44 protein-coding genes and 1 other RNA gene (2 of these 45 running past the window's edge) are annotated in these 57,671 nt (G+C 73.0%); 26 read left to right on the top strand and 19 right to left on the bottom strand.

What is annotated here, in order from left to right:
- On the top strand, positions 1–3,071 hold the 3' portion of the coding sequence (locus OIE75_RS14450) for an NAD-glutamate dehydrogenase (RefSeq protein WP_329471135.1). Its footprint begins 1,876 nt before the window's first position; only the last 3,071 of its 4,947 coding nucleotides appear in the window; its start codon lies beyond the left edge, outside the window; its stop codon occupies positions 3,069–3,071.
- A gap of 113 nt (positions 3,072–3,184) precedes the next feature.
- On the top strand, positions 3,185–4,657 hold the full coding sequence (locus tag OIE75_RS14445; RefSeq protein WP_329471134.1) for a hypothetical protein: 1,473 nt from the start codon (positions 3,185–3,187) through the stop codon (positions 4,655–4,657).
- A 176-nt stretch (positions 4,658–4,833) separates the two neighbouring features.
- Here OIE75_RS14445 and OIE75_RS14440 read toward each other — a convergent pair whose 3' ends face one another.
- The 4 genes from OIE75_RS14440 to OIE75_RS14425 form a co-directional block, all read right to left on the bottom strand.
- Positions 4,834–6,576 (bottom strand): glycosyltransferase family 2 protein, encoded by a 1,743-nt coding sequence (locus tag OIE75_RS14440; protein ID WP_329471133.1) that lies wholly within the window; start codon positions 6,574–6,576, stop codon positions 4,834–4,836.
- The gene (locus tag OIE75_RS14435; RefSeq protein WP_329471132.1) at positions 6,573–8,789 is read right to left on the bottom strand and encodes a CDP-glycerol glycerophosphotransferase family protein; all 2,217 of its coding nucleotides are present in this window, start codon (positions 8,787–8,789) and stop codon (positions 6,573–6,575) included. The genes OIE75_RS14440 and OIE75_RS14435 overlap by 4 nt, the downstream gene beginning before the upstream one ends.
- 124 nt (positions 8,790–8,913) lie before the next feature.
- Positions 8,914–9,765, bottom strand: coding sequence for an ABC transporter ATP-binding protein (locus OIE75_RS14430; protein WP_307012604.1), 852 nt, complete (start codon positions 9,763–9,765; stop codon positions 8,914–8,916).
- The gene (locus tag OIE75_RS14425) at positions 9,758–10,684 is read right to left on the bottom strand and encodes an ABC transporter permease (protein ID WP_307012601.1); all 927 of its coding nucleotides are present in this window, start codon (positions 10,682–10,684) and stop codon (positions 9,758–9,760) included. The genes OIE75_RS14430 and OIE75_RS14425 overlap by 8 nt, the downstream gene beginning before the upstream one ends.
- Before the next feature lie 165 nt (positions 10,685–10,849).
- Here OIE75_RS14425 and OIE75_RS14420 point away from each other — a divergent pair, with 165 nt between their 5' ends.
- Positions 10,850–11,482, top strand: coding sequence for a TetR/AcrR family transcriptional regulator (locus tag OIE75_RS14420; protein ID WP_307012600.1), 633 nt, complete (start codon positions 10,850–10,852; stop codon positions 11,480–11,482).
- A gap of 52 nt (positions 11,483–11,534) precedes the next feature.
- Positions 11,535–11,918, top strand: coding sequence for a nuclear transport factor 2 family protein (locus tag OIE75_RS14415; protein ID WP_307012598.1), 384 nt, complete (start codon positions 11,535–11,537; stop codon positions 11,916–11,918).
- A 10-nt stretch (positions 11,919–11,928) separates the two neighbouring features.
- Here the strand turns inward: OIE75_RS14415 and OIE75_RS14410 are convergent, their stop codons facing one another.
- From OIE75_RS14410 to OIE75_RS14400, 3 genes are all read right to left on the bottom strand, one after another.
- On the bottom strand, positions 11,929–12,453 hold the full coding sequence (locus OIE75_RS14410; RefSeq protein ID WP_329471131.1) for a hypothetical protein: 525 nt from the start codon (positions 12,451–12,453) through the stop codon (positions 11,929–11,931).
- A 21-nt stretch (positions 12,454–12,474) separates the two neighbouring features.
- Positions 12,475–13,455, bottom strand: coding sequence for a UDP-glucose 4-epimerase GalE (gene galE / locus OIE75_RS14405; protein WP_329471130.1), 981 nt, complete (start codon positions 13,453–13,455; stop codon positions 12,475–12,477).
- A gap of 92 nt (positions 13,456–13,547) precedes the next feature.
- Positions 13,548–14,018: a MarR family winged helix-turn-helix transcriptional regulator gene (locus OIE75_RS14400; protein ID WP_307012592.1), complete on the bottom strand. Its 471-nt coding sequence runs from the start codon at positions 14,016–14,018 to the stop codon at positions 13,548–13,550.
- Positions 14,019–14,152: 134 nt separating this feature from the next.
- On the opposite strand from OIE75_RS14400, the gene OIE75_RS14395 reads away from it, so the two are divergent.
- Positions 14,153–14,566, top strand: coding sequence for an organic hydroperoxide resistance protein (locus OIE75_RS14395; protein ID WP_307012590.1), 414 nt, complete (start codon positions 14,153–14,155; stop codon positions 14,564–14,566).
- Between the two features lie 19 nt (positions 14,567–14,585).
- On the opposite strand, the gene OIE75_RS14390 is transcribed toward OIE75_RS14395, so the two are convergent.
- The 9 genes from OIE75_RS14390 to OIE75_RS14350 all read right to left on the bottom strand — a co-directional run bounded on the left by OIE75_RS14390 (position 14,586) and on the right by OIE75_RS14350 (position 32,164).
- A complete protein-coding gene (locus tag OIE75_RS14390) occupies positions 14,586–16,139 on the bottom strand; it encodes a hypothetical protein (protein ID WP_329471129.1) in 1,554 nt (517 codons plus the stop codon).
- Between the two features lie 92 nt (positions 16,140–16,231).
- Positions 16,232–17,509: a hypothetical protein gene (locus OIE75_RS14385; RefSeq protein ID WP_307012587.1), complete on the bottom strand. Its 1,278-nt coding sequence runs from the start codon at positions 17,507–17,509 to the stop codon at positions 16,232–16,234.
- Entirely contained in the window at positions 17,506–19,740 is a 2,235-nt protein-coding gene (locus OIE75_RS14380; RefSeq protein WP_307012586.1) for a bifunctional glycosyltransferase/CDP-glycerol:glycerophosphate glycerophosphotransferase, read from the bottom strand. Before OIE75_RS14380 ends, OIE75_RS14385 begins: the two co-directional genes overlap by 4 nt.
- 7 nt (positions 19,741–19,747) lie before the next feature.
- Positions 19,748–21,952: a bifunctional glycosyltransferase/CDP-glycerol:glycerophosphate glycerophosphotransferase gene (locus OIE75_RS14375; protein WP_329471128.1), complete on the bottom strand. Its 2,205-nt coding sequence runs from the start codon at positions 21,950–21,952 to the stop codon at positions 19,748–19,750.
- 84 nt (positions 21,953–22,036) lie between these two features.
- On the bottom strand, positions 22,037–24,289 hold the full coding sequence (locus OIE75_RS14370) for a bifunctional glycosyltransferase/CDP-glycerol:glycerophosphate glycerophosphotransferase (protein WP_329471127.1): 2,253 nt from the start codon (positions 24,287–24,289) through the stop codon (positions 22,037–22,039).
- A gap of 176 nt (positions 24,290–24,465) precedes the next feature.
- On the bottom strand, positions 24,466–25,326 hold the full coding sequence (locus OIE75_RS14365) for a carbohydrate ABC transporter permease (RefSeq protein WP_122619799.1): 861 nt from the start codon (positions 25,324–25,326) through the stop codon (positions 24,466–24,468).
- Entirely contained in the window at positions 25,323–26,669 is a 1,347-nt protein-coding gene (locus OIE75_RS14360) for a carbohydrate ABC transporter permease (protein ID WP_329471126.1), read from the bottom strand. The genes OIE75_RS14365 and OIE75_RS14360 overlap by 4 nt, the downstream gene beginning before the upstream one ends.
- 3 nt (positions 26,670–26,672) lie before the next feature.
- Positions 26,673–28,070: an ABC transporter substrate-binding protein gene (locus OIE75_RS14355; protein WP_329471125.1), complete on the bottom strand. Its 1,398-nt coding sequence runs from the start codon at positions 28,068–28,070 to the stop codon at positions 26,673–26,675.
- A 242-nt stretch (positions 28,071–28,312) separates the two neighbouring features.
- Positions 28,313–32,164 (bottom strand): FHA domain-containing protein, encoded by a 3,852-nt coding sequence (locus OIE75_RS14350; RefSeq protein ID WP_329473988.1) that lies wholly within the window; start codon positions 32,162–32,164, stop codon positions 28,313–28,315.
- Positions 32,165–32,601: 437 nt separating this feature from the next.
- On the opposite strand from OIE75_RS14350, the gene OIE75_RS14345 reads away from it, so the two are divergent.
- The 4 genes from OIE75_RS14345 to OIE75_RS14330 all read left to right on the top strand — a co-directional run bounded on the left by OIE75_RS14345 (position 32,602) and on the right by OIE75_RS14330 (position 37,980).
- Positions 32,602–34,281 (top strand): serine/threonine-protein kinase, encoded by a 1,680-nt coding sequence (locus OIE75_RS14345; protein WP_329471124.1) that lies wholly within the window; start codon positions 32,602–32,604, stop codon positions 34,279–34,281.
- Positions 34,282–34,386: 105 nt separating this feature from the next.
- Positions 34,387–35,631 (top strand): serine/threonine-protein kinase, encoded by a 1,245-nt coding sequence (locus tag OIE75_RS14340; protein ID WP_329471123.1) that lies wholly within the window; start codon positions 34,387–34,389, stop codon positions 35,629–35,631.
- 84 nt (positions 35,632–35,715) lie between these two features.
- On the top strand, positions 35,716–36,822 hold the full coding sequence (gene prfB / locus OIE75_RS14335) for a peptide chain release factor 2 (protein WP_307012573.1): 1,107 nt from the start codon (positions 35,716–35,718) through the stop codon (positions 36,820–36,822).
- 324 nt (positions 36,823–37,146) lie between these two features.
- Positions 37,147–37,980 (top strand): hypothetical protein, encoded by an 834-nt coding sequence (locus tag OIE75_RS14330; RefSeq protein WP_329471122.1) that lies wholly within the window; start codon positions 37,147–37,149, stop codon positions 37,978–37,980.
- 111 nt (positions 37,981–38,091) lie between these two features.
- On the opposite strand, the gene OIE75_RS14325 is transcribed toward OIE75_RS14330, so the two are convergent.
- Positions 38,092–38,283 carry a hypothetical protein gene (locus OIE75_RS14325; RefSeq protein ID WP_307012570.1) on the bottom strand — a complete coding sequence of 64 codons (192 nt, stop codon included), beginning with the start codon at positions 38,281–38,283 and terminating at the stop codon, positions 38,092–38,094.
- Between the two features lie 214 nt (positions 38,284–38,497).
- On the opposite strand from OIE75_RS14325, the gene ftsE reads away from it, so the two are divergent.
- The 5 genes from ftsE to ssrA all read left to right on the top strand — a co-directional run bounded on the left by ftsE (position 38,498) and on the right by ssrA (position 42,412).
- Positions 38,498–39,187, top strand: a complete 690-nt coding sequence (gene ftsE, locus OIE75_RS14320; RefSeq protein ID WP_307012568.1) for a cell division ATP-binding protein FtsE — start codon at positions 38,498–38,500, stop codon at positions 39,185–39,187.
- Positions 39,188–39,218: 31 nt separating this feature from the next.
- On the top strand, positions 39,219–40,136 hold the full coding sequence (gene ftsX, locus OIE75_RS14315; RefSeq protein ID WP_122619808.1) for a permease-like cell division protein FtsX: 918 nt from the start codon (positions 39,219–39,221) through the stop codon (positions 40,134–40,136).
- Positions 40,137–40,204: 68 nt separating this feature from the next.
- Positions 40,205–41,383, top strand: a complete 1,179-nt coding sequence (locus OIE75_RS14310) for a S41 family peptidase (protein ID WP_307012565.1) — start codon at positions 40,205–40,207, stop codon at positions 41,381–41,383.
- Between the two features lie 45 nt (positions 41,384–41,428).
- Complete coding sequence (gene smpB, locus OIE75_RS14305) at positions 41,429–41,908, top strand: SsrA-binding protein SmpB (RefSeq protein ID WP_052841735.1); 480 nt, start codon at positions 41,429–41,431, stop codon at positions 41,906–41,908.
- A 104-nt stretch (positions 41,909–42,012) separates the two neighbouring features.
- Positions 42,013–42,412: a transfer-messenger RNA gene (gene ssrA / locus OIE75_RS14300) on the top strand.
- A gap of 61 nt (positions 42,413–42,473) precedes the next feature.
- Here the strand turns inward: ssrA and OIE75_RS14295 are convergent.
- On the bottom strand, positions 42,474–43,319 hold the full coding sequence (locus tag OIE75_RS14295; protein ID WP_329471121.1) for an NAD(P)H-binding protein: 846 nt from the start codon (positions 43,317–43,319) through the stop codon (positions 42,474–42,476).
- 105 nt (positions 43,320–43,424) lie between these two features.
- Between OIE75_RS14295 and OIE75_RS14290 the strand changes: the two genes are divergently transcribed.
- Positions 43,425–43,856, top strand: a complete 432-nt coding sequence (locus OIE75_RS14290; protein WP_329471120.1) for a winged helix-turn-helix transcriptional regulator — start codon at positions 43,425–43,427, stop codon at positions 43,854–43,856.
- Here the strand turns inward: OIE75_RS14290 and OIE75_RS14285 are convergent.
- Positions 43,816–45,123 carry an MFS transporter gene (locus OIE75_RS14285; RefSeq protein WP_329471119.1) on the bottom strand — a complete coding sequence of 436 codons (1,308 nt, stop codon included), beginning with the start codon at positions 45,121–45,123 and terminating at the stop codon, positions 43,816–43,818. The genes OIE75_RS14290 and OIE75_RS14285 overlap by 41 nt on opposite strands.
- Positions 45,124–45,206: 83 nt before the next feature.
- Between OIE75_RS14285 and OIE75_RS14280 the strand changes: the two genes are divergently transcribed.
- The 11 genes from OIE75_RS14280 to OIE75_RS14230 form a co-directional block, all read left to right on the top strand.
- A complete protein-coding gene (locus OIE75_RS14280; RefSeq protein WP_307012557.1) occupies positions 45,207–46,178 on the top strand; it encodes a LysR family transcriptional regulator in 972 nt (323 codons plus the stop codon).
- A gap of 301 nt (positions 46,179–46,479) precedes the next feature.
- Positions 46,480–47,637: a hypothetical protein gene (locus tag OIE75_RS14275; RefSeq protein WP_329471118.1), complete on the top strand. Its 1,158-nt coding sequence runs from the start codon at positions 46,480–46,482 to the stop codon at positions 47,635–47,637.
- On the top strand, positions 47,637–49,838 hold the full coding sequence (locus OIE75_RS14270) for a polysaccharide deacetylase family protein (RefSeq protein WP_307012554.1): 2,202 nt from the start codon (positions 47,637–47,639) through the stop codon (positions 49,836–49,838). The genes OIE75_RS14275 and OIE75_RS14270 overlap by 1 nt, the downstream gene beginning before the upstream one ends.
- A complete protein-coding gene (locus OIE75_RS14265; protein WP_329471117.1) occupies positions 49,835–51,136 on the top strand; it encodes an acyltransferase family protein in 1,302 nt (433 codons plus the stop codon). Before OIE75_RS14270 ends, OIE75_RS14265 begins: the two co-directional genes overlap by 4 nt.
- Positions 51,137–51,218: 82 nt before the next feature.
- Entirely contained in the window at positions 51,219–52,124 is a 906-nt protein-coding gene (locus tag OIE75_RS14260; RefSeq protein WP_329471116.1) for a hypothetical protein, read from the top strand.
- 135 nt (positions 52,125–52,259) lie between these two features.
- Positions 52,260–53,621 carry a nitrate/nitrite transporter gene (locus OIE75_RS14255; RefSeq protein WP_307012548.1) on the top strand — a complete coding sequence of 454 codons (1,362 nt, stop codon included), beginning with the start codon at positions 52,260–52,262 and terminating at the stop codon, positions 53,619–53,621.
- 107 nt (positions 53,622–53,728) lie between these two features.
- Positions 53,729–54,883 carry a uroporphyrinogen-III synthase gene (locus OIE75_RS14250; RefSeq protein WP_163016244.1) on the top strand — a complete coding sequence of 385 codons (1,155 nt, stop codon included), beginning with the start codon at positions 53,729–53,731 and terminating at the stop codon, positions 54,881–54,883.
- A 254-nt stretch (positions 54,884–55,137) separates the two neighbouring features.
- On the top strand, positions 55,138–55,728 hold the full coding sequence (locus OIE75_RS14245; RefSeq protein ID WP_307012545.1) for a CGNR zinc finger domain-containing protein: 591 nt from the start codon (positions 55,138–55,140) through the stop codon (positions 55,726–55,728).
- Positions 55,729–55,912: 184 nt separating this feature from the next.
- Complete coding sequence (locus OIE75_RS14240) at positions 55,913–56,437, top strand: sigma-70 family RNA polymerase sigma factor (RefSeq protein ID WP_329473987.1); 525 nt, start codon at positions 55,913–55,915, stop codon at positions 56,435–56,437.
- Positions 56,438–56,496: 59 nt separating this feature from the next.
- Positions 56,497–57,279 (top strand): zf-HC2 domain-containing protein, encoded by a 783-nt coding sequence (locus tag OIE75_RS14235; RefSeq protein ID WP_329471115.1) that lies wholly within the window; start codon positions 56,497–56,499, stop codon positions 57,277–57,279.
- Positions 57,280–57,361: 82 nt separating this feature from the next.
- On the top strand, positions 57,362–57,671 hold the start of the coding sequence (locus tag OIE75_RS14230) for a HelD family protein (RefSeq protein ID WP_329471114.1). Its footprint extends 2,012 nt past the window's final position; only the first 310 of its 2,322 coding nucleotides appear in the window; it begins with the start codon at positions 57,362–57,364; its stop codon lies off the right edge, out of view.

The following is a 57,671-nucleotide window of genomic DNA, read 5'->3' as shown; positions in this document are numbered from 1 at the left end:
ACGAGCGGCCCTACGAGCTGCGCTGCGCCGACCGCACGACGGCCTGGATCTACGACTTCGGCCTGCGGATGCCGAAGTCGGTGGCCGGCGGCGCCGACTACCTCGGCGACGACGCCCGCGAGCGCTTCCAGGACGCCTTCGCCGCCACCTGGAACGCCCAGGCGGAGAACGACGGCTTCAACGCCCTCGTGCTCAGCGCCGGACTGACCTGGCGCCAGGCCATGGTGCTGCGGGCGTACGCCAAGTACCTGCGGCAGGCGGGCTCCACGTTCAGCCAGGACTACATGGAGGACACCCTCCGCAACAACGTCCACACCACGCGGCTGCTCATCTCCCTTTTCGAGGCGCGGATGGCCCCCGAGCGCCAGCGCGCCGGGCGGGAGATCGTCGACGCCCTGCTCGAAGAGGTCGACGCGGCCCTCGACCAGGTGGCGAGCCTCGACGAGGACCGGATCCTGCGGTCCTTCCTCACCGTGATCAAGGCGACGCTGCGGACCAACTTCTTCCAGGAGGCGGCGGGCGGCAAGCCGCACGACTACGTCTCCATGAAGTTCGACCCGCAGGCCATCCCCGACCTGCCCGCGCCGCGCCCGGCGTTCGAGATCTGGGTGTACTCGCCGCGCGTCGAGGGTGTGCACCTGCGGTTCGGCAAGGTCGCGCGTGGCGGTCTGCGCTGGTCGGACCGCCGGGAGGACTTCCGCACCGAGATCCTCGGCCTGGTCAAGGCGCAGATGGTGAAGAACACCGTCATCGTGCCGGTCGGCGCCAAGGGCGGCTTCGTCGCCAAGCAGCTGCCCGACCCGGCCGTCGACCGCGACGCCTGGATGGCCGAGGGCATCGCCAGCTACAAGACCTTCATCTCGGCGCTCCTCGACATCACCGACAACATGGTGGCCGGCGAGGTCGTGCACCCCGCGGACGTCGTCCGGCACGACGAGGACGACACCTACCTCGTCGTCGCCGCCGACAAGGGCACCGCGAAGTTCTCGGACATCGCCAACGAGGTCGCCGAGTCCTACAACTTCTGGCTCGGCGACGCCTTCGCCTCCGGCGGCTCCGCGGGCTACGACCACAAGGGCATGGGCATCACCGCCCGCGGCGCCTGGGAGTCCGTCAAGCGGCACTTCCTGGAGCTGGGCGTGGACACCCAGACCCAGGACTTCACGGTCGTCGGCATCGGTGACATGTCCGGCGACGTGTTCGGCAACGGCATGCTGCTCAGCGAGCACATCCGCCTGGTCGCGGCCTTCGACCACCGGCACATCTTCATCGACCCGAACCCGGACGCGGCCACCTCGTACGCCGAGCGCCGCCGCCTGTTCGACCTGCCGCGCTCGTCGTGGGAGGACTACGACACCGCGCTGCTCTCGGCCGGCGGCGGCATCTTCCCGCGCACCGCCAAGTCGATCCCGGTCAACGCGCACCTGCGCGAGGCCCTCGGCATCGAGGCCCGCGTCACCAAGATGACCCCGGCCGACCTGATGAAGGCGATCCTCTCGGCCCCGGTGGACCTGCTGTGGAACGGCGGCATCGGCACCTACGTCAAGGCCTCCACGGAGTCCAACGCGGACGTCGGCGACAAGGCCAACGACGCCATCCGCGTCGACGGCGGCGACCTGCGCGCCCAGGTCGTCGGCGAGGGCGGCAACCTGGGCCTGACCCAGCTGGGCCGGATCGAGTTCGCCCGCACCGGCGGCAAGATCAACACCGACGCCATCGACAACAGCGCGGGCGTGGACACCTCCGACCACGAGGTGAACATCAAGATCCTGCTCACCGGCCTGGTCAAGGACGGTGACATGACGGTCAAGCAGCGCAACAAGCTGCTCGCCCAGATGACCGACGAGGTCGGCACGCTGGTCCTGCGCAACAACTACGCGCAGAACACGGCGATCGCCAACGCGCTCGCCCAGTCCAACGACATGCTCCACGCCCAGCAGCGCTTCATGCGCCACCTGGTCCGGGACGGGCGTCTCGACCGGGCGCTGGAGTTCCTGCCCACCGACCGCCAGATCCGCGAGCGCCTCCAGAGCGGCCAGGGCCTGACCGGCCCGGAGACGGCCGTGCTGCTGGCGTACACGAAGATCACGGTCGCCGAGGAGCTGCTGCACACCTCGCTGCCCGACGACCCGTACCTCAAGGGCCTGCTGCACGCCTACTTCCCGACGGCGCTGCGCGAGCAGTTCCTCGAGCGGATCGACAGCCACCCGCTGCGCCGGGAGATCACGACGACCGTCCTGGTCAACGACACGGTCAACACGGGCGGTACGACGTACCTGCACCGGATGCGCGAGGAGACCGGCGCGTCGCTGGAGGAGATCGTGCGGGCGCAGACCGCGGCCCGGGCGATCTTCCGCTCCGCCCCGGTGTGGGACGCGGTGGAGGCCCTGGACACCAAGGTCGACGCCGCGGTGCAGACCCGGATCCGGCTGCACTCGCGCCGCCTGGTCGAGCGCGGCACCCGCTGGCTGCTCAACAACCGGCCGCAGCCGCTGGAGCTGGCCGAGACGGTGGAGTTCTTCGCCGAGCGCGTCGAGCAGGTCTGGTCGCAGCTGCCGAAGCTGCTGCGCGGCGCCGACGCGGAGTGGTACCAGCGCATCTTCGACGAGCTGACCGACGCCGGCGTCCCGGACGAGGCGGCCACCCGGGTGGCCGGGTTCTCCTCGGCCTTCCCGACGCTGGACATCGTGTCGGTGGCCGACCGCATGGGCAAGGAGCCGCTGGAGGTCGCCGATGTGTACTACGACCTCGCCGACCGGCTGGGTGTCACCCAGCTGATGGACCGGATCAGCGATCTGCCCCGCACCGACCGCTGGCAGTCCATGGCCCGCGCGGCGATCCGCGAGGACCTGTACGCGGCCCACGCCTCGCTCACCGCCGACGTCCTGGCGGCGGGCAACGGCACGTCCACGCCGGAGCAGCGGTTCAAGGCGTGGGAGCAGAAGAACGCGGCGATCCTCGGCCGGGCGCGGACCACGCTGGAGGAGATCCAGGGTTCGGACGCGTTCGACCTGTCCAACCTCTCGGTGGCGATGCGGACGATGCGGACGCTACTGCGTACGCACGCGTGACGGCGTAGCCGCCCGAACAGGGCTTGGCGGGCGCCCCGGGTCTTGATGGCTCGGGGCGCCTTTATGCCTGGTTCATGTCCTATTCAGGCGCCTTGTGCGGATAAAGTGATCGCGTGACCGGGCGTTCCGCATTGACGCGCACCGCGCTGCCGCGAGCGGGGGCGGCCCTCGTCCTCCTGCTGCTGGTCCTGGTGGTGGTCCGGCTGCCCTGGATCGGTGACCTGGGCATGCACGCCGCCACTCTCGAACGCCTGCGGCACGACCTCCTCCACCCCGGCAACCCGCTGGTCGACGCGGACACGCCGAGCCCGTACTACACGCCGTGGACGGTGCCGCTGGGCTGGGTGGCCGGGGTGAGCGGGTTCTCCGTCTTCACCGTGCTGCGGATCGGGGCGGTGGTGGCCCTCGCGGTGCTGGTCACGGGGGTGTGGCGGTACGCCCGCACGCTGAGTGCGCGCCCGGTGGTGCCCCCGCTGGCGCTGCTGTGCCTGGTGCTGCTGTGGGGGACGACCGAGTTCAGCTGGAGCGGCTTCCTCGGGCTGCACTCCCTCGCGTTGACGGTGGCGTACCCGAGTGTGTTCGCCCTCGGGCTGGCGTTTCACCTGTGGGCGTGGCTCGCACGGGCGGACGGGTGGGGGAGCTGGCTGGGGTGCGGGGTGCTGTGGGCCGTGATCCTGCTGGTCCATCAGTACTCCGGGATCGTCGCGTCGTTGGGCGCGCTAGCCGTCGTGGTCGGGACGCGGCATGCCGGGCGACGGGTGTGGGCGCGGGTGGCGGGGGCGCTGGCGCTGGGGGTGGTCGTGCTGGGGGTCTGGCCGTACTACGACTTCTTCGCGCTCTTCGGCGCCGGGGACGGGATGGACGAGGTGCACCGGTCGCTGTACCGGGACCTGTGGGCGCGGTACTGGCTGGTGCTGGTGGGGGTGGCCGCGCTGGTGGTGCGGTGGCGGCGGGACCGGCGGGACGTGCTGGTGCTGTTCTTCGCGCTGGGGCTGGTGGTGGTCGTGGCGGGCGGGGTGACCGGGCACTGGTCGTGGGGGCGGGTGCTGCCCGCGGCGGTGATTCCGGCGCAGCTCGCGGTGGCGGTGGAGGTGGGGGAGTCCGGGCGGCGGGCGGTGCGGTGGGTGTGGGCGGGGGTGTTGGGGGTGGCGCTGGTGGTGGGGGTCTGGGGGCAGGTGGGGGTGCTGGGGTACGCGGTCGGGCCAGGGGCGTTGCCGGGGGTGGTGGCGGAGAAGTACCGGGAGCCGTGGGAGGGGTTCGGCTGGATCACGCGGTGGGTGGGGTACGGGGACGTGGTCATGGCGAGGGAGTTTCCGTCCCGGCGGATTCCGGCGACCGGGGCGTACACGGTGGCGCCGGGGTACACCGACTTCTTCCTCGATGACGAGGGGGAGCGGGTGGGGGCGGTGCGGAGGTATTTCTCGGAGGGGGTGGAGGGGGTGTCGGGGAGTGTGCGGAGGGGGATCGAGCGGGAGTACGGCGTGCGGTGGGTTGTTGACAGGGGGGTCGGGGTTCGGGGCGATGAGGGGTTGCGGGTGGTTCGGCGGGGGCCGGATGGGTGGGTGTTGTACGCGGTGGTGCAGTGACGGTGAGTGGGTGTGGGTGCGGGCGTGAGCTGACCGGGTGACCGGTGACCGGCGTGCGGGCTGGGCGGGGGTGGGTGTCGCGGCCCGGCGTGGCGGGGTGCCGCTGCGCCCACCCGTGCCGCCCCAGCGGCACTGCCCGCACCTGAGCGCGGTACGACTGCCCGCCGGCTCGGGGGTCAGTGGAGGATGTTTGCCGCGAGGCGGGCCGCTCGGCGGGTTCGGGGGGTGGAGAGGTGGCGGGCGGCCGGGTGGAGGATGGTCGCCGTGGTGCCCACCGGCTGCCAGTGGACCTGGAGGCGGCCCGGGTTGTGGCCCTCCGGTCCCACCGTGACCCGGTGGGGGGTGGTGCCGGCGTGGTACGGGACGCGGGCGGTGAGGGCCGGGAAGTGCAGCGGGGCCAGGAGGATGCCGGTGTGGACGCGGCCCTCGTGGCGCAGCCGGAGTACGGGGTGGCGCAGCCCCTCGAAGCCGTGCAGGGGGAGGCGGGCCGCCGCGAGGTCGAGGCGGACGCGGCCCTCGAAGACGCCGGGGCGGACCGGGGAGAGGCGGAAGGGGACCGTCAGGCGCCGGTGGCCCGGTGAGAGGTGCAGGGTGGCACGCTGCGGGCCGACCGGGAGGCGCAGCGCGGGGTCGTAGGTGCGGACCGTGAGGTCGATCGACGCACCGGGGCCGCGCGCGAGGTCCGTGATCTCGTGCCGGAGCAGGGCGGTGAAGAACGGGCGGGTGTCCAGCTCCAGGTCCGTCAGGTCCAGCTCGTGGCGGGCCTCGGCCGACCCCGGGACCTCCTCGCCCCAGTAGGTCCGGCCGCTCTCCTCGTCCGGCGTCACCCGGCGCGGGGCGACGGCGTGACCGAGGCCCCGCGCCGCCACGCGTACGTCGGACAGGCGCCGGTCGCGGAGCAGTCGCAGGACCACCCGTTCGGCGCGGGGCAGGCGCGCGTAGGCGCCCTCGGCGAGCGTGTCGAGGTAGGGCGTCACGAGGTCGGCGAAGGACGCGAGCCAGGCGTCGTCCCGGTACGGGAGGTCGCCGGCGTACATGCGGAAGTCGTGCTTGAGGAACTTGAAATCCTTGTCCTCGCGCAGTGACTCGTGGCCGCTCCCGGTCAGGAACGCGTCGATGAGGCGCTGGACGTGGACGCGGTCGCGGACGTTGCTGAGCAGGTGCCGCTGGTTGGAGATGGAGGCCGTCTCGGAGGCGGCGTACGGGGCGACGTACCAGCGGTAGACCGGTTCGGGGACGACGGTGAACGTCCTGGCCAGGCAGTACGCCTGCGCCGAGAAGAGCTGGTCCTCGTAGTGGATGCCCTCGGGGAAGCGCAGGCCGTGCCGGTCGAGGAAGGCGCGGGCGTACATCTTGCTGGTCGACAGGTGTTCGAAGAGCAGCCGCGGATCGGCCTCGATGCCGTCCAGGGTGCGGCGTTCGGCGACCAGGTGCGGCATCCAGGTGGTGCGGCGTCCGCCGTCCACGCGTATCCGGTGTACCGCGCCCATCGCGAAGTCGAGGTCACGTTCGAGGTGGGCGGCGAGCAGGGTCTCGACGGCGCGCTCGGGGAGTTCGTCGTCGCTGTCCAGGAACATCAGGTACGGCGCCCGCGCGATCTCCAGGGCGCGGTTGCGCGGCACGCTGCACCCGCCGCTGTTCTCCGGCAGGCGCAGGTACACGACGCGCGGGTCGCGGGCCGCCAGCGCGCGGGCCACCTCGGGGGTCGCGTCGGTCGAGTGGTCGTCGCTGATGACGACCTCGATGTTCGCGTGGGTCTGGCGCAGCACGGACGCGACCGCGCGCGGGAGGCGCTCGGCGTCGTTGTAGACGATGACCGTGACGGTGACGTCCGGGGCCTCCGCGGACGAGGGCGCGGACGGCAGGCCCGCGGCCGGGGCGGTGGCGGGACTCGTGGCGGCTCTGGTGGCGGCTCTCATGACGCGTTGGCCTCCTCGGGGCTCGGCGCCGGGGTGCGCTCCTCGATCGGCAGGACCGGGGGCAGCGTGCGTTCGTCCTGGCCGAGGAAGACCCGGCGGACGACGCGTTCGGCGGCGCGGCCGTCGTCGTACTCGCAGAACCGGCGCCGGAAGGCGGTCCGTGCCTTGGCCGCGCGCTCGTCGTGCCAGGCGTCGGTGGTGAGGATCTCCGTCAGTTCGGCCTGGCCGCGGGCGACCGGGCCGGGTGCCTCGGCCATCAGGTCGAAGTAGACGCCGCGGGTGGTGCGGTACGTCTCCCAGTCGTCGGCGTGGATGACGATCGGGCGGTCCAGGTTGGCGTAGTCGAACATGATCGACGAGTAGTCCGTGACCAGCGCGTCGGCGGCCAGGCACAGTTCCTCGACGGGTTCGTAGGAGGAGACGTCGATGAGGCGGCCGGTGCGGCGCAGGCCGGCCAGCGGGGCGGACGGGGTGGACGCGCCCTCGTAGAAGTAGTGGGCGCGGACCAGCAGGACCGTTTCCTCGCCGAGGTCGGCCGCCAGTGCCGCGAGGTCGAGGCGCGGGGTCCAGCCCGCCTCGTAGTCGCGGTGGGTGGGCGCGTAGAGGATCGCCCTGCGGCCGGGCGGGATGCCCAGGCGCTCGCGGACCGCGCGGACCTCGGCGGCGCCGGCCGTGTAGTAGACGTCGTTGCGCGGATAGCCGTGGTCGAGGGAGACGTGGCGGGACGGGTAGGCCCGTTGCCACATGCGGGTCGTGTGGCCGTTGGCGGAGACGCTGTAGTCCCACCGGTCGACGCGCTCCAGCAGCGCCGGGAAGTCCAGGCCCCGGGCGGCGGCGGGGTACGGCATCTGGTCCAGGCCCATGCGCTTGAGCGGGGTGCCGTGGTGGGTCTGGAGGTGGACGGTGCCGGGGCGTTTGACCACCGAGTCCGGGAAGTTGACGTTGTTGACGAGGTACTTGGCGCGGGCCAGCACCTCCCAGTAGCGGCGGGTGCCGGGGACGACGTGGTCGGTGCCGGGCGGCAGCAGCGCCGCGTTCGCCGCCGTGACCACCCACACCGGGTGGACGTTCGGGGCGAGTTCGGCCAGCTCGGCGGCTATCGCGGCCGGGTTGCAGGCCACGCCGCGGGCCCAGTAGGCCGAGAAGACGGCGAGGTGCGGGTCGATCGGGCGGGCCAGTGCCCTGCGGTACTGGAGGGAGCGCACCCGGTCGCCGGCCAGGCGCCCGCCGGTGCGCACCGCCGACCGCACCCTGCGGCGCGTGTGGTTGGCGGCCTGGAGGGCGCGGTACTTCGTGTACGCGCCGTCGATCAGCAGCGACCGGCGTACGCCTTCGAGCCCGGACGGGCTCCGGTGGCCGTCGGGGCGCAGGCGCCGGGCGGCCGACGACGCCCGGCGGAAGAACTCCCGCGCCACGTCGTCCGGCATTCCGGCGCGGGCGAAGGTGCGCAGGCAGTCGCGGACCATCAGGTCGTACAGGGTGCCGCGGACGGCCGGGCGGTCGGCGGCGAGGCCGAGCAGCGTCTCGTAGCGGTCGACCAGGGCGTACCGCTGCTCCGGCGTGACCGGTGGGAGGCTCTCGGCGCGCAGCCGGCGGTCCTCGAACGCCGGCTGGGGCAGGCAGGCGACGCGGTCGGCGAGCAGCAGGGCGACGAGGGCGGCGAACGGCTCGTCGTCGGTGGTGAGGAGGCGCTCGTGCGCCCGCCAGAAGCCGGCGCGCACGGCGCGGTTTCCGAGCAGCGGGGTCAGCCCGAGCAGCGCCGCGCGGTCGTCCAGGGCGAGGTCGGCGTGTCCGGCGCGGGCGAGGCGGGGGCCGTCGGGGGAGGGCAGACCGGAGGCCCGCCAGGTGCTGCGGACGTGGTCGAACAGCAGGACGTCCACCGTGTCGGGGAGGTCCGCGGCGTGCTGGGCGACGGTGCGCGGTGCGCCGGGGGGCAGCCCGTCCTTGGCGTGGACGAAGTGCAGCCACCGGCCCTGCGCCCGCGCCGCCCCCGCCGCGCGGGCCGCGGAGTCGCGGGCGCCGTCGGGGAGGGGGAGCACGGTGAACGCGGGGGTGTGGCCCTCGGCCGTCTCCCTGGCCCAGTCCCCGACGGCGGCGACGATCACTTCGACGCCGGTGAGGGGGTGGGCGGCCAGGGAGTCGAGGAGTGCGGGCAGGTGGTCCTGGACGTTGGGGCCGTGGACGACGACGCTGAGGTCGGGGGTCTCGGGCATCGCTGGGGCTCCTTAGCCTCGGTCGCTCCCTGCGCACTCCTTGGGGTCGCGTCTATTCGGACATGGTGGCATCAAACAGGCAAAAGGGTTAATCGAGAGTACGCCTCACGGGGGAAGGGCGCCGTCAGGCGGGGACCTTCGTCTTGGGCGCTGCCTTGGGTGCGGCCTTCGGCTTCGCCGCCTTGTCCGGGCCGCCGGTGAACTTCTCGTACTCCTTCAGGACCTCCTCCGTGGGCCCGTCCATCCGCAGCTCGCCGCGCTCCAGCCACAGCACCCGGTCGCAGGTGTCGCGGATGGACTTGTTGCTGTGGCTGACCAGGAAGACCGTGCCGGCGTGCTTGCGCAGCTCCCGGATGCGCTCCTCGGAACGCTTCTGGAAGGAGCGGTCGCCGGTGGCCAGGGCCTCGTCGACCAGCAGGACGTCGTGGTCCTTGGCCGCGGCGATGGAGAAGCGCAGGCGGGCGGACATCCCGGAGGAGTACGTGCGCATCGGCAGGGTGATGAAGTCGCCCTTGTCGTTGATCCCGGAGAAGTCGACGATGTCCTGGTAGCGCTCCTTGATCTGCGCGCGGGACATGCCCATCGCCAGGCCGCCGAGGTACACGTTGCGCTCGCCGGTGAGGTCGTTCATCAGGGCGGCGTTCACGCCGAGCAGCGAGGGCTGGCCGTCGGTGTAGATGCGGCCGTTCTCCACCGGGAGCAGCCCGGCGACCGCCTTGAGCAGCGTCGACTTGCCGGAGCCGTTGGTGCCGATCAGGCCGATCGCCTCGCCCCGGTACGCCACGAAGGACACCTTCTTCACCGCGTGCACCCGGCGCACGCCCGAGGCCTTCTCGCTCTTCTTGCGGCGCAGGATGCGGTTGAGGGCGGCGGTCGCGGAGCCGCGGCCCGCCCCGGTGCCGTTGACCCGGTAGACGATGTCGACGCCGTCGACGACGACGGTGGGAACGCGCTCGGCAGGGGTGTTGTCAGCCACGACCGTAGGTCTCCTCGGCCTTCCAGAAGTAGATGAAGCCGCCGATCCCGGCGACCAGGGCCCAGCCCAGGGCCATCGCCCACACGTGGTTCGGCAGCATGTCCCCGCCGAAGCTGTCGATCAGGGCGAACCGCATCAGGTCGATGTAGACGACGGCCGGGTTGACCTGGAGCAGCGGGCCGACCCAGGACGGCAGGTCGCTGTCGGGGCCGGTCATGTGGTGGATGCTGAACATGACGCCCGAGGCGTACATCCAGGTGCGCAGCAGGAAGGGCATCAGCTGGGCCATGTCCGGGATCTTGGAGCCCACCCGGGCCATGACCAGCGCCACGCCCGCGTTGAACACGAACTGGAGCACCAGCGCCGGGATCGCCAGCAGCCAGGAGGGGCCGGGCGGGACGCCGAACGCGAGCAGGATCACCACGAGGGCGCCCATCGAGAACATCAGCTGCTGGAGCTGCTGGAGGCAGAAGGAGACCGGCAGCGCGGCCCGCGGGAAGTGCAGGGCGCGGACGAGGCCGAGGTTGCCGGATATGGCCCGGGTGCCCGCCATGATCGAACTCTGGGTGAAGGTCCACACGAACACGCCGGTGACCAGGAACGGGACGAAGTCCTCCACCCCGCGGCTGGTGTTCATCAGCATGCCGAAGATGAAGTAGTACACCGCCGCGTTGAGCAGCGGCGTCATCACCTGCCAGACCTGGCCCAGCTTGGCCTGGCTGTACTGGGCGGTGAGCTTGGCGGTGGAGAAGGCGCCGATGAAGTGCCGGCGGGCCCACAGCTGGCGGACGTACTCGGGCAGGGAGGGACGGGCGCCGCTGACCGTCAGACCGTGCCGGGCGGCGAGGGCCCCGAGGTCGTGGTCGGCGGGGGCGGGCGGGGCCGCTGTCGGGGGCGGTGTGTCGAGGACCTGGCTCACTCCGCGCTGCTTTCGCTCGGGGGGTGGAAGCGATTCCCGTCGTTCACCCGGGTGTCGGGAGGCGTTCATTCACGTCGGGACGGGACCGTATCGTCGTAACGGGAGCGTACGGCGTGCTGACGTCGGAACGCAACCGTTTCGTCGCTACGCCCTATGCTGTCCCGCATGACGACCGACGCCGCCGACGAGCCCCAGCCGCGCCCGCGCCGCCGCCGGGCCCCCGCCGGGGCGGCCGTGCTCCGCGAGGACGTGACGGAGGCGATCCGGGCGGCGGTCTTCGAGGAGCTCGCGGCGGTCGGCTACGCGCGGATGTCCATCGAGGGGATCGCGCGCCGCGCGGGGGTGGGCAAGACCGCCGTCTACCGGCGCTGGCGCTCCAAGCTGCACCTGGTGCTCGACGTCGTCTCGGCGCTGGCCGTGCAGGGCCTGCCCGCGCCCGACACGGGTTCGCTGGAGGGTGACCTGCGGCTCCTGTACGAGGTGACGTCCCGTGCCCTGCGCCACCCGGTGGCCTCGCAGATCATCCCCGACCTCCAGGCGGAGGCGGCCCGCAATCCCGAGATCGCCGAGGTGCTGCGGAAGACCCTGCGGGAGGGTCAGGACGGCGTCGCCAGCAAGATCCTCGCGGCGGCGACGGAACGCGGTGAGCTGGCCGCCGGTCTCGACACCGACCTGGCCCTCGACCTGATCTCGGGCCCGCTGTACTGGCGCTCGGTGGTCATCCGCAGCCCGAAGCTGCCGAAGGGCCACCTGGCCGCGCTGGCCCGGGCCACGGCGGCGGGGCTGCGGGCGCTCTGAGGCGGGGTCGCGGCATCACCGCACTGTCAGTGGTGCTTGCGAGGATGCGGGTATGGAACCTATGGCGGTCGTGCAGGAGTTCTGGGCGCGCATGCAGGCCCGTGACTGGGTGGGTCTCGGCGCCCTGCTGGCCGACGACCTGGTAGTGGAGTGGCCGGTCAGCGCCGAGCGCATCGTGGGCCGCGCGGACTTCGTGGCCGTCAACGCGGAGTACCCGGAGGGCTGGTCCATCCACGTCATGCGCGTCGTGGCGGACGGGGGCGGCGAGACCGTCGTCTCCGAGGTGGAGGTCCCGCACGACACGATGGGCGTCCACCGGGTCGTGTCGCTCTGGACGGTCCGCGACGGCCGGATCACCGGCGGCCGGGAGTACTGGACGGAGCTGGGCTCGGACCCGTCCCCCCAGTGGCGGGCGGAATTCGTCCAGCCCCTGTGACCCGCCGCATTCACCAGGCGGCGGCCCGGAGCACCTCGGCCGCGACGTCCGGCACCGTCCGGCCGTCCGTAGCCACCCTGACCGTCCCGGCGGGAGCCTCGTCGGACAGCCGCCGGGCCATACGCAGGCTCCGCTCGATGTGGACGCCGAGCTGCGAACCGGTCTCCCGCAGGGCGAGCCGCCGCCGCACGGTGGCTTCGCCGGCGGTCAGCAGCACGTGGGTCACCCGCACCTCGCCCCCGCCCATGGCCCGCCCGATCATCGGCGCCTCGAGGATGCTCACGGTGTTGGTGTAGATCAGCCGGCGCTGTCCGAGCGCCGCGTAGTTCGCCCACACCGCCGCGATGTTCCGCTCCGTGACCGCCGTGCGGTGCGGGTCCCCTTCGGGGGCGGGATGGATCTGGTCCATGCCGTCCCCCTCGATCAGACAGTGCGCGGTCGCGGCCTCTCGCAGCAGCGCGGACATCTCCCACCCGACGGTGCTCTTGCCGACGCCGGAGCCACCGCCGATGAGCAGCAGGTCGTACGCGGTCATGACTGGCCCCCCGTGCGTCTCCTAGTCCCGCGCCGCCTCCGGATGCAGCCGTACCCAGCCCGACCACGCCGACGTGATCATTTCCTCGACGTCGTACTTGGCCTTCCAGTCCAGTTCGACGGCGGCGCGGTCGGCCGAGGCGACGACGCGGGCCGGGTCGCCGGGGCGGCGGGGGGTGACCGTCGGAGGGTGGTCGTAGCCGGTGAGGGCGTTGATGTGGTCGATCATCTCGCGGACGGAGACGCCCTCGCCCCGGCCGATGTTGAGGGTGAGGGTGCGGCCCGGCGAGGACTGGAGGGCGCGGGCCGCGGCGACGTGGGCCTCGGCCAGGTCGACGACGTGGATGTAGTCGCGGACGCAGGTGCCGTCCGGCGTCGCGTAGTCGTCGCCGAAGACGCGCGGGGCGGCGCCCTCGGTCAGCTTCTCGAAGACCATCGGGACGAGGTTGTAGACACCGGTGTCGGCCAGCTCGGGGCTCGCCGCGCCCGCGACGTTGAAGTAGCGGAGGGAGGCGGTGGCCAGGCCCGTCGCCTTGCCGGTGGCGCGGACCAGCCACTCGCCGGCCAGCTTGGTCTCGCCGTACGGCGACATGGGCGCGCACGGCGTCTCCTCCGTCACCAGGTCGACGTCCGGCATGCCGTACACGGCGGCGGAGGAGGAGAAGACGAAGGACGGGACCTCGGCCGCCGTGACCGCGTCCAGCAGGACGCGCAGGCCCTCGACGTTCTCCCGGTAGTAGTGCAGCGGCAGGTCCACCGACTCGCCGACCTGCTTCTTCGCGGCCAGGTGCACGACGCCGGTGACGGAGTGGTCGGCGAGGGCGCGGGCGATCCGTTCGCCGTCCAGGACCGAGCCCACCACCAGCGGGACGCCGTCGGGCACGCGGTCGGCGATGCCGGTGGACAGGTCGTCGTACACCACCGCCTTCTCGCCCGCCTCGGTCATCGCCCGTACGACGTGCGCCCCGATGTATCCGGCGCCGCCGGTGATCAGCCAGGTCATGTGCGGCCGTCCCCTTCGTGAGTGGTCCTGGGTGGACAGTGGTCCTGTGTGGACATGATCCGTCATCGGGGACCCGCGGGCGCCCGCACCCCTCAGGACGGCGCCGGGGCCGGATCGGTGCCGTACGCGTCCAGGGCGGAGGTGAGCCGGTCGAGACGGTCGCGCAGGTCCTGGACCTCGGTCACGTCCAGCCCCGTCGCCGCGGCGATCCGGCGCGGCACCTCGGCGGCCCGCTCGCGCAGCGCGACGCCCTCCCCGGTCAGCCGCACCTCCACCGACCGCTCGTCGCGCGCGCTGCGCTCCCGCCGGACCAGACCGGCCGCCTCCAGCCGCTTGAGCAGCGGCGAGAGCGTGCCGGAGTCGAGGCGGAGGTGCTCGCCGAGCCTCTTCACGGGGAGTTCGCCGTGCTCCCACAGCACCAGCAGCACCAGGTACTGCGGGTAGGTGAGGCCCAGGTCCTTGAGGACCACGCGGTAGACGCCACCGAAGGCGCGGGACGCGGCGTTCAGGGAGAAGCAGATCTGCTGGTCCAGGCGGAGCCAGTCGGTCGCGGGCGTGGTCATGCCCCCCAGAGTAGCCGACCGGACGTCATTAAGTTGCGCGCAATTTAGTTGCGCGCATTCAAGTTGCGTGCTCTACTTGTCGGCGTCAGAGGTCGCCACGTGCGACGCACCCCACTGAGAGGGACGGGTTTCCCATGGACGCGCTCTACACCGCCGCCGCCACCGCCACCCACGGCCGCGAGGGCCGCGCCGTCAGCTCCGACGGCAAGCTCGACCTCGCGCTCGGCGCCCCCGTCGAGATGGGCGGCGACGGCAAGGGCACCAACCCCGAGCAGCTGTTCGCCGCCGGGTACGCCGCCTGCTTCGGCAGTGCCCTGGGCGTCGTCGGCCGACGGGCGAAGGTCGACGTCAGCGAGGCCGCCGTGACCGCCGAGGTCGGTATCGGCAAGCAGGGTGAGGGCTTCGCGCTCGCCGTCACGCTGCGGGTCGAGCTGCCCGAGGGCCTCGACCAGGAGACCGGCCGCAAGCTCGTCGAGCAGGCCCACCAGGTGTGCCCCTACTCCAACGCCACCCGGGGCAACATCCCGGTCGAGCTGGTCATCGAGTAGTCCGGCCGGCGGGGGCCGCTCACCCGACCCGCGCCAGGACCTCGCCGGTGCGCCCGCTCCACGCCACCACGACCGCCTCCTCGGGCACCGGATGCCAGCGGGTCAGCAGCAGCCAGCGGACGTCGTAGCGGCGGACGACGGCGGCGCGCTCGGCGCGGCTCGAACCGGGCGCGAGGTACGCCCGGATGTCGGCCACCCGCCGCCCGCGCTCCCGTTCGTCCAGCGAGGGGTCCGGCCAGGCGGGGGCCGCGAGATTGGGCCCGTATCCGGCGATGGCGTGCCCGGCGTAGTAGCCGTCGGTGATCACGACCTCGCCGGGGCCGATGTGCCGGGCCGCCCACGCGTACTCCGGCCAGTCCGGCGGCTGCTCGAAGCCGACCGGGTCCAGCGCCCGCGGCACCACCGCCCCCGCGTGGACCGTGAGGAACCCCAGCGCGGCACCCGCGGCCGCCATCCCGCCCAGCGCCCTGCGCCACCGCCCCCACGGCCGGGGTGCCGCCAGCTCCACCGCCAGCGCGAACTGCGCCGGCACCAGCGAGAGCCCGAGGATCCGGCCGTAGGTGTAGTGCCCGCTGCACCAGCCGTACGCCACCACCGCGCAGTCCAGCGCGCACATCAGCACCAGCGGGTCCCGGGCCGACCGGCGTCCGCGCGCCCACAGCGCCGGAAGCCCGAGCAGCCCCAGCCAGAACTCGCCGGGCAGGTCCAGGTACAGCACCCGGTGCAGCGCGTCCACGCTGTCGTCGCCGGCCAGCGCGAACACGTCGAAGTACGGCCACAGTGCCGCCGACGCCACCGCCACCGCGCCCGTCAGCGCCCAGCGCCCCACGACCGGGCCGCGCCATCCGCGCTGCCACCCGGCCACCAGCGCCACCGCGCCCAGCGCCGCCGCCACCGAGGTGATGGGGTGGATCAGGAGGACCAGCCCGTACAGGGCGCCGAGCCCCGCGTACCCGGGCAGTCCGCGCAGGCCGCTCGGCCCCACGTACCGCACCCGGCGCTCGTCCCTCGCCCGCGCCCCGGTCAGCGCCCAGGCCCAGAAGGTGAGCCCGATCGCGCACGTCGACGGGTAGCCGAGGTTGCCCGTCATCGACATCAGCCCGAGGTAGCCGCTCCACCAGGCCCGCTCGGTGCCCCACAGCAGCGTCATCGCGCCCAGCGCCAGGACCGGCGCCCACGGCCGCGGGCTCAGCACCCGTACGAACCGGTTCAGGCCGGTCAGCAGCACCAGCAGGTTCAGCGGCCCGGCGAGCCGCACCACCTCCCAGCCGCCCAGCCCGGTCAGCCGCGCGAACACGCCCTGGGCGAGGGCGTACGGCGAGTAGTACGCGCTGCCCGCGCCGGGCAGGTCGGCCATCGGGTGCCGGGGGGCCAGGAGGTCGGCCTTCAGGCGCTCCACGACCGCCGCGTGCTGGCCCGCGTCGCAGCAGAGCGGCACCGCCCAGTACGCCAGCGACATCACCAGGAGGAACAGGAAACCGGCGACCTGGTACGGGGTGGGGCGCCATCCGCGGCCACCGCGCAGCGCCGTAGCGCCGCGTACCGGCCGCCGGACGAGGACGTCGGCGCTCACGAAGGGATCAGAGGGTGGGACATTCGGGACATTGGGCGTATGTTCCCGGCGGGGTCGCCGCCCTGAACCCAAGTCACCTCAACGGGTGACGCTCAGCCGACCGCCCGGACCGGGTCGGCCGCCCCCTGCGCGGGCAGCGGCACCCTGCCACCCCGCACCACGGGCTCCAGCAGCAGTGGGATGCCCACCACGGGCAGCAGCCAGGCCAGCACGATCAGCCGCTCGCCCCAGATGTTGATGTCCGGATGCCCGGCCTGGGTGAGGATCCCGGTGCACGCTGCCGCGACCAGGAACCCGCCGACCGCGCCCCCGCGCCGCAGCGCGCCCCACGCCCCGGCGGCCAGCGCCGCGACGAACAGCGGCTGCCACGCCTGCCGTCGCAGCCACTCCACCCAGAAGTTGCCCTGCAGCTGCCAGAACTCCGGCCACGGACGCTCCCGGTCGGGCCGCGCGAAGTGGTCGGTGAGCAGATCCTGGACGCTGTCCGACACCGACGGATAGTGCAGCAGCCGCGCCAGCACCAGCGTGCCGACGGCCCCGGCCAGCCCCACCGCCGCGAGCGCGAGCACGTCCCGGGGCGACCGGCCGCCCCGTCGGCGGCGCAACGCGATCAGCGCGCCCGCCGCCGCCAGGCACAGCCCGAGGAACAGCGACTGGGAGTGCTTGACCGTGAACAGCGCCGCCAGCGACCCGGCCACCAGGGCGAGCCCCGCCCGCGTCCGTCCCGCCCGCAGCATCAGCGCACAGCCCCAGACCGCCGCCAGGGTCAGCGCCATCAGCAGCCCCTCGGTCATCGGGCGCATCGCGGTCGTCCCGCACGGCAGCGCGTAGTACAGCGCCTGCCCGCCCAGCGCGAGCGGCACCGGCACCGACAGCGCGCGCAGGATCAGGAAGGCCAGTACCCCGCCCGCGCACGCGATGACGACGCCCGCCGCCCACAGGCCCCAGGTCACCCCGAGGACCGCCACGAACGGCACCAGGAACAGCGGGTAGCCGGGCCGCACCTCGAAGATCCGCATGAAGCGGTCCGGCATGTACGGCAGGGTGTGCCCGCCGGTCCGGCCCGCCGCCAGCTGCGGCTCCACCACCCCCCACTCCTGCTCGCGGCACTCGGCCGCCACCTGGTCGGCGGGGTCGGGCCGGTGGAGTCGGACCACGTGCACGCTCTGGTCCCGGCGGGCCCGCTCGGCCCGGCTCGCGCACACGTAGTCGATCGTGGCCGTCGCCACCCCGCGCTTGCCCTCACCGCTGAGACTCAGCGCGTACGCCAGGTAGTTCTTGGTGTCGGGGGTGTCCCGGCCGGTGATGTTCGCCAGTTGCAGCGCGGCGAACACGGCGGCCAGGACCAGCACCCACAGCCGCGGTCTCACGAGGAGGCGAGCAGGTCGTGTCCGGCGGCGACCGAACGGGCGCCGGGGACGCCGGACGGCTCCGGGCCGGGCATCGGCTCGCCCAGCAGCAGCGTCCGCACCACCCGCTCGGCGGCCCGGCCGTCCTCGTACTCGCAGTACCGGGCCCGGAACGCCGACCGCAGCCGCGCCGCCTCCTCGTCCCGCCACGCCCCGGACGCCAGCAGCCAGGCCAGCTCCCGGTACGAGCGCGACACGTGCCCGGGTGCCTCCTCGGTGATGTCGAAGTAGGCGCCGCGGCTCGCCTCGTACGCGCGCCAGTCGTCGGCGTGGATCACGATCGGCCGGTCCAGCAGGGCGTAGTCGAACAGCAGGGCGGAGTAGTCGGTGATCAGCAGGTCGGAGGCGAGCATCAGCTCCTCCACGTGCGGTTCGTCCGTCGCGTCGACCAGGACGCCCCGCCGGTGCAGCTCCGACAGGCCCATGCCGCGGGCCGGTCCGGTGGCCAGCGACGGGTGCAGCCGGACCACCAGGGTGTGGCCCTCGCCGAGGTCCGCGGCGAGCCGGGCCGGGTCGAGGCGGTCGACGAGCCCGCCCCGGCGGTACTCGCGCCGGGTCGGCGCGTAGAGCACCACGGTGTGGCCGTCCGGGACGCCCAGCCGCTCACGCACCCGGCGGCCGTCGTCCGGACCCGCGTTCACCAGCACGTCGTTGCGCGGGCTGCCGCTGGGCACGGACGTGAAGTGGCACGGGTACGCCCGCTCCCACACCCGCTCCGCGTACCGGCCGGCGACCAGGCTGTAGTCCCAGCGGTCGGCCCGGCGCAGCATCTGCGGCACGTCCAGGCCGTGCCGGGCGCCCGGCCGGCCCAGCAGGTCGACGCCCATGTACTTCAGCGGGGTGCCCTGGTGGGTGTGGATGTGGACGCTGCCCGGGCGCTTGGTCACGGCACCGGGCCAGTTGACGTTGTTGACGAAGAACGTCGCCCGCTCGGTCACCCGCCGGTAGCCGGCGCTGCCCAGGACCACGTGCTCGGTGTCCGGCGGCAGCAGCGCCGCCGTCTCCTCGTCGCGCACCACCCACACCCCGCGCACGTGCGGGGCGAGTTCGCGCGCCTCGCGGTGGATCGCCGCGGGGTCGCCCAGCACGCCCCGGTGCGAGAACGCCGAGTACACCGCCAGGTCAGGGTCCAGCGGGCGTCGCGTGCGCACCGCGCTGCCGGCCCCGCGCAGCCGTCCGGCGACCGCGCCCCCCGCCTGCCGAGCCCGGCGCTCCAGCTCCCGGGCCGCCTGCCCGGACCGCCGCCGCAGCCGGTAGGCCGGGTAGCCGAGCGCGCCGCCCGCCAGCACCCGCAGCTCGGCCGGGACCTCGGCGCCCTCGGGCCGGTACGCGCGGAACATCTCGGCGGTGCGCCGGAAGAACTCGGCCTTGTCGGAGGGCGGCAGCCGGTCCGGCTTGGACAGGATGTCCAGGCAGTGCTCGCCCATCTTGGCGTGCAGGAACGGCCGCCAGCGGGCCAGTTCCGGTCGGGCGTCCAGGAAGGCGAAGACCCGCTCGTACTGCGCGTGCACGTCGAAGTGCTTGCGGCTGGTGGTGGACAGGATGTTGCCCTGCCGCCGCTGCCGGTAGTTCAGGCAGATGCGGTCCAGCGTGGCGATCCGCTCCGCGCTGAACATCACCGGGAACGTCCAGGGCGTGTCCTCGTAGTAGCCGGGCGGGAAGGTGAAGCCCTCGCGCTCGACGAAGTCGCGCCGGTAGACCTTGTTCCACACCACCATCAGCAGGTCGAGGATCTCGGGGTGACCGGCGGCCGTGAACGTGTCCTCCCCGGCCTCGGCCAGCACCCGGGCCAGGGCGTTGCGCCGGGTGCCGCCCCACCAGTAGGTGCGCGCGTAGTCGAAGACCAGAACCTCGGGGTCGGCCGTCTCCGCGAGCCGGTCGGCCATGGCGCGCAGCGCGCCCGGGGTGAGGGTGTCGTCGCTGTCGAGGAAGAAGAGGTAGTCGCCGGTGGCGAGCGGCAGCCCGGCGTTGCGGGCCCGGCCGAGGCCGACGTTCTCCTCCAGGTGCAGCACGCGCAGCCGGTCGTCGCGGGCGGCGTACTCGTCCAGGATCGCGCCCGAGCCGTCGGGCGAGCAGTCGTCGACGGCGATGACCTCGATGTCCCGGAAGGACTGGTCCAGGACCGAGTCGAGGCACTCGCGCAGGAAGCCCTGCACCTTGAAACAGGGAAGGATGACGCTGAAGCGGGGCACGGCGGGGTCAGCTCCTTACGAGGGTGGCGGCGGGGGCCGGGACGCGCTCCGCGAGCGGGATCACGGGCGGCAGCGCCTCGGGCGGCTCGCCGAGCAGCACCCGGCGCACGACCCGCTCGGCGGCCCGGCCGTCGTCGAACTCGCAGAACCGCTCCCGGAAGGCCGCCCGCAGCGCCGCCGACTCCGGGCCCGCGTACGAGCCGTCGCCGAAGACGCGGGCCAACTCCTCCGGCGTCCGCGCCACCGGTCCGGGCGGCGCCGCCATCAGGTCGAAGTAGACGCCCCGGGTCTCCCGGTAGACGTCCCAGTCGTCGGCGTACACGACGATCGGCCGGTCCAGGTTGGCGTAGTCGAACATGATCGACGAGTAGTCGGTGACCAGCGCGTCCGCGGCCAGGCACACGTCCTCCGAGGAGCGGTGCGCGGTGACGTCGATGATCCGGCCGCTGCCCGCGCGGCCGCCCCGGTCGTAGAAGTAGTGGGCGCGCAGCAGCACCACCACGCCCTCGCCGGCCGCCTCGCAGAACGCCTCCAGGTCCAGGGCGCCCGCGCCGAAGCCGCTCTCGTAGTCCCGGTGCGTGGGCGCGTAGAGGACCGCCGTCGCCCCTTCCGGGACGCCCAGCTCGCGGCGGACGCGGGCCACGTCCTCGGCGGTCGCCGTGCAGTAGACGTCGTTGCGCGGATAGCCGTACTCCAGGTGCTCGTACGAGCCCGGGAAGGCGCGCTCCCACACCTGGGTGGAGTGCCGGTTGGCGGAGACGTTGTAGTCCCAGCGGTCCACGCGGCCCAGCAGCCTGGTGAAGCTGCCGCTGGCCGCGGCCACCACCGGGTACGTCGACTGGTCCACGCCCATCGTCTTCAGCGGGGTCCCGTGCTGCGTCTGCACGTGCACGCTGCCGGGGCGCTTGACCACGCCCTCCGCGAAGTTGGCGTTGTTCACCAGGTACTTGGCGCGGGCCAGCACCTCCCAGTACCGCCGGCCGCCGATGACCGCGTGGTCGACGCCCTCCGGCACGGTGTGCGCCTGGTCCGCCTCGACCAGGAACACCGACCTGAGGTGCGGGGCGAGTTCGCGGGCCTTGGCGTGGATCGCGGCCGGGCTGCACGCGTAGCCGCGGCCCCAGTAGGCGCAGTACACGACGAGGTTCGGATCCAGCGGGCGGCGCAGGTGGCGGCGGTACAGCAGCCGGGTGCGCAGCCCCCGCGGCCACGGCAGGCGGCGCAGCGCCCCGGTGAGTGCCCGGTTGGTGGCGCGCAGGGCGCGGAAGCCGGCGTACGACCCCGCCGCGAGCAGCCGGTGCTGGACGCCGAGCCGGCCGCCCGGCGGGCGGAAGCCGGCGGGGCGGTGGCGGCGGTAGAGGCGGCTCGCGCGCCGGAAGAAGACCCGGCGCTGCCGGCTCGTCAGCCGCCGCGGATGTGTCGCCGTCTTCAGGATCGCGGCGAACAGGTGCTCGAAGAGCGGCCCGCGGCGCGCGTCCGGCAGTCCCCGCTCGGCGGCGTGCGCGAGCGCCAGTTCGGCCTGGTCGAGGAGGTCACCGTGGTGCACGCCGGGCAGGTTCAGCCGGTTGCCCTGGCGCCGCACCAGATGCCGGACGACCACCGAGCGCAGCACCGCCACGCGCTCGGCGCGCGCCGCGACCAGGGCGCCGAAACCGATGTCCGTGAAGTGCCCGTCGGGGAAGGCGAGCCGGCGCTCGGTGAGGAAGGTGCGGCGGTGGACGGCGCTCCACGCGGGCAGCCGCACGCCGGTCAGATCGGGGGCGCGGTCGGGGGTGAAGGCGCCGTCGGGGGTCCTCGCCAGCAGCGGGGCGGCCGGGTTGGTGGCCTCGCCCTCCCACCAGGGCACCCGCTCGTACTCGAAGTACAGCACGTCGACGCCCCCGGTGTCCGCCAGCCGCGCCTCCAGCGCCGCCAGCGCGCCCGGCACGAGGACGTCGTCGCCGTCGAGGAACAGCAGGTACGCGCCGGTCGCCGCCCGCATCCCGGCGTTGCGCGCCCCGGCCAGCCCGGCCGACGGCGGGGCGTGCACGGGCGTGACCCGCGAGTCCCGTCCGGAGTGCTCCTCGGCGACGTCCGCCGCGGCGGTGTCCGGGGCGTCGCAGACCGGGATCAGCTCGAAGTCGCCGAAGGACTGGTCGAGCACCGAGTCCAGTGCCTGGGAGAGCCGCCCCGCGACCCCATGGGACGGGACGATGATGCTGAAGCGGGGCATGCTGCTCTTTCTCTCGATGTGCTGGTCCGGGCGGGAGCCCTGCGCCGGCCGCGACACCCGGGGCTCCCGAGGGACAAACGGCGCTCAGAGGCTGTCGGTGACGGTGCGCGGCCCGGCCGGTTGCGGGACCGTGGCCAGCGGGGTGCGGGCGACCGCCGCCGCGGGCGGACGGCGGGCGCCGGGTGGCACCACCGGAGGCAGCCGGGTCTGGCCGAGCACCACCCGGCGCACCACGCGCTCGGCGGCGTGGCCGTCGTCGAACGGGCAGAACCGCTCGCGGAACTCGGCCCGCAGCCGGGTGGACCGGGCGCCGTACCAGTCGCCGCCGGCGAAGACGGCGATCAGCTCGTCCTCGTCCCGCGCGATCGGCCCCGGCGGGACGGAGCGCAGGTCGACGTAGGTGCCGCGGGCCGCCTCGAACGCCTCCGGCTCGTCGGCGTGGAGCACGATCGGCCGGTCCAGGCCCGCGTAGTCGAACATCAGGGACGCGTAGTCGGTGACGAGGGCGTCCGAGGCCAGGCAGAGCGACTCCACGCATGGGTGACCGCTCACGTCCAGGACCCGGCCGACGGACGCGGCCGGCCGGACGTCGTGGCCCGGGTGGGCGCGGGCCAGCACCATGAAGCGGGGGCCGAGGCGGCGTACGACGCGCTCCAGGTCCAGGGCGGAGCGCTGGGTGCGCCGGTAGTCGCGGTGCGCGGGCGCGTACAGGATCGCCACCGTGCCCTCGGGGATGCCGAGGGTCTCGCGGAGCCGGGCCACGTCCGCGGCGGTCGCCCGCTGGAGGGCGTCGGTGCGGGGCTGGCCGTACTCCAGGGTGGTGTAGCCGCCGGGGTGGACGCGTTCCCAGGTGAGGGTGGAGTGGCGGTTGGCGGAGACCACGTAGTCCCAGGAGTCGACCTCGCGCAGCAACCGGGCGAAGTCGGTGCCGCCCCCGGCGGCCGGCCGCTCCTGGAGGTCCAGGCCCGCGTGCGCGAGCGGCGTCCCGGCCTGCGTCTGGACCAGTACCTGGCCCCGGCGCTTGACCAGGCCGCTGTCGAAGGCGGAGTTGTGCACCAGGTACCGGGAGCGGGCCAGGGCCGTCCAGTAGGCGGCCGTGCCGGGAGTGAGGCGCCGGGTCGCGGGCGGGACCGTGTGGTGGTGCGCGGGGGCGGCGGCCCACGCCGTGCGCACATGCGGCGCGCAGCGGCGGAACGCGTCCTCCAGCGCCCCGGGGTTGCAGCCGTACCCCCCGCCGCCGTCGACGGCGAAGAGGGCGCGGTCGGTCCTCAGCGGGAGGAGGCGCTGGCCCCGGTAGTGCAGGCGCAGGGTGCCGGTCCGGGCGGCCCGCAGCCAGCCGGCGGCGGCCCTCGCCGTCCGTCGGCGCAGTGCGGACGCCAGCCGCAGGGTCTCCCAGGTACGGCGCAGGCCCAGCCGGAGCAGGGCGTGGCGCACCCGGACCGGCGCCGGGGCGGGGGCACCGGCGACCCGGTAGCGGCGGCAGTGGACCCGCGCCCGGCGCAGGAACTCGGCGCGCTGGGAACGCGGGAGGCGGTCGGGGCGGGTGAACACGGTCGCCAGGTGGTCGCACATGCGGCGGTACAGCACCGGCCGCCAGCGGTCGTGCTCCGGATGCGACTCGAGGAACGCGAAGACCCGGTCGTACTGCGTGAAGACGTCCAGGTGGCGTTCGCTCGGCGTGCCCAGGATGCTGCCCCGGCGGCGCTGCCGGTAGTGGACGCAGACCCGGTCCAGGGTGGCGACGGACTCCGCGGTCAGGAGGACCGGGTACGTCCACGGGGTGTCCTCGTAGTAGCCGGGCGGGAAGGTGAGGCCCTCGCGCTCGGCGAACTCCCGCCGCACCGTCTTGTTCCAGGCCACCATCAGCAGCCGCAGCAGCCCCGGCCGGTCGGCCAGCCGGAACGGCGCCGGTCCCTGCTCGGTGAGGTGCGCGGCCGCCTGGCTGCGGACGGTCTCGCCGGTCCAGTACGTCCGGGCGTAGTCGTAGACCAGTACGTCCGGGTCGCCGGTCTCCTTCACGCGGTCGGCGAGGGCCCGGAGCGCGCCCGGGGCGAGGGTGTCGTCGCCGTCGAGGAAGACCAGGTAGTCGCCGCCCGCCCGCTCGATGCCGACGTTGCGGGCGGGGCCGAGGCCCTGGTTCTGAGGCAGGTGCACGGCGCGTACGCGCGCGTCGCGGTCCGCGAACTCGTCGGCGATCGCACCGCACGCGTCCGGCGACCGGTCGTCGACGACGATCACCTCGAAGTCCTGGTACGACTGGCACAGCACCGACTCCAGGCACGCGTGCAGATAGGCCTGGACCTGGTACGCGGGCACGATGACACTGAACCTGGGCACGGGAACATCCATGGGTCGGCGGGGTCGGCGCGGGCGTTCGCGCCGGGAACGGCCAATGGAGTGATTCGGTTACGGCCGCTGCGGCATTCGGGGGATCCTCGCCGCGCACGGTGCCCGTACGGATGAGGGGGCGGACCGGTGTCCGGTCCGCCCACTCAAGGGTGGTGTCGCGGCGGCTACTTGACGGCGCCCGCCATCACGCCGGAGACGAACTGCCGCTGGAACGCGAAGAACACGGCCAGCGGGATCACCATGGAGATGAACGCGCCCGGCGCCAGCACGTCGATGTTGTTGCCGAACTGCCGTACCTGCGTCTGCAGCGCGACCGTGATCGGCTGGCTCCCGGAGTCCGAGAAGATCAGCGCGACCAGCATGTCGTTCCACACCCACAGGAACTGGAAGATGCCGAGGCTCGCGATCGCGGGCCCGCCGAGCGGCATCACGACCCGCACGAAGAGCCGCAGTTCACCGGCGCCGTCCAGCCGGGCCGCCTCCAGCAGCTCCCGGGGGATCTCCGCGAAGAAGTTCCGCAGCAGGAACACCGCGAAGGGCAGGCCGAAGCCGACGTGGAAGAGGACCACGCCGACGATCGACCCGAACAGTCCGATCTTGCCGAAGAGTTCGGCGATCGGGATCAGGGCCACCTGCACGGGGACGACCAGCAGCCCGACCACGGCCAGGAACCACCAGTCGCGGCCCGGGAACTCCATCCACGCGAAGGCGTACCCGGCCAGCGATCCGATGACCACCACCAGGACCGTCGCGGGGACGGTGATCAGCACGGTGTTGAGGAGGGACGAGGTGATGTCGCCGTTCGCCAGCAGGTCCTCGTAGCTCTGGAAGGTGAGCTGGGACGGCTTGGTGAAGACCTCCCACCAGCCGCTCGCCGCCATGTCCCGCGGGGTGCGCAGCGAGGAGAGCAGCAGGCCGATCGTGGGCACCAGCCAGAAGAGGCCGACGACGATCAGGAAGACCCGGACCAGGCCGCCGCTGACGCCCTCGGCCAGCCGCGCCCCCAGGGAACGCTTCGCCGTCATCGCCGCACCTCCCGCCGCAGTCGCCGTACGTTGAACCACATCACCGGGATCACCAGGAGCAGCAGGAACACCGCGATGGCGCTCGCGATGCCCGGCTGGTCGGAGGCGAAGCCCTTGCGGTACAGCTCCAGCGCGAGCACGTTCGCGTCGTCCTGCGAGGAGCCCGGGGCGATGATGAAGACCAGGTCGAACACCTTCAGCACGTTGATCATCAGGGTGACGGCCACGACCGCGAGGACCGGCGCCAGCAGCGGCACCGTGACCCGTCTGAAGACCTGCCACTCGTTGGCGCCGTCGACCCGGGCGGCCTCCAGCAGTTCCCGGGGCATCCCGGCGAGACCCGCCGCGATCAGCACCATCGCGAAGCCCGCCCACATCCACACGTACGACCCGATGATGGCCGGGGTGACGAGGGAGGGGCCGAGCCAGTTCAGGCCGTTGTAGGGCTCCTTGAAGTTGTCGGCGGGGAGTCTGAGCAGCGCCCCGTCGGCCGCGGCGGGCAGCGTGAACGTGCCGTCGCCCGACGCCTTCGCCGACGCGACGACCTTGCCGTCCTTCACCGCCTCGATCGTCATCCCGGCATAGCCCAGTTCGGCCGCGTCGACGCCGTTGAGCTTCCCGACGCCCTTGCCGCGGGTGAAGTCCTGCCAGGTGGTGCCGGTGATCTTCCCGTCCTCGGCTTCGGCGGGTACGGCCTTCTCCGCGCCGTCCGGCATCAGGTCGGGGGCGACGCCGACGAGGGGGAGGACGACCGCGGTGCCGGCCTCGACCGGCTGCTTGGTGACGAAGGCGCCGCCGCCGGCCGGTTCCAGCGGCGAGTCACGGCCCGGGTGCGCCTTCGGGAACGCGGACGACTCGGCGAACGTGTCGTGCACGCCCACCCACACCGCGTTGGCGACGCCCTTGTCCGGGTCCTGGTCGTACACCAGGCGGAAGATGATCCCGGCCGCCAGCATCGAGATCGCCATCGGCATGAAGACGACCAGCTTGAACGCGGTGCCCCAGCGGATCCGTTCGGTCAGCACCGCGAAGATCAGGCCGAGCGCGGTGGCGACCGTCGGCGCGAACACCACCCAGATGACGTTGTTCTTCAGGGCGGTGCGGATGCCGTCGTCGGTGAACAGCGCCTGGTAGTTGTCGAATCCGGCGAAGGAGTCGCCGGACTGGTCGTAGAAGCTGCGGACCAGCGAGTACCCGATCGGGTAGACCACGAGCGCGCCGAGCAGCACCAGGGCGGGGAGCAGGAACAGGGCCGCCACGGTCCTGCGGGTGCCGGTCACGCTCCTGCGCGACTTGGGGGCGGCGGGGCCCGGTGAGGTCCCCGCCGCCGTGGCCGACGTCATCCGTCAGCTCCCGTAGGCGGCGGCCGCGTCCGCCTCCAGCCGCTGCTGTGCGCCCTCGACGTCCTTCGGGTTCTTCAGGAAGTCCTGGAGGGCCTTCCACTCGCCCTTGCCGGGCGTGCCGCCGAAGGCCTGCGGAGCCTGGTCCGACATGTCGAAGCGGAAGTCGTCGCCGGCCGCGACCAGCGCCTCGGCGATCTTCTTCTGCACGTCGTTCGGGTACGCCGACGCCTCGACGTTCTTGTTCGGCGAGAGGTAGCCGCCGAGCTTCGCCTGGATCGTCGCCGCGTCCGGCGAGGCCAGCCAGGTGGCCAGCGCCTGCGCCGCCTTCGAGTCCTTCAGGACCACGGCCGCGTCGCCTCCGGAGACCACCGGCGCGGTGTCGCCGACCGCCGGGAAGGGGAACACCTTCGCGTCGGTGCCGATCTCCGCGTCCGTCTCGCCGATGTTGACCTGCACGAAGTCGCCCTCGTAGACCATGCCCGCCTTCGGCTGGTCGCCGCCGGTGAAGGTCTGCGTCACCGAGGCCGGGAACTCGGTCTGGAGCGCGCCGGACGCGCCGCCCGCCACGTAGTCCTTCTTGCCCCAGATCTCGGCGAGGGTGGTCAGGGCCTCCTTGACGGACGGGTCCGTCCACTTGATCTCGTGCTTGGCCAGCTGGTCGTACTTCTCCGGGCCCGCCTGCGAGAGGTAGACGTTCTCGAACCAGTCGGTGAGGGTCCAGCCGTCCGCGCCGCCGACGGAGAACGGGGTCACGCCCGAGTCGTAGATCGTCTGGGCGGCGGTGAGCAGCTCGTCCCAGGTCTTGGGCTCGGCGGCGCCCGCGTTCTCGAAGACCTGCGCGTTGTACCAGATCAGCGACTTGTTGGCGGCCTTGTAGTACACGCCGTACTGCTTGCCGCCGACCTTGCCTATCTCCTGCCAGCCCGGCGAGTAGTTCTCGCCCAGCTCCTTGGCGGCCTCCGCGCCGAGCGGTTTGGCCCAGCCCTTCTCGACGGCCTGCTTGATGGCGCCGGGCTGCGGGAGCATCGCCACGTCCGGCGGGGCACCGCCGGCGATCTTCGAACCGAGGAAGTTGATGATCGGGTCCTGGGCGGGCACGAAGGTCACCTTGGCGCCGGTGCGCTTCTCGAACTCGGCGAGGACCTTCTTGAAGTTCTCCTGCTCCGCGCCGGTCCAGACGGCGGCGACCTCCAGAGTCTCGCCGTCCAGCTTCGGGAGGGTGACGGTGGCGGCCGTGTCCTTGCCGCCGTCCCCCTGACCGCCCTTGTCGCCACCGCCGTTGTCGTCGTCGCCACCGCACGCGGTGAGCGAGAGCGCGAGCGCTCCCGCGGCGAGGGTGGCGGCGATCCGGGTGCTTCTGCCGAGGGTCCTGCGTGGCCCCATGGTGCTGCTCGTGCGCATCACTGCCCCGTTCTTCGTGCCTCGTCGAACGTTGAGCGCTCTTCCGTGCGCTCTGGTGTACGCCAGGGGGGTGAGGGCGGCAAGACCGCGTCCGCGGTCAGCGGGGGGATCGTGACCGCGTCGTGACCAGGTGGGCGGCACCGGTGTGGGCGTCGCCGGGGGCTGCCGCCCCCGGACCCCCGGTTCGGCCTGGACGGCCTCGTCCTCAAACGCCGGACGGGCTGTCGGTTACGGGCCCGGCGTCACAGGAGTGACGGCACCTGTGCCGCCTCCACCTCGCGGGCCGCCCGTTCCAACGCGCTGGCCAGCAGGGCCAGGTCGGTGGGGCCGTTGCCCAGCTCGCGTACCGGGCGGCGGGTGGGCGGGTCGCCCATGAGGTGCCACTCCAGCGGGATCACCGTGGGGCGCAGGGTCGCGGTGCGCGGGATGCGGCCGGTGACCCTCCCGGCCTGGAAGACCACGGCGGGTCCGTCGGGGCGGGTCAACCGGCCGCGTCCCGGCATCGGTTCGTCCGGCCCCGGGGCCGGGGTGTCCAGCGTGATGCGCAGGGTGGCGCGCTGGGCGGGCTCCGTCTGGGCCGTACGGCCGCCAGGCGCGGTGGCGGCCACCAGGTGCACGCCCAGCCGCCCGCCCTCCCGCGCGACGGCCTCCAGCGCACGCACGACCGAACCGGCCGCGGGGCGTCCGGGCGAGCCGAGCGGGGGAGTGACGAGCGCGTCGAGATCGTCCACGACCACCACGAGGCGGGGCAGCGGCGGGACGGCCCCGGACCGGCGCCGGGCCGCTCCCGGGCGCAGCCGCATGGTGGAGCTGGGCGGGGAGTCGAGGTCCCCGTCGTCGGGCCCCGACCCGGTGCCGGGGGCGCCGTCCGGCGGGGTGCGCTGGGCGACCAGACGGCCCGACACCTCGCGTCCGGTGTGCCACTCGGGGAACTCCGACCGCCCGAGCAGCTCCGCCCGCCGCTTCAGCTCGGCGCTCAGGGACTGGGCGAACTCCCGCATGCGGACCGGGTCGTTGGCGGTGAGGTGGGTGGTGACATGCGGTACGTCCGTGCAGACGGCCAGTCCTTCGCCGTGCCCGCCGTCGGTGCCCACGCTGTCGCGGCCGTCCATCAGGACGACGCCGAGACGGTCGGGGCGGTCGGCGGCGGCGAGGGAGGCGACGAGCGCCCGCAGCAGCTCGGTGCGGCCGCTGCCGGGCGGGCCCTCGACCAGCAGGTGCGGTCCCTCGGCGGCGAGGTCGACCGTGACGGGGCCGCGCGGTCCGGCGCCCAGCACCGCGTGGGCGCGACCCCCGAGGGCGTGCGTGTCGTCGGCGGCGTCGGCCCAGCGGGCCATCAGGGAGGCCGGGGTGGCGCGGGCCAGGCCCAGTTCGTCCAGGAGCCGGGCCGCCTGGGGCAGCGGCGCGGCCACCCGCGTGTGCCGCTCGCCGCCCGCGGGGGCGTCGGTGCGCAGGGGGGCCAGGGCGCGCGCGAACCGCTCCGCCCACGCGAGGGAGACGGCGTCGACCGTGCCGAGGGTGCCGTGCCCGACCGGGCCGGCGGGGGCCTCGCCGGAGGTGCGCGCGACGCGCAGCAGCCGCAGGGCCGTCGCCACGTCGCCGCTGAGCAGCGCCACGGCACCGCACTCCCGGAACACCGGTGACACCGCGCAGGCCGCCTCGTACGTCTCCGCCACGGGCGAGGTGGGGGAGGCGGCGGCCGTCTCGGCGAGGCACAGGACGTGGATGCCGGCCCGCGGTCCCTCCAGGGCCAGCCGCGCCACGGTCTCGCGCACGTCGGCCCCGCCGGGGTCCCCGTCCACGACGACCACGCTGTACGGCCCCGCGAAGCCGTCGGCCGGGTCGGTGCCGTCGTCGGGGCGGGCCCAGGAGGGCTGCCGGGTGCTGCCGGGGGGCGTCGCCGGCCTGACCTTGGGCCGGGCGTCCGACAGGTGGTCGTCCAGGCGGCGGACCAGCTCGTGGGCGCGGGCCATGGCCTGTTCGCGGTCGTGGGCGAGGAGCAGGCGGCAGTCCTGGCCGTGCGCCGGACGCAGCTGGGGGAGCCAGCCCAGCCAGGACCACTCGGCGGTCCGCTCGGCGAGCGGACGGGAGCGGTCCGCGCTGATCAGGACGATCTCCAGGGTCTCCGCGGAGTGCAGCGCGGCGAGCTGGGCCAGCACCGAGCGGGCCAGCCCGGCGAGCCGGGCGCGCGGGCCGGCCAGGCCGAGCGCCCCGACCTCGCGCAGCCCGGCGGTCACGGGGACCGCGGGCAACGGCTCGGTACCGCCGGGCGCCACCCGGTCGGCCGTACCGAGCCGCACGGTCAGCGCCTCCGGGTGCGCCGGGCCCCGCTCCCACAGCCGGGGTCCGGGGCCGAGCGCCGTCAGCAGCAGCGACGCGGCGTCCGGCCAGGTCTCCGGGGCGTGCGAGGCGCCACCGGGTGCGGTGGGTGCCGGTCCGGCCGCCTCGTCGTCGTAGGCGTGCGCACCGGTGGCGGTGTCGTCCTGCGCGCTCCCGCGTCCCCCGGTCAGCCGTCGCGCCCACGCGCCGATACCGCCGCGCCGCCGCACACCCTGCGGGAGGTCGGTGCCACGCAGGGGGGTGCCTTTACGTCCGGTGCCACCGTCCGGGGCCCCACCGTCGTCGCCGCCGCGCCCGGGTGCGCTCGGGTGGGATCCGCCCGCACCGGAGGGCCGGCGGCGGGGTGCTCCCGTGCCGGGCCCGGACTGGTCGGACTGGCCGGAGGGGTCGGTTCGGGGCTCGCCCCCGCGAGCGGTCGGCCTGCCGTCGCGTGAGGTCGCGGTGCCGGAGCCGTCCGGGGCGGCGGGGGTGCCGTCATGGCCGCCACCGCGTGACGTACCCCCGTCCGACCCGCCGGCCTCGGTGGAGCGCGTTCCGTGCTCACCACCCCGTGACGTACGCGCGTCGGACCCGTCCGGATCGGCGGCGCCTCCTCCGAACGCGCCCGCTCCGTACCCGCCCGCCGCGGAGTCGAACGCCCCGTAGGACGCCGCCCCGCCGTGGGTCTCGCCCCCCGCGGGGGCCTGCCTGGGGAAGCCGGGAGTGGGGCCCGTGCCGTGGCTCTCCATGCGGGGCGCACCGCCCTGGCCCGGTACCTGGGGCGGCTCGGTGGGTGTCGCACCCCGGCCGTGCCCCGAAGGTCCGTCGGCCTGGTGGCCCAGTCCGGCCGGGCTGCCCCATCCACCGGCCCCCGGGCGGCCCGCGCCGTCGGTTCCGGTCCCGTGGGCCGGGGTGTCCCAGCCGGCGGTTGCCGCGCCGCCCGCGCGTGCGGTGCCGCTCGTCACACCTGCGTCCCTGGAGGGGGCGCCCGCCGGGCGGGGGCCCTCCGCTCGGGCGGCACCGTCCGTGTCGCCCGCGTGCGCCCCGTCGGCCACGCGCGCGTGCGCCACCTCGTCGGCGTCACCGCGGCCCGCTGCGGGGGCCGCCGCCCCGGACAGCCGTACGTACCCCTCCCCGTCCGGCGTCGTCGCCGCCCGCGTCGTCGCCTCGCGCTGGACCGGCACCAGCCGCAGGGCCGACTCGCCGATCCGCAGCAGCGCGCCCGGCGCGAAGCGGACCGGGCGGTCGCCCACGCGGGTGCCGTCCAGCATGGTGCCGTTGGTGGAGCCGAGGTCGGCGACCGAGACGCGGGCGTCGGGGGTGACGGTGACCGCGCAGTGCATCCTGGAGACGTCCGGGTCGTCGAGCGCGACGTCGGCGTCGGCGGAGCGGCCGAGGCGGATCTGCCCGCCGTGCAGGAGGTGGACGCCGCCCGCGTCCGGGCCCGCGACCACGTGGAGCTGGGCGGGGACACCGGCCGGTTCGGTGTCCGGGTCGGGCTCGCCGGGGGCGCCCAGGCAGAGCACGGCGCCGTCGATCAGGGGTGGCTCGCCCAGGGTGCTGCGCTGGGTGTCGAGCCGGTGCGCGCCCGCGTACAGCACCACCTGGCCGGTGCCCGGGGTCTCACCGCCGGGGAGCGCCGCGGCCAGCGCGGAGGCGACGGCGGCCAGCGCGGTGCCGGCCGGCGCGGTGACCAGCACGTCGCTGCTCGCGGCGCGGCCCCCCGCCGAAGCATGCGGGCCCAGCGGGTCTACGACGGTCAGCCGGATCTGCATCGCCGTCAGCGGTCCCTTCGCGCGGGCGCCCGCGCGCCGGGCAGAAGCCGTCACCACGGTCACCCACCGCGGACTTCCCCCACCGCCACACGAGCACGTCGGCCAGTTCTCCCCGCATCCTCGCACCTGCCGCTGACAACGCGCCCGTCTCCCGCCGTCAAATGATCTTGATTGGTCGGCTCTGACCCCAAAAATGCCTGACAGGTGCCTCGGAGGTGATCGAAGACCGTCGGCTTGAGATCGGTCACGTCCGGGCATCGGCAACCAAGGGACCGGGTCGAGCGTCTTTCCTTCGAACACGGCCCGGGAGCGGAACGTAAGGCTTACCGGCGGGCCAGTGGAACCATGGAACAACCGCGGAATGACGACAGCCCGGTGCCGGGAGCGCGGCATTACAGTGGGTCGGAACAGCCAGCAAGCAACTAGGAGCGCATGACGTGCGGCCGGTAGGCAGCAAGTACCTCCTCGAGGAGCCCCTCGGTCGCGGCGCGACGGGCACCGTCTGGCGTGCGCGCCAGCGTGAGACCGCGGGCGCCGAGGCGGCCGTGGCCGGACAGCCCGGCGAGACCGTCGCGATCAAGGTCCTCAAGGAAGAGCTCGCGAGCGACCCCGACATCGTGATGCGCTTCCTGCGGGAGCGCTCCGTCCTGCTCCGGCTCACCCACCCCAACATCGTCCGGGTCCGCGACCTGGTCGTGGAGGGGGAACTGCTGGCGCTCGTCATGGACCTCGTCGCCGGTCCCGACCTGCACCGCTACCTGCGGGAGAACGGGCCGCTCACCCCGGTCGCCGCCGCCCTGCTCACCGCCCAGATCGCCGACGCCCTCGCCGCCAGCCACGCGGACGGCGTGGTCCACCGCGACCTGAAGCCGGCCAACGTGCTGCTGAAGCAGACCGGCGGCGAGATGCACCCGATGCTGACCGACTTCGGCATCGCCCGCCTCGCCGACTCGCCCGGTCTCACCCGCACCCACGAGTTCGTCGGCACGCCCGCGTACGTCGCGCCGGAGTCCGCCGAGGGCCGTCCCCAGACCTCCGCCGTCGATGTGTACGGCGCCGGCATCCTGCTCTACGAACTGGTCACCGGGCGTCCCCCGTTCGGCGGCGGCTCCGCCCTCGAAGTGCTGCACCAGCATCTGAGCGCCGAGCCGCGCCGCCCCTCCACCGTCCCCGACCCGCTGTGGACGGTCATCGAGCGCTGCCTGCGCAAGAACCCCGACGAACGCCCCAGCGCCGAGAACCTCGCCCGCGGCCTGCGCGTCGTCGCCGACGGCATCGGCGTGCACGCGAACAACGCGCAGATCGGCGCCGCCGAGAACGTGGGGATGCTCCTCGTCCCCGACCCGGCGCCCGCACAGGTCCCGGGCGACCCGGGCGCCGCCGACCCGACGCAGGTCCTGCCGCAGAACGGCGGCTACGACCCGAACGGCGCGACCAGTGTCCTGCCGCACACCGGCAACCCGTCCGGCGCCGCCGACCCCACCGCCGTACTCCCCAACCGCGGGGCTGCCGACCCGACCGCCGTCATGCCGCCGGTGCCGCCCGGGCAGGGCCAGGGCGAGCAGCCCGGCGGGCCGGACGACCCGCACCCCTGGCAGAACCAGCTGCGTGCCGCCCGCGACCGCAACGAGCAGACGCAGGTCCAGTACCTCGACCCGAACCAGGACCCGCTGCGCCGCCGCCCCCAGCGGCAGGTCTCCCGCCCGCCGCAGCAGCCCCGGCAGGCCCCGCAGGGCCCGCCGCCCCAGCAGCCCGGCTACGGCTACCCGCAGCAGCAACAGCCGCAGCGGTACGCCACCCCGCAGCCGCAGCAGCCCCAGCGGTACGCGCCGCCGCCCACGCCCGAGCCCCGGCCGCCCCGGCGTGAGCCGCGCCCGCCGCGACAGCGCGGCGCGAACCCGATGCGCATCCCCGGGCTCGGCTGCCTCAAGGGGTGCCTGTTCACCCTCGTCATCATGTTCGTGGCCGGCTGGCTGATCTGGGAGCTGAGCCCGCTCCAGGACTGGATCGGCACGGGCAAGGGCTACTGGGAGCAGCTCAGCGACTGGTTCACCACGGCGACCGACTGGATCGGGGACCTGGGCGGTTCGGGCGGCGGCGGCTCCTCCGGCAGCTGAGTCTGGAGATTTGTCGACATCCGGTGGGTGATTTCCGCCTCCGTTGTGAAGGTTGGCTCCGCGGACGCGTACTTTTAGGCGCAACACGCGTCGGTAGGAGCAGTCTTGGCACGGAAGATCGGCAGCCGGTACACCGCCCACCAGATCCTCGGGCGGGGCAGCGCCGGCACGGTGTGGCTCGGCGAGGGTCCCGAGGGGCCCGTCGCGATCAAGCTGCTGCGCGAGGACCTGGCGTCCGACCAGGAGCTGGTCTCGCGCTTCGTCCAGGAGCGCACGGCCCTGCTCGGCCTGGAGCACCCGCACGTCGTCTCCGTCCGTGACCTGGTGGTCGACGGCAACGACCTCGCCCTGGTCATGGACCTGGTCCGCGGCACGGACCTGCGCACCCGCCTCGACCGCGAGCGGCGCCTGTCGCCCGAGGCGGCCGTGGCCGTCGTGGCGGACGTCGCCGACGGCCTGGCCGCCGCGCACGCCGCCGGGGTCGTGCACCGCGACGTCAAGCCGGAGAACGTGCTCCTCGACATGCGGGGCCCGCTCGGGCCCGGCGGCTCCCACCCGGCCCTGCTGACGGACTTCGGGGTGGCCAAGCTCATCGACACCCCCCGGCGCACCCGGGCCACGAAGATCATCGGCACGCCCGACTACCTGGCCCCGGAGATCGTCGAGGGCCTGCCCCCGCGCGCGGCGGTCGACATCTACGCGCTGGCCACGGTGCTGTACGAGCTGCTCGCCGGCTTCACGCCGTTCGGCGGCGGCCATCCCGGCGCGGTGCTGCGCCGCCACGTCACCGAGACGGTCGTCCCGCTCCCCGGCATCCCCGACGAGCTGTGGCAGCTCCTCGTGCAGTGCCTCGCCAAGGGACCCGCCTCCCGGCTGCGCGCCTCCGAGCTGAGCGTCCGGCTGCGCGAGCTGCTGCCGATGCTGGCCGGGATGGGCCCGCTGGACGTGGACGAGCCCGACGCCGAGCAGGAGGAGGACGCGCCCGAGGAGCCCGCGACCTCCTCGGCGCCCGCCGGGGAACCGGTACGCCGCCGGGGAGCCGTGCCCCTGGTGCCGGGAGCGAAGCCGGCCGACTCCAACCGGGACACGCACACCTCGATGCGCGTACCCGCCCCGGACGAGCTGGCGGGCGGCGCCCGGGGCACCGCCCGCGCCCCGCGCGCCTCCGGCGCCCCACGCCCCGGCTCGGCCCGCAACCGCGCCGCCGCACGCCGCCGCCGCCTCGCCCTGGGCGGCGGCGCGGTCGCCCTGGTGGCGGCGATCGGCGTCGGCACATGGCTGGCGACCAGCGCCGACGAGACCGACCAGGGCCCCCAGGACACACGGAACTCGGCCCCGGCCTCCCCCTGACCCCGGGCGGCCGTACGCCCGCCGCCCGCGCCCGGTGCCCCCGGTCCGGCCGGGGCCGGTCGGTGGAGCCGTTACGCTGGACGCGTGGCAGTCGTCGATGTATCCGAAGAGCTGAAGTCCCTCTCCTCGACCATGGAGTCGATCGAGGCCGTCCTGGACCTCGACAGGATGAGGGCAGACATCGCCGTGCTCGAGGAGCAGGCGGCCGCGCCGTCCCTCTGGGACGACCCGGAAGCGGCACAGAAGATCACCAGCAAGCTCTCCCACCTCCAGGCGGAGGTACGCAAGGCCGAGGCCCTGCGCGGGCGGCTCGACGATCTCGGCGTGCTCTTCGAGATGGCCGAGGAGGAGGACGACCCGGACACCCGTGCCGAGGCCGAGTCCGAGCTCACGGCCGTGAAGAAGGCGCTGGACGAGATGGAGGTCCGCACCCTGCTCTCGGGCGAGTACGACGCGCGTGAGGCGCTCGTCAACATCCGCGCAGAGGCGGGCGGCGTCGACGCCGCCGACTTCGCCGAGAAGCTCCAGCGCATGTACCTGCGCTGGGCCGAGCAGCGCGGCTACAAGACCGAGGTCTACGAGACGTCGTACGCGGAGGAGGCCGGCATCAAGTCGACCACCTTCGCCGTGCAGTCGCCCTACGCCTACGGCACCCTCTCCGTCGAGCAGGGCACGCACCGGCTGGTGCGCATCTCGCCCTTCGACAACCAGGGGCGCCGCCAGACCTCCTTCGCGGGCGTCGAGATCCTCCCCGTGGTCGAGCAGACCGACCACATCGAGATCGACGAGTCCGAGCTGCGGGTGGACGTGTACCGGTCCTCCGGCCCCGGCGGCCAGGGCGTGAACACCACCGACTCCGCGGTGCGGCTCACCCACCTCCCCACCGGCATCGTGGTCTCCTGCCAGAACGAGCGGTCCCAGATCCAGAACAAGGCCACCGCGATGAACGTCCTCCAGGCCAAGCTCCTGGAGCGGCGCCGTCAGGAGGAGCAGGCCAAGATGGACGCCCTCAAGGGCGACGGGGGCAACTCCTGGGGCAACCAGATGCGTTCGTACGTGCTGCACCCGTACCAGATGGTCAAGGACCTGCGCACGGAGCACGAAGTGGGCAACCCCGAGGCCGTGTTCAACGGCGAGATCGACGGCTTCCTCGAGGCCGGAATTCGCTGGCGCAAGCAGCAGGAGAAGTAGCGCGAAGCGGCTGCGCTCACGCCGCTTTGTCGACAAGGCAACTGCCGTCCACCGGGCGGCGGTTGCCTTTTCTCTGCCCGCCGTTCGCCGGTGATGTCTGGGTTTTACATCACACTCACACGCTTTGTGTCCGGCATACGTCCCGTACCTGGACATCGCGTACGCAATGGCCTTGACGTTGCTTTGAACATTCGCAAGGGTGAGGCGCGGCATGCGTATTTCTGGGGCGCATGTGAACCGGGGGACATAAGCGCAGCCACTCCCGTCGATCACGGCCCCGAGCGCGGCCTCACTGACTAATCGGCTACTGGGGGTAGCAACCACATGACGAAGAAGACGCGCATCCGTGTCGCGCGCATAGCGGCCGGCGCCGTGATCGCCGCCGGCGCCTCGCTGACCGCCGCGGGTGCCGCCTCGGCGCTCGACATCGGCGTGAGCGCGGGTGTCGGCGACACCAACGTCGACCTCGGCGTGAGCGTCGGCGGCGACACCGAAGGCACGACCGAGGGCACCTCGGAAGGCACCACCGAGGGCACTTCGGTCGGCGTGACCGAGGGCACCACGGAGGGTACGTCCGAGGGCACCACCGACGGGACCACGGAAGGCACCACCGAGGGCACGACCGAGGGCACCTCGGTCGGCACCACGGAGGGCACGACCGAGGGCACCTCCGAGGGCACCTCCGAGGGCACGTCCGAGGGCACCTCGGTCGGCACCTCCGAGGGCACGTCCGAAGGCGCCACCGAGGGTGGCGACAACGGCGGCAACGGTGACAACGGCGGTTCCGGCGACAACGGCGGCAACGGCAACAACGGTGGCACCGGCGACAACGGTGACAACGGCGGTTCCGGCGACAACGGCGGCAACGGCAACAACGGTGGCACCGGCGGCAACGGTGGTGGCGGCGACAACACCACCCCCGACGGCGGCAGCAACGACAACGTCACCCAGGACGAGGGCTCCTCGGCCCTGACCGACACCGGCGAAGAGGCCCCGGCCTCCGACACCGCCGCCCAGGGCAGCGGTGACGAGCTGGCCGAGACCGGCGCCGCGGAGACCACGTTCCTGCTGGTCGGCGCCGCCACGATGATCGCGGGCGGTATCGGCTTCCGCCTGCTGCCGCGCATGATGAACGGTCGCGGCGGGGCCGCTGCCTGACGGTAGCCGTCGGGCTACGCACGGCACAGGCACGCGAAGGGGCCCGGAGCGCACAGCGCTCCGGGCCCCTCTGCCATGTCTCCGAAGGCCCTGGGAGCCCCTACGCGCCCGTCAGACGGTCTGGTGGGCCAGCAGGGCCACCGCCGCGATCAGCACCGCCAGCAGCGCGATCAGCGCCATCGGGTTCAGTCCCGCCAGGGGGCCGTCCTGCTGCATCCGCTCGCGGTTCGCCCGGCACACCGGGCACCGGCCCTCGTTCACGGGCGCCGCGCAGTTCGCGCACACCAACCGGTCGTACGTCATGCGCTCGCCCTCCTTGCCGCCGGCTCCGTCAGAACAACGCCCGCAACGACACGAACGTTCCCCTTCCACTGTGCCAGGTTCCGGAGGACCCCGCGCGTCCTCCCGCCAGGGACAAAACGTGCAACTGATACGCAACCCAGACCGGTGACTGCGGTCCGCTCCCCGGTTCGCGTATGGTCACGCACATCTACCCCCGGCGACCCGTGGTGCATCCGTGATCCGATTCGACAACGTCTCCAAGGTCTACCCCAAACAGAGCCACCCAGCCCTCAGGGACGTCTCCCTGGAGGTCGAGAAGGGCGAGTTCGTCTTCCTCGTGGGATCCTCCGGCTCCGGAAAGTCCACCTTCCTGCGGCTGATCCTCCGCGAGGAGCGGTGCAGCCACGGCCAGGTGCACGTCCTGGGCAAGGACCTCGCCCGCCTGTCCAACTGGAAGGTGCCGCAGATGCGGCGCCAGCTGGGGACGGTGTTCCAGGACTTCCGCCTGCTGCCGAACAAGACGGTCGGCGAGAACGTCGCCTTCGCCCAGGAGGTCATCGGCAAGTCCCGCGGCGAGATCCGCAAGTCGGTGCCCCAGGTGCTCGACCTGGTCGGTCTCGGCGGCAAGGAGGACCGCAGGCCCGGCGAGCTGTCCGGCGGTGAGCAGCAGCGCGTCGCGATCGCGCGGGCGTTCGTCAACCGGCCCAAGCTGCTGATCGCGGACGAGCCCACCGGCAACCTCGACCCGCAGACCTCCGTGGGCATCATGAAGCTGCTCGACCGCATCAACCGGACGGGCACCACCGTGATCATGGCCACCCACGACCAGAACATCGTGGACCAGATGCGCAAGCGCGTCATCGAGCTGGACAAGGGCCGCCTCGTCCGCGACCAGGCACGCGGCGTCTACGGCTACCAGCACTGACGACGAGGAACGAAAGGCTTAACGAGACGCCATGCGCGCCCAGTTCGTGCTCTCGGAGATCGGTGTCGGTCTTCGCCGCAATCTGACGATGACCTTCGCGGTCATCGTCTCCGTCGCCCTGTCCCTGGCCCTGTTCGGCGGGTCGCTGCTGATGAGCGACCAGGTCAACACCATGAAGGGCTACTGGTACGACAAGGTCAACGTCTCGGTCTTCCTCTGCAACAAGAGCGACGCCGAGTCCGACCCCAACTGCGCCAAGGGCGCGGTGACCTCGGACCAGAAGAAGCAGATCATGTCCGACCTCGACGAGATGGCCGTCGTCGACAAGGTGACGTACGAGTCGCAGGACGAGGCGTACAAGCACTACAAGGAGCAGTTCGGCGACTCGCCGCTGGCCAGCTCCCTCACGCCGGACCAGATGCAGGAGTCGTACCGGATCAAGCTGAAGGACCCGGAGAAGTACCAGGTCATCGCCACCGCCTTCGACGGCCGGGAAGGCGTGCAGTCCGTGCAGGACCAGAAGGGCATCCTGGACAACCTCTTCGGCCTCCTCAACGGCATGAACTGGGCCGCCCGCGCGGTGATGGCGCTCATGCTGGTCGTCGCCCTGATGCTGATCGTCAACACGGTGCGCGTCTCCGCGTTCAGCCGGCGGCGCGAGACCGGCATCATGCGGCTCGTCGGCGCCTCCGGGTTCTACATCCAGGCGCCGTTCATCATGGAGGCGGCGGTCGCCGGGCTCATCGGCGGTGGTGTCGCCTGCGGCTTCCTGGTGGTCGCCCGGTACTTCATCATCGACCACGGTCTCGCCCTGTCCGAGAAGCTGAACCTGATCAACTTCATCGGCTGGGACGCCGTGTTGACCAAGCTGCCGCTCATCCTGGCCACCAGCCTGCTGATGCCCGCGTTGGCCGCGTTCTTCGCGTTGCGCAAGTACCTGAAGGTGTGACACATACCAAGAGGGCCGAACGGTCAAGCGACCGTTCGGCCCTCTCGCGTTGTCCTAGACTCACCGGCATGTCAGGTCGTGACCTGTTCTGTCAGCCCCGCCGCGTACGCCACGGGGCCGCCCTGACCTTGGTGTTCGCGAGTGTGCTCGTCGCGGGCGGGGTCACCGGCTCGTTCTCCGGAAGCGACCGGAAGCCCGAGTCGGACGCCGCGCACCCGGCCGCTCCCGCCGAGCGGCACGACGCGGTGGCCAGGGCGGCCGCCGAGGCGCTGGCCGACGGCAAGTCCCCCGAGGAGGCCGCCGAACGCGCGGTCAGCCGCAGCGGGGACCGCTGGGGCGCCGTCTACTCCCACGGCGAGTACGAGGAGTTGGAGGACGCCCTGGACGGCCGGTACACCGGCGTCGGGCTCTCCGCGCGGCGCGAGAGCGACGGCCGTATCGAGGTGACCGGCGTGCGGTCCGGCTCGCCCGCCGCCGACGCCGGGATCCGCGAGGGCGACCGGCTGCGCAGCGTCGACGGCGAACGGGTCGACGGGCGGCCCGTCACCGAGGTCGTCGCCATACTGCGCGGCGACGCCGAGGCCGAGCCCGCCGGCACCGCCGTCCGGCTCGGTCTGGAGCGCGGCACACGCGCGTGGAGCGAGACCGTGCGCCGGGCCAGGCTCTCCACGGAGCCCGTGACGGTACGCACCCTCGCCACCGGCGACACGGTGATCAAGGTCAGCTCCTTCACCAAGGGCGTCGGCGCACAGGTGCGCGACGCCGTGCGGCGGCTGCCGTCCGGTGCGGGAGTCGTCCTCGACCTGCGCGGCAACTCGGGCGGCCTGGTCTCCGAGGCGGTCGTCGCCGCCTCCGCCTTCCTCGACGGCGGCCTGGTCGCCACGTACGACGTCGACGGCGAACAGCGGGCCCTGCACGCCGAGCCCGGCGGCGAGACCACCAGACCCCTGGTCACGCTCGTCGACGGCGGCACGATGAGCGCGGCCGAACTGCTCACCGGAGCCCTCCAGGACCGCGGCCGGGCGGTCGTCCTGGGTTCCCGCACCTTCGGCAAGGGCTCGGTGCAGATGCCCAGCCGGCTGCCCGGCGGCTCGGTGGCCGAGCTGACCGTCGGGCACTACCGCACCCCCTCCGGCCGCGGCGTCGACGGCACGGGCATCACACCCGACCTGGAGGTCGACCCGGCGGGCCCGGCCGCGCTGGAACGGGCGCGGACGGTACTGAGCGGACTGGGACCGACCGCGTAATCGGCTTTCCGTGAGCCCCCTCGGTAGTGCCAAAATGGTTGCACTATGGCTAAGGAAAAAGGGCGCAAGCTGATCGCGCAGAACAAGAAGGCGCGGCACGACTACCAGATCCTCGACACCTACGAGGCGGGACTCGTCCTGTCCGGGACCGAGGTGAAGTCGCTGCGCCAGGGGCGGGCCTCGCTGGCCGACGGCTTCGTGCAGCTGGACGGACACGAGGCGTGGCTGCACAACGTGCACGTGCCGGAGTACAGCCAGGGGACCTGGACCAACCACAGCGCCCGCCGCAAGCGGAAGCTGCTGCTGCACCGCGTGGAGATCGACAAGCTGGAGTCGAAGTCCCAGGAGACCGGTCACACCATCGTGCCGCTGGCCCTCTACTTCAAGGACGGCCGGGCCAAGGTCGAGATCGCGCTGGCGCGCGGCAAGAAGGAGTACGACAAGCGCCAGACGCTCCGCGAGAAGCAGGACCGCCGCGAGGCCGAGCGGACGATCTCCGCGATCCGGCGCAAGCAGCGGGCCTGACCGCCGGGAATAGGCTGGCACCCCGGTGCGTTGGTCACGTACGATGGCATCCGCACCTCACAGCGGGTGCACCTCCCTCTTCGGAGGGCTTGAAAAATCAACATGGGGATGATCGGTTTCGACAGCGGCTGTCGAAGCAGGGGAAGCGTGTCGAGGAAGCGGCCATGATCTCGTAAACCACAGGCCGAAAAAAATAATCGCCAACACCAAGCGCGATTCCTCCCAGCAGGCCTTCGCCCTCGCTGCCTGATCTCAGGTAGCAGAGCGAGCCTCCTACTACGGGAGTGTCAGCCCGGGGCTGTTCCCGACCCGGATCCTGGCATCAGCTAGGGGACTAAACCTTGATCCCGGTCACGGGGTGAAGAGGGAAACCAAACAGTGACTGAGCCCGTCGGAGACTTGTCCGCGTGATCTCCGGGGCTGAGAAAATCGAAGCGGACTGCACACGGAGAAGCCCTGATTCCGCACCGTTGGACGCGGGTTCGATTCCCGCCATCTCCACGAGGTCGAGGGCGGCCTGTCTCGCGCAGCGCGAGACAGGCCGCCCTCGTCGTTTTCCCGCCGCCTACCGGAAGGCCTCGGCGTTGCGGGTCGCCCAGGCAGTGAAGGAACCGGCCGGACGGCCGAGGAGCTTCTCGACGTCGGGGGCGACGCGCTGCTCCGAGGGGAGCGGCTCACCGAGGATGTCGAGCGTGCCGTCGACGACCGGCTCGGGCATGAACCGCGTCATGCGCTCGCGCGCCTGCTCGCGGCTCAGCTCCACGAACCGCACCTCCTCGCCCAGCGCCCCGGCGATCTCCCGTGCCTGCGTGCGCGGAGTCACCGCGACGGGGCCGGTCAGTTCGTAGGTCTGCCCCGCGTGGCCCTCCTCGCGCAGCGTCACGGCGGCCACCTCGCCGATGTCCGCCGGGTCCACCACCGGAAGGGCGACCTCGGCGAACGGCGCGTGCACGGTCCGCCGGGTGCGGACGGTCTCGGCCCACGCGTAGGCGTTGGAGGCGAAGCCGCCGGGCCGCAGGATCGTCCAGTCCAGGCCCGAGGAGCGCACCGCCTCCTCGAACTCCCGCAGCCGGCCGTGCGTCGGGGCCTGTGGCCGGGTTCCGGTGACCTGGGAGGAGAGCAGGGTGACCCGGCGCACCCCGCCCGACCGGGCCGCCTCCAGGACCTCGGCGGCGGGTGCGCCGCCGCCGAGCAGTTCCCCGGCCGGCAGGAGGAAGAGCGCGTCCGCGCCGGTCACGGCCCCACCCAGGGTCGACGGGTCGGCGAGGTCGGCCCGGACGTGCCGGGCGCCGTCGGGAAGGGCGTAGGAAGGGGCGCTGCGCGTGACGGCCGTCACCCGCTCGTCCGCGGCGGTGAGTGCCGCGACGAGGGGGCGGCCGACGTTTCCGGAGGCTCCCGTGACAACGATCATGATCGGCTCCCGCCGTCGGTGGTGCGGTGGTTCAGGACTTCCGGGAAGCTAGCATCCTCCGTAAAGTAGGTACCTAAAGGAAAGTGACTTCCCTTGGAGGGCCTGATGGCCGGTGCCACCCCCCGCGGCGCGGGGATCGAACCGGAACTGGCATGTCCGGTCTCCCCGGTGCTCGACATCGTCTTCAGTCGCTGGACCACGCCGATCCTGTGGGCGCTGCACGAGTACGGGCGTCAGCGTTTCGTCGAACTCCAGCGCAACATCGGGACCATCACCCCCAAGGTGCTCACCCAGCGGCTGCGCCGGATGGAACGCGACGGCCTGGTCGAGCGCACCTACCACGCCGAGGTGCCGCCGCGGGTGGAGTACGAGATCAGCGACCTCGGGCGCAGCCTGGGGCCGATCTTCGCCTCGCTCGTCGAGTGGTCCGCCGAGAACCTGCCCGAGGTCGAGCGGGCGCGGCGGGAGTTCGACGGCGCGGACGAGCCCGTCGCCGTCATCCGGCGGCGCGGGCCCGCCGGGGCGGCAGCAGGGTGAGCATCAGGGCCACCGCGGCCGCCGTCACCGGGATGCCGTAGGCCGCCGCGGCCGACATGTGCTCGACCGTCCAGCCGCCCGCCGCGCTGCCGCAGGCGATGCCGCCGAGCAGGCCCGTCACCGCGAGGGTCATGCCCTCGTTCAGGCGGCCCTCGGGGGTGCGCCGCTGGACCAGCGTCATGGTGGTGACCATGGTCGGGGCGGTGGCCATCCCGGCGATCAGCAGGGTGAGCGCCAGCAGCGGCAGGGAGCCGGTGAGCGAGGCCGCGAGCAGCGGCAGCGTCAGCAGGGCCGTCATGGCCGCGACGCACCACGGCAGCCGGTGTTCGGCGGGTCCGGCCGGTTTCATCGCGCCGTACAGCAGGCCGGCCGCGCAGGAACCGGCCGCCTGGATTCCGAGGACCACGCCGGCCGCCGCGCGGTGGCCCTGTGCGTCCGCGAACGCGATGGTGACGACCTCCATGGCCCCGAACACCCCGCCCATCGCGAGGCACACGACCAGCAGCGGCGGGATGCCCGGGGCGCGGAGAGGGGCCTTGGCGGTCGGGCGCGGCCGGGCCGCCGGGGGCTCGGTCGAACGCTGGGCGGTGAACAGCAGCATGCCGCTCACCAGCAGCACCACCCCGACGAGCGTGCCCGCCTGCGGGAAGAACGCCGTGCACAGGAAGGCCGCGAGGACCGGTCCGAGCATGAAGCACAGCTCATCGGCCGCCTGTTCGAAGGAGTTCGCGGTGTGCAGCGCGTCGGCGTCGCCCTTCAGCAGGTGGTTCCAGCGGGCGCGGGCCATGCCCCCGGTGTTGGGGGTCGTCGCGGTGGCGGCGTAGGAGGCGAACAGGGTCCAGGCGGGCGCGCCGTGGCGCACGCACAGCAGCAGGGCGAGCGAGCCCAGCGCGGCGATCAGGGTGGCGGGCACGGCGACCCGGGCCTGCCCGTGCCGGTCCACGAGCCGCGCGGTCCACGGGGCGACCAGGGCGGTCGCCGCCAGTCCCGTCGCGGTGACGGCGCCCGCCAGGGCGTACGAACCACGGGTGCCGGCGATCATCACGACGGCGCTCACGGTGAACATGCCCATGGGCAGCCGCGCCATGAGGTTCCCGATCGTGAACGCGCGGGCCCCGGGTGTGGCGAGGAGCCGCCGGTACGGGCCGGGCGGCCGGCGCCGGCCGCGCGGGCGGAAGTCGGCGGCGACCAGGGTGTCGGCGGTGACGGAGAGGAAGGCAACGGGAGGGGCCTGCGGGGGACGGCGTTCGAAGGTCGGTTGCGGCATGCGCCTACCGTCGCCCCGAGGAGATCAAGGGGTCCAACACCTGCTCCGTCGCCATTCACGCACTCCTGTTGTAAGTTCACCGGATGCCCGCACCCGCCCACCTCGACCCCCGCCTGCTGCGCGCCTTCGTCACCGTCGCCGAGGACCTGCACTTCACCCGCGCCGCCGCCCGGCTGTACGTCGCCCAGCAGGCCCTGAGCCGGGACGTACGGCGCCTGGAGCGGGAGCTGGGCGCCGAGTTGTTCCTCCGGACCACCCGGCAGGTGACGCTGACCGCCGACGGCGAGCGGCTGCTGCCGTACGCCCGGCGCGTCCTCCAGGCGCAGGACGAACTCCTGGCCGCCTTCGGACAGGCCCGCCCGCTGCTGGTCGACCTCAACTCCCCGGGGCTGGTCACCGGCCGCCTCGTCCTGGAACGGGCGCGCGAACTCGCCCCCGGCCAGGAGCTGATGGCGCGCTACGAGAGCGGACTGACGTACGCCGCCGCCGAAGTGATCGCGGGCCGGATCGACGCCTCCTTCGGCCGGTTCGCGGGCCTGCCCCCGGCGCTGCGGGCCGGACTCGGCCACCAGCCCGTGCGTCACGAGCCGATGGCGGTCGTCCTGCCGGAGGACCATCCGCTGGCCGGGCTGGACGAGGTGCCGCTCTCCGCGCTCGCCGGGGAGCGGGTGTACGCCGGGGCCGGCAACCCGCGCACGCCGGAGTGGACCGACCTCGCGCACCGCCTGTTCGAGGGACGCGGCATCGACGTGGCGCCACCCCTTCCGCTGGCGATGGGGGAGGAGGAGTTCCAGCGGATCATGGACAAGACGCGGCATCCGATCCTGGCGGTGGTGGGTTTTCCGGCCATGGCGTCGACCGTTGTACGCCCGCTCGTCGATCCCGTGCCGCTGTCGCCGGTCTCACTGGTCTGGCGAAAAGGGCTCGTGCATCCCGCGCTGGACGCGTTGCGCCGGGCGGCGGCGCAGGTCGCGGCCGAAAACGACTGGCTCCGGACCCCCGCCGAGGGATGGATTCCGGCCGCCGACGGCGCTGTGATGTCCACCCACAATTGACACGCGGCCACCACGGATCCTCCGCGTGCGCTACATTCTCTGCCTGAGCACGGTGTGATACAGGGGGCGCTCGAACCTGGTGAGGGCCGGTTCTACCGACGAGTGCTCGGAGTCGTATGCGCACCCGGAAGTGTCCCGTGGGGGGAAGTGCGCACGCGTGAAGAATTGGCAGAAAGACGCCCAACCGGAGTGGCCCGAGGTCGAGTCCGGGGGTCGTGAACTCTCGGAGGCAAGACCCGATGCTGACGCCACCGAGGTGCTCCCGCCGACCCGCTCCTTCCCACCCGCGGGTGGGTCTCCGATGACCGCGCCGGCGTCCGGCGGGTCCGGTCCGGGGTGGTTCGGAAGCGGTCCCGGTGAAGGCGCTCCCCGCCAGGGGAGTGCCGGCAACGGCGGGCCGGAGATACTCGGTTCCCGAATAGGCAGGGAGTACCAGGGCCCCGACCCCTTCGGCCGGCAGCCGCGCATAACCTGGGGCAACACCGACGCGGCCGCCCCGGCGACTCCGGTCGCCCCCACCACCGCGGTCCCCCCGACAGCCCCGACGGCGCCGGCCACCCAGGTCGCCCAGGCCACCCAGGTCGCCCCGGCCGCCCCGCCCCCTCCCGTCCCCCTCCTCCGCGACCCCTGGCAGGAGACCCCGGACGAGGTCGCGGACGGCGACGCCCCGGACGCCCCGCACACCCACGACCCGCACGAGGTGACGGTCCAGCTCGACGCCGTCCTGCTCGGCGACGGCGTGCTCCACCGGGCCGACGGCGGGCACCGCGGAAAGGGCCGGGAGACCTCCGACGGACCGGTCTTCGTCGACTCCTCCGGCCGCCGCAGCCGCCTCTACCGCCGCCTCGGCATACTCGTCGGCGTCGCCTGCGCGATCTACGCCGTCGTCATCGTCTCCACCCTGATGTCCGGCAACTCCAACGCCCCCTGGCTCCCCGTGCCGGGCCAGGAGGAGGGCAAGCCCGCCGGCCAGGTCGACACCACCCCGCTGCCCTCGCGGTCCGGCCCGCCCGCCGCCACCGGCACCGGCGCCCCGCGGACCGGCCCCACCGACGGCACCGGCGTGACCGGCACCCCGGGCGGCGGAGTCCCCGCGCCCGGCACCACCGCCGGCACCGCGCCGCAGCCCGGCACGACCGCCGGCTCCGGCGTGACGGAGACCGGGACCGACAAGAAGCCGGGCGGCGGGGCAACGACGGACCCGGACCCCACCGCGACGACGCAGGCCCCGCCGCCCGTCACCACCGGCCCGTCCGCGTCGACGGGCGACGGCGACACCACCGTCGACCCGACCGCTCCCACCGGCGGTGCCACCACGGGCTCCGACCCGGGCGAGGGCGGCGCCAACGCCAACGGCTCCCGCGACACGACCCCCCTCGCGGGGGCCGCCGACGCGCCCGTCGCCGGTCGGGGCACCACCTCCACGTCCACGCCCCTGTCCCCGGAGACCACCCTCTGATGGCATCCCGCACCCGCCGTCACGGGGCGGCGCGCAGCCCCCGTGCGGGCTTCCGCCGCCTGCCCCTGCGCCTGCTGCTCCCCCTGCTCCTCCTGGTCGCCCTGGCGGCGATGCTCATGCTGCGCGGCTACGTGCACAGCGAGATCCTCGCCGACCACCGCGTCCAGGAACCCGCGCCGACCACCCACGTGCCCGAGAAGATCCTGGAGGGCGGCCCGGTCATCGACGCCCGGAGCGGCCGCACCGAGAGCCTGAGCGTGCCCGACCACCGGCTCGTCCTCACCTTCGACGACGGCCCGGACCCGACCTGGACCCCGAAGGTGCTCGACGTGCTGAAGAAGCACGACGCGCACGCGGTCTTCTTCGTCACCGGCACCATGGCCTCCCGCTACCCGGACCTCGTGGAGCGCATGGTCGACGAGGGCCACGAGGTGGGCCTGCACACCTTCAACCACCCCGACCTCTCCTTCCAGTCCAAGAAGCGCATCGACTGGGAGCTGTCGCAGAACCAGCTGGCGATCACCGGCGCGGCCGGCGTCCGCACCTCGCTGTTCCGCCCGCCCTACTCCTCCTTCGCGGACGCCATGGACGACAAGTCCTGGCCGGTCACCGAGTACATAGGCAGCCGCGGCTACATCACCGTCGTCAACAACACGGACAGCGAGGACTGGAAGAAGCCCGGCGTCGGCGAGATCATCCGCCGCGCCACCCCGCAGGGCGGCAAGGGCGCCATCGTCCTGATGCACGACTCCGGCGGCGACCGCCACCAGACCGTCCAGGCCCTGGACCGGCTCCTGCCCGACCTGAAGGCGAAGGGCTACGAGTTCGACAACCTCACCGAGGCCCTGGACGCGCCCAGCGCCATGAGCCCCGTGACCGGCTCCGAACTGTGGAAGGGCAGGGCGTGGGTCTTCCTCGTCCAGGCCTCGGAGAAGCTCACCGACGTCCTGGTGGTGGGCCTGGCGGTCATCGGCACGCTGGTCATCGGACGCTTCCTGCTGATGCTGCTGCTCTCCGGCGTCCACGCCCGCCGGGTCCGCCGCAAGGGCTTCGGCTGGGGCCCGGCGGTCACCGGACCGGTGACGGTGCTGGTCCCGGCGTACAACGAGGCCAAGTGCATCGAGAACACGGTCCGTTCCCTCATGGCCAGCGACCACCCGATCGAGATCATCGTCATCGACGACGGCTCCACCGACGGCACCGCGCGGATCGTGGAGGGCCTGGGCCTGCCGGGCGTCCGGGTGATCCGCCAGCACAACGCGGGCAAGCCCGCCGCCCTCAACCGGGGCCTGGCCAACGCCCGGTACGACATCGTCGTGATGATGGACGGCGACACCGTCTTCGAACCGTCCACCGTCCGCGAACTCGTCCAGCCCTTCGGCGACCCGAGGGTGGGCGCCGTCGCCGGCAACGCGAAGGTCGGCAACAAGGACAGCCTCATCGGCGCCTGGCAGCACATCGAGTACGTGATGGGCTTCAACCTGGACCGCCGCATGTACGACATCCTCGGCTGCATGCCGACCATCCCGGGGGCGGTCGGCGCCTTCCGCCGCTCCGCGCTCGCGCCCATCGGCGGCATGAGCGACGACACGCTCGCCGAGGACACCGACGTCACCATGGCGCTGCACCGGGCCGGCTGGCGGGTCGTCTACGCCGAGAACGCGCGCGCCTGGACCGAGGCCCCGGAGTCCGTCAGCCAGCTGTGGTCCCAGCGCTACCGCTGGTCGTACGGCACCATGCAGGCCATCTGGAAGCACCGCCGCGCGGTGATCGAGAAGGGCCCCTCGGGCCGCTTCGGCCGCGTGGGGCTGCCGTTCGTCTCCCTGTTCATGGTGCTGGCGCCGCTGCTCGCCCCGCTCATCGACGTGTTCCTGCTCTACGGCATCGTCTTCGGCCCGACCCAGGAGACGATCATCGCCTGGCTGGGCGTCCTGGCCATCCAGGCGGTCTGCGCGGCCTACGCCTTCCGGCTGGACCGGGAGCGGCTGACACCGCTCATCTCGCTGCCGCTCCAGCAGATCCTCTACCGCCAGATCATGTACGTGGTGCTGCTCCAGTCCTGGATCACCGCCCTCACCGGCGGCCGGCTGCGCTGGCAGAAGCTGCGCCGCAGCGGCGGCGTGTCCGCGCCGCCCGGCGGAGGCGTCCCCGGCGTGCCCGCCCCGCGCTCCGGCGCCCTGGACGGGAGGCCGGTCGGATGACCACCCCGCCCTACGACCCCGCCCCTCCCTTCCCCGACGCGACCGCAACACCCCGGAGCGACCGGTACGTGACCGCACCACCCCCGTACGCCCCCGACACCGCCGCCGTCCCGCCGGTGCTGCCCCAGCAGAAGCAGTCCCGGCGGGCGCCCGCCCGGGACCGGTACTTCGACCTGCTGCGGGCCGTGGCGCTCTTCCGCGTGGTCCTCTACCACCTGACGGGCTGGGCGTGGCTGCCCGTGCTGTTTCCGTCCATGGGCGTGATGTTCGCCCTCGCCGGCAATCTGATGGCCCGTTCCCTCAAGCGCCCCGCCGTGCAGGTCGTCCGCGGCCGCATGCGCCGCCTGCTGCCGCCGCTGTGGCTGCTCGGCGCGGTGGGCGTGACCGGCATGCTGCTCCAGGGCTGGGGGCCGAACGACGACGGGCACCCGGGGTGGTGGTGGCTCCACCTCACCTTCTGGATCCTGCCGTTGAGCGACCCGCCGTACGCCGAGGGCCTGTCCGGCATTGACGGGCTCCTGGGCGACAACTGGGCCTCGGACCTCGCGGGGCCGCTCTGGTACATCCGCGCCTACCTCTGGTACGTCCTGCTCTCCCCGCTGCTGCTGCGCGCCCTGCGTGCCCTGCCGTGGCCGACGATCCTGGCACCGATCGCGCTCTCGGCCGCCTTCCAGTTCGGCTACCTCGAACTGCCGGGCGAGCGGATCCCCTCCGCCCTCACCGACTTCAGCACCTTCGGGGCCTGCTGGATCCTGGGCATGGCCCACCAGGAAGGCGTCCTGAAGCGGCTGCCGCGCTACGTCGTGCCGTCGGTAGCCCCGCTGATCGGTGCGCTCGGCCTCTGGTACGCCTTCGGGGAGGGCTTCAAGTCCGGCTACGACCTGGACTCCATCCCCTTCGCCCAGGCCGTCTGGTCCTTCGCGACCGTGCTGCTGCTCCTGCACGTCAGCCCGTCGTGGACGGAGTGGCCGCACCGGCTGCGCCGCTGGGACCGGGTGGTCACGCTGCTCAACTCCCGGGCGGTGACGATCTACCTGTGGCACAACGTGTGCATCCTGATCGCGGCCACCGTGTGGGACCAGCTGTGGGGCTTCGACGTCATGTACGAGCACTTCACCTGGCTCCTGGAGAGCCCCTGGCCGGTCCTGGTCCTCGCCTGGCTGCTCATCGGGAGCTGCGTCGTCTGGTTCGGCTGGATGGAGGACGTGGCCGCCAAACGCAAACCGCAGCTGTGGCCGGACGGCGCCAAGAGTGGCGCCCGCGGGAGGCCGAGGGCGCGGGCGGCGCACCGGGGCTGACGGCCGTCGTACCGGCGTGCGAGACTGCACCGGTTGCGCGAGTGAACACGGTGGCGTGAGCCGGTCAGGGGGAACGGGCGGGATGAGCAAGCGGCAGACGCAGAAGATGCTGCGGTTGATGGCGAGCGGCGAGCCGGTCGAGCTGACCAGCCCGATGGCGTCCGTGAAGAAGCTGGCCAAGCTGGCCTTCGTCGCCCAGCAGTTCGGCTACGAGTACGCCGACGCCCGCCAGGGTGGCGGGAGCAACGGCTCGCTCACGATGCTGCTCGTGCCCGATCCGAGCCCGCAGGCCCGCGCCCGCGCCGCGCAGAACTGGGCGCAGTACCCGAACGCGGGCGACGGGGTCTCGGTGCCGCCGCTCGTGCCCGACGCCTTCGAACTCCTCAAGGCGCGGATCAACTTCGACCTCACCGGCAAGAGCGCCGAGAAGAGGATGGGGTACGGCGCGCTCGGCGTCACCATCGGCTGTGTGGTCCTCGCCTACCGCTCGGGTGGCTCCTCCGACGACTTCGTCGTGGCCGCGGTGATCTGGCTGGCCGTCCTCGCCATCCTGGGCGTCGGCTTCCTCGTCACCCGCAAGCGCAACGCGAAGTTCGCGGCCCGGTTGCAGGCCGCGGGATTCGTTCCGACGGCGGACGAGACCGGGCGGGTGCGGTACCTGCCGCGGCAGCTCCCGGGACACGGGAACCCGTTCGGCGGGGCGCCGGCCGGCCATGCCGCGCCCGGTGGCCACGGCGCCCCTGGCGGCTATGGCGCCTCCGGTGGCTACGGCGCCCCCGGCGGTTACGCGCAGCCGGCTCCCGCCCAGTACGCCCAGCCCCAGCAGCCGTACCCCCAGCAGCCCTACGCGCCGCCCCAGGGTCGGCAGCAGCCGTACCCGCCCCAGGCGTACCCGCAGCAGCAGCCGTACCCTCCGCAGCCCGCGCCCCAGCAGCAGCCCTACCCCCAGCAGAACCCCCACTGGCAGCCCCAGCACCCCCAGGGCTGACCGGCGCGACCTCTCACCCGGCACCGGTGCCGGGTGAGAGCAACGTTCCCTTCCGGTCATCCACAGCCCCACCGGCACGAAACGCGCCCTTCCTACCGTCGGGGCAATCGAGCTGTGGAGCACCGTGGAGGCGTCATGACATTCCGAGGCGGCCGCTGGATCGAGTACTGGGATCCGGAGGACGAGACGTTCTGGCAGGAGACGGGGGAGCGGACCGCCCGGCGGAACCTGTTCTTCTCCGTGCTCTCCGAGCACATCGGGTTCTCCGTCTGGACGCTCTGGTCCGTGCTGGTCCTCTTCATGGGGCCGGAGTACGGGCTGACGCCGGCCGACAAGTTCCTGCTGACCTCCGTGGTGACCCTCGTCGGCGCCGTCGTACGGGTGCCCTACACCTTCGCGGTCGCCGTCTTCGGCGGGCGGAACTGGACGATCGTCTCCGCCGGGCTCCTGCTCGTGCCGACCGTCGCGGCCTTCACCGTCATGGAGCCGGGGACGTCCTTCTCCACCTTCCTCCTGGTCGGGCTGCTGGCCGGCATCGGCGGCGGCAACTTCGCCTCCTCCATGACCAACATCAACGCCTTCTTCCCGCTGCGGAAGAAGGGGTGGGCGCTCGGTCTCAACGCCGGGGGCGGGAACATCGGTGTGCCGGTCATCCAGCTGGCCGCGCTCGCGATCATCGGGGCGAGCGGCGGGCCGCGGGTGCTGCTCGGCATCTACATCCCGCTGATCCTGGTGGCCGCGGTCCTCGCCGCCTGCTTCATGGACAACCTCGCCTCCGTGAAGAACGACACCGGGGCCGCGAAGGACGCCGCGCGGGACGCGCACACCTGGATCATGTCCGTGCTGTACATCGGCACGTTCGGCTCGTTCATCGGGTACAGCTTCGCCTTCGGGCAGGTGCTGACGACCCAGTTCGGGCGGACCCCGCTCCAGGCGGCCTACCTGACCTTCATCGGCCCGCTGCTCGGCTCCCTGATCCGGCCACTGGGCGGCAGGCTCGCCGACCGGTACGGGGGCGCCCGGATCACCCTGTGGAACTTCGTGGCGATGGCCACCGCCACCGCGGTGCTGGTCGCCGCCAGCATGGCGAGGTCGCTCGGGCTGTTCGTGGCCGTGTTCGTGGTGCTGTTCGTACTCAGCGGGCTCGGCAACGGGTCGACGTTCAAGATGATCCCCGGCATCTTCCAGAACAAGGCGCTGGGCCGTGGGCTGACGGGTGAGGCGGCGGTGGCCCACGGGCGGCGCCTCTCCGGTGCCTCCATGGGTCTGATCGGCGCGGTCGGTGCGCTCGGCGGCGTCGCCATCAACCTCGCCTTCCGGCAGTCCTTCCTCTCCTCCGGCTCGGGCACCGGGGCCTTCGTCGCCTTCCTCGCCTTCTACGCGGTGTGTTTCGCGGTCACCTGGGCGGTATACCTTCGCCGTCCGGCCCCGCGGGTGCCGGACGACCCGGCGGACCCGGCGGACACGAAGGCCCAGCTCAGCTACGCCGAGGTGTGACGTAACACTGGTGACATGAAGCGGAACCGAGCCTGTCACGCACCGTTGACAGGCTCGGTCGGCACGCGAGTACGCAGACGGGCGTGAGGATCGGAGCGCGGCGAGCGATGGACGACGAACAGCAGCGACCCGACCACGGGCCCCTGGCCGGATTCACCGTGGGCGTGACCGCCGCCCGCCGGGCCGACGAGCTGGGCGCCCTGCTCCAGCGGCGCGGCGCCGCCGTCCAGCACGCGCCGGCGCTGCGGATCGTGCCCCTCGCCGACGACAGCGAGCTGATGGCCGCGACCAAGCAGCTCATCGACCAGGCACCGGACGTCGTCGTCGCCACCACCGCCATCGGGTTCCGGGGCTGGGTCGAGGCAGCCGACGGTTGGGGTCTCGGCGACGCCCTGCTGGAGCGGCTGGGCGCGGTCGAACTCCTGGCGCGCGGGCCCAAGGTCAAGGGCGCGGTCCGGGCGGCGGGACTGACCGAGCGGTGGTCGCCGTCGTCGGAGTCCATGGCCGAGGTGCTCGACCGGCTCCTGGAGGAGGGCGTCGACGGCCGCCGGGTCGCCGTACAGCTGCACGGTGAGCCGCTGCCGGGGTTCGTGGAGGCGCTGCGGGAGGGGGGCGCCGAGGTGGTCGGCGTGCCCGTGTACCGCTGGCTGCCGCCGGAGGACCTCGGGCCCGTGGACCGGCTGCTGGACGCCGCCGTGTCGCGGGGCGTGGACGCGGTGACGTTCACCAGCGCGCCCGCCGCGTCCTCGCTGCTCGGCCGCGCCGAGGAGCGCGGTCTGCTGCCCGAACTGCTCGCCGCGTTCGGCCACGACGTGCTGCCCGCCTGCGTCGGACCGGTCACCGCGGTGCCGCTCCAGGCGCACGGTGTCGACACCGTCCAGCCCGAACGCTTCCGGCTCGGCCCGCTCGTCCAGCTGCTGTGCCAGGAACTCCCGGGGCGGGCCCGTGCCCTGCCGGTGGCCGGGTTCCGGCTGGAGATCCGGGGGCACGCGGTGCTCGTCGACGGGGAGCTGCGGACCGTACCGCCGGCCGGCATGTCCCTGCTGCGGGCGCTGTCCCGGCGGCCGGGCTGGGTGGTGTCCCGCGCGGAACTCCTGCGCGCCCTGCCGGGCACCGGCCGCGACGAACACGCCGTCGAGACGGCGATGGCCCGCCTGCGCACGTCCCTCGGCACCCCGAAGCTGATCCAGACGGTGGTCAAGCGCGGCTACCGCCTGGCCCTGGACCCGGCGACGGACGCCAAGTACACGGCGGACGACTGACGGACCGCGGCGACGGCTGCGGTCCGGCATCGTGCGCCGCCGTGGCGCCGGGGCGCGTGGGACCGGCGACGGCCGACGGGACGTAAGGGCGCCGGACGCGGCCCGGGCGCGCGGGCGCGCGCGTACCCGTCCACGCCTCACCGGTACGAGGGGTTCCGGGCGGGAGTGCGGGCAGGCACTGTAGAGGGAGCGGTCCACCTGCTCCCCTTCCCAGCCCGTACCTCGGCGGGCCACCTCCAGGCGGTGACAGGAACATGGCAATGGGTACGGCCACCGACCCGTACGAGCTGCGCTTCGACACCGGGCGGATCTGCCTGGACCTCATCGCCACCACCCACCCCGTCGAGCGCCTCGGCTCCGTGGTCGTGCTGCGCGCCTGGATCGCCGGCTCCGGGCTCGTCCCGCCCGGCACCCCGCTGGCCCACGCCGACGCCACGTGGCTGACCGGCTTCCGCGAACTGCGCCGCGAGACCGCCCGGTTGGTGCGCGCCCGGCCGGCCCCCCGCACCCGCCGCCACGACCTCGCGCTGGCCCGCGTCAACGACCTGGCCCTGGCCGCGCCCCCGGCCCCGCGCGCGGTGCACGGCGAGGACGGCGCGCTGACCCGGGAGCTGACCGGGCCGCCGCAGTGCGCGGCGCTGCTCGGCGCCCTCGCCCGGGACGCCGTCGAACTGCTCACCGACCCGGTCGCGCGGGCCGGTCTGCGCCAGTGTGAGGGCGACAACTGCCCGATCCTCTACGTGGACACCTCCCGCGGGCACCGCAGGCGCTGGTGCTCCAGCGAGGTCTGCGGGAACCGCGAGCGGGTCGCCCGGCACCGCCGCCGCGCCGCCCTCGCCCGATAAGTGCCGCCACGCCCCGTTCGTCACACCGCCCCGAGAAAACTGTCATCTCACTTTGAACACACCGCACTTCGCGTCCGTACCGAATGGGCGAGCGACCGACTGGGGGAACCCCCGGACATCGGAGGTGGGCGTGCGCAAGGATTCCGTCGTGGCCAATGAACGTGGTGCGAGGGCCCGACATCGCATGTCCCAGTCGTCCTCGGAACCCGACGAGGAGCTGATGCGCGCGCTCTACCGCGAGCACGCCGGCCCCTTGCTGGCCTATGTGCTGCGGCTGGTCGCGGGGGACCGGCAGCGCGCCGAGGACGTCGTCCAGGAGACGCTCATCCGTGCCTGGAAGAATGCCGGTCAGCTCAACCGTGCGACCGGATCGGTACGCCCCTGGCTGGTGACGGTCGCCCGGCGCATCGTCATCGACGGCCACCGCAGCCGGCAGGCCCGGCCGCAGGAGGTCGATCCGTCGCCGCTGGAGGTCATCCCCGCGGAGGACGAGATCGACAACGCGCTGTGGCTGATGACGCTGTCGGACGCGCTCGACGACCTGACCCCGGCTCACCGTGAGGTCCTCGTCGAGACGTACTTCAAGGGGCGTACCGTCAATGAGGCGGCGCAGACACTGGGCATACCCAGCGGCACCGTTCGCTCCCGGGTTTTCTACGCCCTGCGTTCGATGAAGCTGGCACTGGAGGAGCGGGGGGTGACGGCGTGATGAGCGGGTACGGGGGAGTTCAGGGGTTCGGTCCGGGGGATACGGGTAATTCTGTCCCCATGGAGGGATCACCGGCGCCGAACGAACACGAGACCGTCGGCGCCTACGCCCTCGGGATTCTCGACGACGCGGAAGCAACCGCTTTCGAGGCACACCTCGCCACCTGCGAATGGTGCGCCCAGCAACTCGACGAGCTGGCCGGCATGGAACCGATGATGGCCGCGCTCGCGGACCTGCCCGGTGCCGGTACGCCGGCCATCGCCGAGTCGCTCACCGCCAAGCCGAGCCCACGGCTGTCCGAGAGGCTCGTCGACGAGGTCGCCGAGCGCCGCGCGAGCAAGCGCCGGCGCAACTTCTACCTGGTGGGCACCGCCGCCGCGCTGATCATCGGCGGCCCGTTCGCCGCCGTGGCGACCACGGGCGGCGGCGGTGGCGACGACGGCGGACGCAAGACCGAGGCCTCGCAGGAGCAGACCGGCAGCCCCGCCGAGTCCGCCTTCGCCGCGATGCCCGACCGGGTCACCGCCACCGACCCGGCCACCGAGGTCAGCGCCACCGTGGCCCTGGAGAAGAAGGCCTGGGGCACCGAGGCGGTCCTGGAGCTGAAGAACGTCAAGGGGCCCGAGAAGTGCTCCCTGATCGCCGTCGGCAAGAACGGCGAGCGGGAGACCCTCAGCTCCTGGACGGTCCCCGACTGGGGCTACGGCATCCCGAACGCCACCACGGAGAAGGCCAAGAAGCCGCTCTACGTGCACGGCGGCGCCGCCTTCGACCCCAACCAGATCGACCACTTCGAGGTCATGACCTTCGACGGCGAACGGCTGGTCGAGGTGGACGCGTAACCCGGTTCCCAGGCGTGCCGTGGCTTCCGGCCCCCCCTTCGCGTACCTTTGACGGCTGCCCAGCACGTCAGAAGGGGGCCCGGTGGCCGCACAGGCTCAACAGGATTCAGCGGTCGGCTCGGTGCACGACCCCGTACGGGAGGACTCCGTACGGGACCGAGAGATCAGCGTGGAACAGGCACACCTCGACCGGGTGTACCGCCGCCTGGAGGAGAAGATCCACGAGGCCGAGTTCCTCATGCACGACGCCGCCCAGCGCGGTCACGTCGGCACGCCCGGCGCGCTGGCCGAGCGCGACGCGCAGGTCTTCCGGGCCGGCATCCACCTCAACCGCCTGAACAACGAGTTCGAGGACTTCCTGTTCGGCCGCATCGACCTGCTTCTCGGCAAGG

It is taken from the genome of Streptomyces sp. NBC_01723, from assembly GCF_036246005.1.
GTDB lineage: Bacteria > Actinomycetota > Actinomycetes > Streptomycetales > Streptomycetaceae > Streptomyces.
The sequence above is the reverse complement of the archived record's forward strand: the minus strand, read 5'-3'. Positions and strand labels throughout refer to the sequence as shown.

What these genes read in the sequence shown, in the direction of transcription:
- galE (WP_329471130.1), bottom strand. Translation starts at nt 13,455, where the DNA reads ATGACCTGGCTGATCACCGGCGGCGCCGGATACATCGGGGCGCACGTC.
- OIE75_RS14290 (WP_329471120.1), top strand. Translation starts at nt 43,425, where the DNA reads ATGGCCGGTGCCACCCCCCGCGGCGCGGGGATCGAACCGGAACTGGCA.
- OIE75_RS14250 (WP_163016244.1), top strand. Translation starts at nt 53,729, where the DNA reads ATGGACGACGAACAGCAGCGACCCGACCACGGGCCCCTGGCCGGATTC.
- OIE75_RS14235 (WP_329471115.1), top strand. Translation starts at nt 56,497, where the DNA reads ATGGAGGGATCACCGGCGCCGAACGAACACGAGACCGTCGGCGCCTAC.
- OIE75_RS14375 (WP_329471128.1), bottom strand. Translation starts at nt 21,952, where the DNA reads ATGCCCCGCTTCAGCATCATCGTCCCGTCCCATGGGGTCGCGGGGCGG.
- OIE75_RS14280 (WP_307012557.1), top strand. Translation starts at nt 45,207, where the DNA reads ATGCCCGCACCCGCCCACCTCGACCCCCGCCTGCTGCGCGCCTTCGTC.
- OIE75_RS14415 (WP_307012598.1), top strand. Translation starts at nt 11,535, where the DNA reads ATGGAACCTATGGCGGTCGTGCAGGAGTTCTGGGCGCGCATGCAGGCC.
- OIE75_RS14275 (WP_329471118.1), top strand. Translation starts at nt 46,480, where the DNA reads ATGACCGCGCCGGCGTCCGGCGGGTCCGGTCCGGGGTGGTTCGGAAGC.
- OIE75_RS14285 (WP_329471119.1), bottom strand. Translation starts at nt 45,123, where the DNA reads ATGCCGCAACCGACCTTCGAACGCCGTCCCCCGCAGGCCCCTCCCGTT.
- OIE75_RS14435 (WP_329471132.1), bottom strand. Translation starts at nt 8,789, where the DNA reads ATGCCCGAGACCCCCGACCTCAGCGTCGTCGTCCACGGCCCCAACGTC.
- OIE75_RS14325 (WP_307012570.1), bottom strand. Translation starts at nt 38,283, where the DNA reads ATGACGTACGACCGGTTGGTGTGCGCGAACTGCGCGGCGCCCGTGAAC.
- OIE75_RS14360 (WP_329471126.1), bottom strand. Translation starts at nt 26,669, where the DNA reads ATGACGTCGGCCACGGCGGCGGGGACCTCACCGGGCCCCGCCGCCCCC.
- OIE75_RS14270 (WP_307012554.1), top strand. Translation starts at nt 47,637, where the DNA reads ATGGCATCCCGCACCCGCCGTCACGGGGCGGCGCGCAGCCCCCGTGCG.
- OIE75_RS14395 (WP_307012590.1), top strand. Translation starts at nt 14,153, where the DNA reads ATGGACGCGCTCTACACCGCCGCCGCCACCGCCACCCACGGCCGCGAG.
- smpB (WP_052841735.1), top strand. Translation starts at nt 41,429, where the DNA reads ATGGCTAAGGAAAAAGGGCGCAAGCTGATCGCGCAGAACAAGAAGGCG.
- OIE75_RS14245 (WP_307012545.1), top strand. Translation starts at nt 55,138, where the DNA reads ATGGCAATGGGTACGGCCACCGACCCGTACGAGCTGCGCTTCGACACC.
- OIE75_RS14260 (WP_329471116.1), top strand. Translation starts at nt 51,219, where the DNA reads ATGAGCAAGCGGCAGACGCAGAAGATGCTGCGGTTGATGGCGAGCGGC.
- OIE75_RS14440 (WP_329471133.1), bottom strand. Translation starts at nt 6,576, where the DNA reads ATGAGAGCCGCCACCAGAGCCGCCACGAGTCCCGCCACCGCCCCGGCC.
- OIE75_RS14400 (WP_307012592.1), bottom strand. Translation starts at nt 14,018, where the DNA reads ATGACCACGCCCGCGACCGACTGGCTCCGCCTGGACCAGCAGATCTGC.
- OIE75_RS14420 (WP_307012600.1), top strand. Translation starts at nt 10,850, where the DNA reads ATGACGACCGACGCCGCCGACGAGCCCCAGCCGCGCCCGCGCCGCCGC.
- ftsX (WP_122619808.1), top strand. Translation starts at nt 39,219, where the DNA reads ATGCGCGCCCAGTTCGTGCTCTCGGAGATCGGTGTCGGTCTTCGCCGC.
- OIE75_RS14265 (WP_329471117.1), top strand. Translation starts at nt 49,835, where the DNA reads ATGACCACCCCGCCCTACGACCCCGCCCCTCCCTTCCCCGACGCGACC.
- OIE75_RS14310 (WP_307012565.1), top strand. Translation starts at nt 40,205, where the DNA reads ATGTCAGGTCGTGACCTGTTCTGTCAGCCCCGCCGCGTACGCCACGGG.
- OIE75_RS14240 (WP_329473987.1), top strand. Translation starts at nt 55,913, where the DNA reads ATGTCCCAGTCGTCCTCGGAACCCGACGAGGAGCTGATGCGCGCGCTC.
- OIE75_RS14295 (WP_329471121.1), bottom strand. Translation starts at nt 43,319, where the DNA reads ATGATCGTTGTCACGGGAGCCTCCGGAAACGTCGGCCGCCCCCTCGTC.
- OIE75_RS14365 (WP_122619799.1), bottom strand. Translation starts at nt 25,326, where the DNA reads ATGACGGCGAAGCGTTCCCTGGGGGCGCGGCTGGCCGAGGGCGTCAGC.
- OIE75_RS14255 (WP_307012548.1), top strand. Translation starts at nt 52,260, where the DNA reads ATGACATTCCGAGGCGGCCGCTGGATCGAGTACTGGGATCCGGAGGAC.
- OIE75_RS14410 (WP_329471131.1), bottom strand. Translation starts at nt 12,453, where the DNA reads ATGACCGCGTACGACCTGCTGCTCATCGGCGGTGGCTCCGGCGTCGGC.
- OIE75_RS14350 (WP_329473988.1), bottom strand. Translation starts at nt 32,164, where the DNA reads ATGCAGATCCGGCTGACCGTCGTAGACCCGCTGGGCCCGCATGCTTCG.
- OIE75_RS14355 (WP_329471125.1), bottom strand. Translation starts at nt 28,070, where the DNA reads ATGCGCACGAGCAGCACCATGGGGCCACGCAGGACCCTCGGCAGAAGC.
- OIE75_RS14330 (WP_329471122.1), top strand. Translation starts at nt 37,147, where the DNA reads ATGACGAAGAAGACGCGCATCCGTGTCGCGCGCATAGCGGCCGGCGCC.